General features: G+C 75.0%; 49 protein-coding genes, 1 pseudogene and 1 riboswitch (2 of these 51 cut by a window edge). Of the genes and pseudogenes, 14 read left to right on the top strand and 36 right to left on the bottom strand.

The window, feature by feature from the left end; genetic code table 11:
- Positions 1-8: 8 nt before the first annotated feature.
- The 7 genes from rny to GA0070610_RS19920 all read right to left on the bottom strand — a co-directional run bounded on the left by rny (position 9) and on the right by GA0070610_RS19920 (position 8152).
- On the bottom strand, positions 9-1775 hold the full coding sequence (gene rny / locus GA0070610_RS19890; protein WP_089001432.1) for a ribonuclease Y: 1767 nt from the start codon (positions 1773-1775) through the stop codon (positions 9-11).
- A gap of 927 nt (positions 1776-2702) precedes the next feature.
- Positions 2703-3413 (bottom strand): 3-keto-5-aminohexanoate cleavage protein, encoded by a 711-nt coding sequence (locus tag GA0070610_RS19895; protein WP_089001433.1) that lies wholly within the window; start codon positions 3411-3413, stop codon positions 2703-2705.
- A gap of 63 nt (positions 3414-3476) precedes the next feature.
- Entirely contained in the window at positions 3477-4172 is a 696-nt protein-coding gene (locus GA0070610_RS19900) for a regulatory protein RecX (RefSeq protein WP_089001434.1), read from the bottom strand.
- 14 nt (positions 4173-4186) lie between these two features.
- The gene (gene recA, locus GA0070610_RS19905) at positions 4187-5233 is read right to left on the bottom strand and encodes a recombinase RecA (RefSeq protein WP_089001435.1); all 1047 of its coding nucleotides are present in this window, start codon (positions 5231-5233) and stop codon (positions 4187-4189) included.
- Positions 5234-5417: 184 nt separating this feature from the next.
- Positions 5418-5618 (bottom strand): DUF3046 domain-containing protein, encoded by a 201-nt coding sequence (locus GA0070610_RS19910; RefSeq protein WP_089001436.1) that lies wholly within the window; start codon positions 5616-5618, stop codon positions 5418-5420.
- Positions 5619-5622: 4 nt separating this feature from the next.
- Positions 5623-6930: an MFS transporter gene (locus tag GA0070610_RS19915; RefSeq protein ID WP_089001437.1), complete on the bottom strand. Its 1308-nt coding sequence runs from the start codon at positions 6928-6930 to the stop codon at positions 5623-5625.
- Positions 6931-7009: 79 nt separating this feature from the next.
- Positions 7010-8152, bottom strand: coding sequence for an acyl-CoA dehydrogenase family protein (locus GA0070610_RS19920; protein WP_089001438.1), 1143 nt, complete (start codon positions 8150-8152; stop codon positions 7010-7012).
- A gap of 215 nt (positions 8153-8367) precedes the next feature.
- Here GA0070610_RS19920 and GA0070610_RS31715 point away from each other — a divergent pair, with 215 nt between their 5' ends.
- Positions 8368-8496, top strand: coding sequence for a nuclear transport factor 2-like protein (locus tag GA0070610_RS31715; protein ID WP_269458853.1), 129 nt, complete (start codon positions 8368-8370; stop codon positions 8494-8496).
- Between the two features lie 25 nt (positions 8497-8521).
- Here GA0070610_RS31715 and GA0070610_RS19925 read toward each other — a convergent pair whose 3' ends face one another.
- Positions 8522-9226: a UdgX family uracil-DNA binding protein gene (locus GA0070610_RS19925; RefSeq protein ID WP_089001439.1), complete on the bottom strand. Its 705-nt coding sequence runs from the start codon at positions 9224-9226 to the stop codon at positions 8522-8524.
- A gap of 44 nt (positions 9227-9270) precedes the next feature.
- Positions 9271-10611, bottom strand: coding sequence for an aminotransferase class I/II-fold pyridoxal phosphate-dependent enzyme (locus tag GA0070610_RS19930; RefSeq protein WP_089001440.1), 1341 nt, complete (start codon positions 10609-10611; stop codon positions 9271-9273).
- A gap of 34 nt (positions 10612-10645) precedes the next feature.
- Here GA0070610_RS19930 and GA0070610_RS19935 point away from each other — a divergent pair, with 34 nt between their 5' ends.
- Together GA0070610_RS19935 and leuE are read left to right on the top strand one after the other, a co-directional pair.
- Positions 10646-11890, top strand: a complete 1245-nt coding sequence (locus GA0070610_RS19935) for a bifunctional pyridoxamine 5'-phosphate oxidase family protein/GNAT family N-acetyltransferase (RefSeq protein WP_089001441.1) — start codon at positions 10646-10648, stop codon at positions 11888-11890.
- Positions 11887-12555 carry a leucine efflux protein LeuE gene (leuE, locus tag GA0070610_RS19940; protein WP_089001442.1) on the top strand — a complete coding sequence of 223 codons (669 nt, stop codon included), beginning with the start codon at positions 11887-11889 and terminating at the stop codon, positions 12553-12555. The genes GA0070610_RS19935 and leuE overlap by 4 nt, the downstream gene beginning before the upstream one ends.
- Positions 12556-12635: 80 nt before the next feature.
- Here leuE and GA0070610_RS19945 read toward each other — a convergent pair whose 3' ends face one another.
- From GA0070610_RS19945 to GA0070610_RS19995, 11 genes are all read right to left on the bottom strand, one after another.
- Entirely contained in the window at positions 12636-13562 is a 927-nt protein-coding gene (locus tag GA0070610_RS19945; RefSeq protein WP_089001443.1) for a sporulation protein, read from the bottom strand.
- Between the two features lie 169 nt (positions 13563-13731).
- Positions 13732-14796, bottom strand: coding sequence for a hemolysin family protein (locus GA0070610_RS19950; protein WP_089001444.1), 1065 nt, complete (start codon positions 14794-14796; stop codon positions 13732-13734).
- A complete protein-coding gene (locus tag GA0070610_RS19955) occupies positions 14793-16142 on the bottom strand; it encodes a hemolysin family protein (RefSeq protein ID WP_089001445.1) in 1350 nt (449 codons plus the stop codon). The genes GA0070610_RS19950 and GA0070610_RS19955 overlap by 4 nt, the downstream gene beginning before the upstream one ends.
- 183 nt (positions 16143-16325) lie before the next feature.
- On the bottom strand, positions 16326-17885 hold the full coding sequence (locus tag GA0070610_RS19960; RefSeq protein WP_089001446.1) for a M28 family peptidase: 1560 nt from the start codon (positions 17883-17885) through the stop codon (positions 16326-16328).
- Positions 17886-18070: 185 nt separating this feature from the next.
- Entirely contained in the window at positions 18071-18436 is a 366-nt protein-coding gene (gene mnhG / locus GA0070610_RS19965; protein WP_089001447.1) for a monovalent cation/H(+) antiporter subunit G, read from the bottom strand.
- Positions 18436-18705, bottom strand: a complete 270-nt coding sequence (locus GA0070610_RS19970) for a monovalent cation/H+ antiporter complex subunit F (protein ID WP_089001448.1) — start codon at positions 18703-18705, stop codon at positions 18436-18438. Before GA0070610_RS19970 ends, mnhG begins: the two co-directional genes overlap by 1 nt.
- Entirely contained in the window at positions 18702-19283 is a 582-nt protein-coding gene (locus tag GA0070610_RS19975) for a Na+/H+ antiporter subunit E (protein WP_089001449.1), read from the bottom strand. The genes GA0070610_RS19970 and GA0070610_RS19975 overlap by 4 nt, the downstream gene beginning before the upstream one ends.
- Complete coding sequence (locus GA0070610_RS19980) at positions 19280-20785, bottom strand: Na+/H+ antiporter subunit D (protein ID WP_089001450.1); 1506 nt, start codon at positions 20783-20785, stop codon at positions 19280-19282. The genes GA0070610_RS19975 and GA0070610_RS19980 overlap by 4 nt, the downstream gene beginning before the upstream one ends.
- A gap of 25 nt (positions 20786-20810) precedes the next feature.
- Entirely contained in the window at positions 20811-21284 is a 474-nt protein-coding gene (locus GA0070610_RS19985; RefSeq protein WP_089001451.1) for a Na(+)/H(+) antiporter subunit C, read from the bottom strand.
- A complete protein-coding gene (locus tag GA0070610_RS19990) occupies positions 21281-24115 on the bottom strand; it encodes a Na+/H+ antiporter subunit A (protein WP_089001452.1) in 2835 nt (944 codons plus the stop codon). The genes GA0070610_RS19985 and GA0070610_RS19990 overlap by 4 nt, the downstream gene beginning before the upstream one ends.
- 126 nt (positions 24116-24241) lie before the next feature.
- A complete protein-coding gene (locus GA0070610_RS19995; RefSeq protein WP_231925748.1) occupies positions 24242-24643 on the bottom strand; it encodes a hypothetical protein in 402 nt (133 codons plus the stop codon).
- 178 nt (positions 24644-24821) lie between these two features.
- Between GA0070610_RS19995 and GA0070610_RS20000 the strand changes: the two genes are divergently transcribed.
- Positions 24822-29411, top strand: a complete 4590-nt coding sequence (locus GA0070610_RS20000; protein WP_392567334.1) for an ATP-dependent helicase — start codon at positions 24822-24824, stop codon at positions 29409-29411.
- Positions 29412-29751: 340 nt separating this feature from the next.
- Here the strand turns inward: GA0070610_RS20000 and GA0070610_RS31235 are convergent, their stop codons facing one another.
- Complete coding sequence (locus GA0070610_RS31235; RefSeq protein WP_197697756.1) at positions 29752-30348, bottom strand: hypothetical protein; 597 nt, start codon at positions 30346-30348, stop codon at positions 29752-29754.
- Between the two features lie 160 nt (positions 30349-30508).
- Here GA0070610_RS31235 and GA0070610_RS31485 point away from each other — a divergent pair.
- Positions 30509-30847, top strand: a pseudogene (locus tag GA0070610_RS31485) (GNAT family N-acetyltransferase); the annotation flags it as partial.
- A gap of 150 nt (positions 30848-30997) precedes the next feature.
- Positions 30998-31831 carry an SAM hydrolase/SAM-dependent halogenase family protein gene (locus tag GA0070610_RS31490; RefSeq protein ID WP_231926217.1) on the top strand — a complete coding sequence of 278 codons (834 nt, stop codon included), beginning with the start codon at positions 30998-31000 and terminating at the stop codon, positions 31829-31831.
- A gap of 134 nt (positions 31832-31965) precedes the next feature.
- On the opposite strand, the gene GA0070610_RS20015 is transcribed toward GA0070610_RS31490, so the two are convergent.
- Entirely contained in the window at positions 31966-33174 is a 1209-nt protein-coding gene (locus GA0070610_RS20015) for a hypothetical protein (protein WP_089001456.1), read from the bottom strand.
- 110 nt (positions 33175-33284) lie between these two features.
- Between GA0070610_RS20015 and GA0070610_RS20020 the strand changes: the two genes are divergently transcribed.
- Entirely contained in the window at positions 33285-34163 is an 879-nt protein-coding gene (locus GA0070610_RS20020; protein ID WP_089001457.1) for a zinc finger domain-containing protein, read from the top strand.
- A 202-nt stretch (positions 34164-34365) separates the two neighbouring features.
- The gene (locus tag GA0070610_RS20025; RefSeq protein WP_089001458.1) at positions 34366-38013 is read left to right on the top strand and encodes a hypothetical protein; all 3648 of its coding nucleotides are present in this window, start codon (positions 34366-34368) and stop codon (positions 38011-38013) included.
- A gap of 33 nt (positions 38014-38046) precedes the next feature.
- On the opposite strand, the gene pspM is transcribed toward GA0070610_RS20025, so the two are convergent.
- The 7 genes from pspM to GA0070610_RS20060 form a co-directional block, all read right to left on the bottom strand.
- Complete coding sequence (gene pspM, locus GA0070610_RS20030) at positions 38047-38826, bottom strand: phage shock envelope stress response protein PspM (protein WP_089001459.1); 780 nt, start codon at positions 38824-38826, stop codon at positions 38047-38049.
- Between the two features lie 23 nt (positions 38827-38849).
- Complete coding sequence (locus GA0070610_RS20035) at positions 38850-39722, bottom strand: PspA/IM30 family protein (protein WP_089001460.1); 873 nt, start codon at positions 39720-39722, stop codon at positions 38850-38852.
- 207 nt (positions 39723-39929) lie between these two features.
- Positions 39930-40373, bottom strand: coding sequence for a helix-turn-helix domain-containing protein (locus tag GA0070610_RS20040; RefSeq protein WP_089001461.1), 444 nt, complete (start codon positions 40371-40373; stop codon positions 39930-39932).
- A 145-nt stretch (positions 40374-40518) separates the two neighbouring features.
- Positions 40519-41106 carry a CinA family protein gene (locus tag GA0070610_RS20045; RefSeq protein WP_089001462.1) on the bottom strand — a complete coding sequence of 196 codons (588 nt, stop codon included), beginning with the start codon at positions 41104-41106 and terminating at the stop codon, positions 40519-40521.
- A 93-nt stretch (positions 41107-41199) separates the two neighbouring features.
- A complete protein-coding gene (gene pgsA, locus GA0070610_RS20050; RefSeq protein WP_089001463.1) occupies positions 41200-41793 on the bottom strand; it encodes a CDP-diacylglycerol--glycerol-3-phosphate 3-phosphatidyltransferase in 594 nt (197 codons plus the stop codon).
- A 77-nt stretch (positions 41794-41870) separates the two neighbouring features.
- Entirely contained in the window at positions 41871-43370 is a 1500-nt protein-coding gene (gene rimO, locus GA0070610_RS20055; protein WP_089001464.1) for a 30S ribosomal protein S12 methylthiotransferase RimO, read from the bottom strand.
- Positions 43371-43456: 86 nt separating this feature from the next.
- On the bottom strand, positions 43457-44380 hold the full coding sequence (locus tag GA0070610_RS20060; RefSeq protein WP_089001465.1) for an ornithine cyclodeaminase family protein: 924 nt from the start codon (positions 44378-44380) through the stop codon (positions 43457-43459).
- A gap of 89 nt (positions 44381-44469) precedes the next feature.
- A riboswitch (guanidine-III (ykkC-III) riboswitch) is annotated at positions 44470-44534 on the top strand.
- A gap of 63 nt (positions 44535-44597) precedes the next feature.
- Here GA0070610_RS20060 and GA0070610_RS20065 point away from each other — a divergent pair.
- Positions 44598-44912: a DMT family transporter gene (locus tag GA0070610_RS20065; RefSeq protein WP_089001466.1), complete on the top strand. Its 315-nt coding sequence runs from the start codon at positions 44598-44600 to the stop codon at positions 44910-44912.
- 87 nt (positions 44913-44999) lie between these two features.
- Entirely contained in the window at positions 45000-45245 is a 246-nt protein-coding gene (locus tag GA0070610_RS20070; RefSeq protein WP_089001467.1) for a hypothetical protein, read from the top strand.
- Between the two features lie 139 nt (positions 45246-45384).
- Here the strand turns inward: GA0070610_RS20070 and GA0070610_RS20075 are convergent, their stop codons facing one another.
- Positions 45385-47835 (bottom strand): FtsK/SpoIIIE family DNA translocase, encoded by a 2451-nt coding sequence (locus GA0070610_RS20075; RefSeq protein ID WP_089001468.1) that lies wholly within the window; start codon positions 47833-47835, stop codon positions 45385-45387.
- 113 nt (positions 47836-47948) lie between these two features.
- Between GA0070610_RS20075 and GA0070610_RS20080 the strand changes: the two genes are divergently transcribed.
- The 3 genes from GA0070610_RS20080 (at position 47949) to GA0070610_RS20090 (ending at position 50971) form a co-directional block, all read left to right on the top strand.
- Positions 47949-48428 (top strand): type III secretion system chaperone family protein, encoded by a 480-nt coding sequence (locus tag GA0070610_RS20080; protein WP_089001469.1) that lies wholly within the window; start codon positions 47949-47951, stop codon positions 48426-48428.
- Positions 48425-50065 (top strand): type III secretion system chaperone family protein, encoded by a 1641-nt coding sequence (locus tag GA0070610_RS20085; protein ID WP_089001470.1) that lies wholly within the window; start codon positions 48425-48427, stop codon positions 50063-50065. Before GA0070610_RS20080 ends, GA0070610_RS20085 begins: the two co-directional genes overlap by 4 nt.
- Before the next feature lie 72 nt (positions 50066-50137).
- Positions 50138-50971, top strand: coding sequence for an isocitrate lyase/PEP mutase family protein (locus GA0070610_RS20090; RefSeq protein WP_089001471.1), 834 nt, complete (start codon positions 50138-50140; stop codon positions 50969-50971).
- Between the two features lie 76 nt (positions 50972-51047).
- Here the strand turns inward: GA0070610_RS20090 and GA0070610_RS20095 are convergent, their stop codons facing one another.
- The 5 genes from GA0070610_RS20095 to GA0070610_RS20115 all read right to left on the bottom strand — a co-directional run bounded on the left by GA0070610_RS20095 (position 51048) and on the right by GA0070610_RS20115 (position 56651).
- Positions 51048-52736, bottom strand: a complete 1689-nt coding sequence (locus tag GA0070610_RS20095; protein ID WP_089001472.1) for a ribonuclease J — start codon at positions 52734-52736, stop codon at positions 51048-51050.
- Positions 52737-52788: 52 nt separating this feature from the next.
- On the bottom strand, positions 52789-53715 hold the full coding sequence (gene dapA / locus GA0070610_RS20100) for a 4-hydroxy-tetrahydrodipicolinate synthase (protein ID WP_089001473.1): 927 nt from the start codon (positions 53713-53715) through the stop codon (positions 52789-52791).
- 46 nt (positions 53716-53761) lie between these two features.
- Complete coding sequence (thyX, locus tag GA0070610_RS20105; protein WP_089001474.1) at positions 53762-54505, bottom strand: FAD-dependent thymidylate synthase; 744 nt, start codon at positions 54503-54505, stop codon at positions 53762-53764.
- 236 nt (positions 54506-54741) lie between these two features.
- Positions 54742-55425: a DUF2752 domain-containing protein gene (locus GA0070610_RS20110; RefSeq protein WP_089001475.1), complete on the bottom strand. Its 684-nt coding sequence runs from the start codon at positions 55423-55425 to the stop codon at positions 54742-54744.
- Positions 55422-56651 (bottom strand): winged helix-turn-helix domain-containing protein, encoded by a 1230-nt coding sequence (locus GA0070610_RS20115; RefSeq protein ID WP_089001476.1) that lies wholly within the window; start codon positions 56649-56651, stop codon positions 55422-55424. The genes GA0070610_RS20110 and GA0070610_RS20115 overlap by 4 nt, the downstream gene beginning before the upstream one ends.
- A 78-nt stretch (positions 56652-56729) precedes the next feature.
- On the opposite strand from GA0070610_RS20115, the gene GA0070610_RS20120 reads away from it, so the two are divergent.
- A protein-coding gene (locus tag GA0070610_RS20120) for a GNAT family N-acetyltransferase (RefSeq protein WP_089003625.1) crosses the window boundary here: on the top strand, positions 56730-57220 show its 5' portion. Its footprint extends 61 nt past the window's final position; 491 of the gene's 552 nt are visible here — the first part of the coding sequence; it begins with the start codon at positions 56730-56732; its stop codon lies beyond the right edge, outside the window.
- On the bottom strand, positions 57180-57220 hold the final stretch of the coding sequence (locus GA0070610_RS20125) for a glycosyltransferase 87 family protein (RefSeq protein ID WP_089003626.1). Its footprint extends 1237 nt past the window's final position; the window shows 41 of its 1278 coding nt (coding positions 1238-1278); its start codon lies off the right edge, out of view — the gene reads right to left on this strand; the stop codon is at positions 57180-57182. The two genes, GA0070610_RS20120 and GA0070610_RS20125, sit on opposite strands and share 102 nt — an antisense overlap.

Below are 57220 nucleotides of genomic sequence, written 5' to 3' on the forward strand. Positions count from 1 at the left end.
CGACGCCGTCAGCGGGCGATCTCGGTCACCCGGGACTCGCGGACCACGGTCACCCGGATCTGACCCGGGTAGGTCAGCTCCTCCTCGATCTGCTTGGCCACGTCCCGGGCCAGCACGGCGGCGCCGATGTCGTCGACGTCGTCCGGCTTGACCATCACCCGGATCTCGCGGCCGGCCTGCATGGCGAAGACCTTCTCCACGCCGAGCTTGCCGGCCGCGATCTCCTCGATGCGCTCCAGCCGCTTGACGTACGCCTCCAGGCTCTCCCGCCGGGCCCCCGGCCGGCCGCCGGAGCAGGCGTCGGACGCCTGGGTGAGGACGGCCTCGATGGTCTGCGGCGGCACCTCGTTGTGGTGCGCCTCGATGGCGTGGACGACGTCCTCGCTCTCGCCGTACTTGCGGGCCAGGTCGGCGCCGATGATGGCGTGGCTGCCCTCCACCTCGTGCGTGAGCGCCTTGCCGATGTCGTGCAGGAACGCCGAACGCTTGATGATCGGCACGTCGAGCCGCAGCTCGGCGGCCATGATGCCGGCGATGTGCGCGGTCTCCACTAGGTGCTTGAGCACGTTCTGCCCGTACGACGTCCGGTAGCGCAACCGCCCCAGCAGGGTGACGAGCTCCGGGTGGATCTCGGTGATCCCGACCTCGACCAGGGCGTCCTCGGCGGCCCGCTGGCACAGCTGGTCCACCTCGTGGCGGGCCTGGTCGTAGACCTCCTCGATGCGGTGCGGGTGGATCCGCCCGTCCAGGACCAGCTTCTCCAGCGTCAGCCGGCCGACCTCCCGGCGCACCGGGTCGAAGCAGGAGAGCAGCACTGCCTCGGGGGTGTCGTCGATGATCAGGTTGACGCCGGTGACCGACTCGAAGGCGCGGATGTTGCGGCCCTCGCGACCGATGATCCGCCCCTTCATCTCGTCGCCGGGCAGGTGCAGGACGCTGACCACGCTCTCCGCGGTCTGCTCGCTGGCGACCCGCTGGATGGCGTCGACGACGATGTGCCGGGCGCGCTGCTCGGCGGTGCCGCGCGCCTCGGACTCGATGTCGCGGACCAGCAGCGCGGCCTCCCGCTTGGCCTGGACCTCGATCGCCTCGATCAGCTCGGCCCGGGCCGCGTCGGCGGTCAGGCCGGCGATCCGCTCCAGCTCGCGGCGCCGCTGCTCCTCCGCCTCGGCGAGCTCGGCCTCGCGCTGGGCGAGCGCGGCCTCGCGGGCCGACAGGGCCGCGCTGGCGGCGGTGAGCTGCCGTTCCCGCTCGGCGAGGCGCTCCACCTCCTCGGTGTGCAGCCGCTCGCGCTCGTCCATCCGGGCGGCCCGCCGCTCGACCTCGGCGGCCTGCTCCCGGGTGGTGGCAGCGAGCACCGCGACCTCCCGCTCGCCGCTGCGGCGGGCGGTGGCCCGCAGTTGCTCGGCGTCGGCCTCGGCCTGCTTGTGGGCCCGTTCCAGGACGGTGTCGGCCTCCGCCCGGGCGTCGTCGAGCACCCGGCGCGCCTCCGCCCGGGCCGCCTTGGCCTCGGCCTTCGCTGCGGCGGCCTCGGCGCGCGCCGCCGCGGCGGCGGACTTCGCCACGTCGATCGTGCTGTTGGCCTCGTCGGCGGCGGTACGCAGGGCCGCGAGGGACTGTTCCTGCCGGTCCTTCTCGGCGATGAAGGCGGGATCCTCCGGTGCCGGCGCCGCACCGAAGCGGCGCAGCGTCCGTACGCCGAGCAGCACCGCCCCGAGCACGACCACGGTCAGGACCAGCACCACGGCCAGGATCACGACGTCGAACCCGCTCATGCCGGCGCCCCGTCCCGCGACGCGGCCGAAGCGGAAGGGCCGTGGAGCGGCCCGGAAGGCCGAGGCGCGCGGGGTGCCCCGACGGACGCGGGCTCCTGCCCGGCGACCGGCCCGCTCATGTCGGCACCCCGATGCAACTGCGCCGCCTCGCCATGGCCGCCTCCCCTGAACGTCGGGACCGCAGCGACCGTGCCGATGGGCACGCACCCTGCGGCTGTGGACGCCCGACCGGAGCGACTGGCCGTGGGGTAGCTTCCGTCGGCGGTGCCCGCACGGGAGCATCGCCGACGGCCGGGTGCAGTTGTCGCGCCAGCGTCGGACCGGCCAGTCCGAGCTGTCGCCGATGACCGATCGGATCGGTCAAAGTGATGCTGTTCCGTTACGCGATCTATGTTGTGCGCTTAGCCTGCGCTTGGTCGGGCAATGTGAGCCTGTATGGCGAGGCTAGGTCTCCCGGGGTGCTCCGGTCAAGAACTCATGATCAAACCCCCCGAACGGAGAGAAGTTGCCGCGTCACGCACCGCTGATGCGCGCCCGGACACGGGCGGACAAAACGGCAGCCGGTCAGCTAGTGCGGCACGTCGGCCCAGCTCAGCCGGGCACACCCGCACCCGGCACCCGTCGGGGCACCCGCCACTGGCTGTGACGCACGCATCCCGGGTGAGCGATCCGCCGAAACCCGCCGGCACGCGCAGGGCTGCGCCACCCCCCTGATCGTCTGTCACCGAGCCGGTGCTTCGGGGCATCTGGGACCGGGCCCCATCAACCGATCTTGCGTACCGACGGGGCCGACGCATCGCGTAGGCGCGCGCCCGCACCGGCGGGCGATGGGAGGCGACGGGCGGGGCAGCCGGCGGGCGGTGGGGCGACGGGCCCCGGAAAGCGGGACGGCGGTGGGGCGACGGGCCGGTGCCGGCGTCGGGTGGGTCAGCGGGCACCCGCCGTCAGGGCCGCCGTCACCAGGGCGGCGTTGTCGGGGGTGGTCGAGCCGTCGGGCAGCGACAGCGTGTCCTCGAGCCCGACGCGGCTGTGCAGGCCCCGGCGTACCGCCTCGGTCAGCACCGACCAGGTCGCCGGCCCCTCGGCGTGCAGCAGGACCTGCGGGCCCCCGGGCGCGGAAGGCAGCGCCGCCAGCATCGCGGCGGCGTCCGCCAGCGCCACGGCCGGCCCCTCGGCCATGCACTCGATCAGGATCCGCCCGGCCGGCACCCGCCACCGCGCGTACGCGGCGACGACGTCGAGCGTCCAGAGCCCCGCCTCGACCATGACGCCCCGCTCGCGCAGCGCCTGCGCCACCGCCTCCGCGCCCGGCTCGTGCGCGTTGACCGAGGCGAAGTCGGGCAGCACCGTCCAGGCCCGGACGGCGGCCACCCGGGCGGCCGGCTCCGGCTCGATCCAGGCCCCGGTGCTCACCCCGACGGGCAGCCCCGGCCGGGCGGCCCGGATCGCCTCCAGCGCGGCGGCTATCACCGACGGGTGCAGGGACTCCCGGCCGTCGGCGCCCCGGGGATGCACGTGGACCGCGTCGGCGCCGAGGCCCGCACAACGGGCCGCGTCGGCCGCCAGCTCCGCCGGGGTGACCGGCAGCGCCGGGTGCTCGGCACGGGTGCGGGCCCCGTTGAGACACGCCTTCAGCATCGCAGTCTCTCCTCCGCCGTCGCCGGGCTCAGCGGGCTCGGCACCACACGCCCGCCGCCCCGCTCAACCGAGGGGGCGGCTGTCGCGGTCCAGCTCGCCCTCGGCGTCGGCGAGCGCGTCGGCGTCGATCTGGTCGGCGAACTCGGCCGCCTCGGCGCTCTGTGCGGCGAGCGCGTCCTTCACCGCCCGGATCGCCACGCCTGGCGGGTAGCCCTTGCGGGCCAGCATGGCCACCAGCCGCCGGAAGACGGCGTCCGGCTCGCCCCGGGCGGTGCGCAGCTTCCGCTCGACCAGGGCGCGGGCGGTCTCGGCCTCGGTCTCCTCGTCCAGCTCGCCGAGGGCCTCGCTCGCGACCTCGCCGTCCACCCCGCGCTGACGCAGCTCGTTGGCCAGCGCCCGGCGGGCCAGACCCCGGCCGGAGTGCCGGCTCGCCACCCAGGCCCGGGCGAACGCGGCGTCGTCGATGATGCCGACCTCGTCGTAGCGGTCGAGCACCTCCGCCGAGACCTCGTCGGAGACGCCCCGCTTCGCCAGCGCCCCGGCCAACTCGGCCCGGGTGCGGGGTCGGACGGCGAGCTGGCGCAGGCAGATCTCCCGCGCCAGCTCGGCCTCGTCGCGCGGTGGGGCCGGGGGCGCCTCGGGGTCGGTGTCGCCGGTCCGGCCGCGCCGGGCCCGACGAGGCCGGGGCGTGTCGTCGTCGCCCGCGCGGGCGGGGCTGGCATCCCAGCCCCGCCCGGTGCGGGCGCGTCTTCCTGCCACAGGTCAGGGACCGGTCAGAAGTCGACCGGCGGCAGCTCCGGGCCACCGGCGGCGTCACCCGCGCCGACCCCGACGCCGAGCTTCTCCAGGATCTTCTTCTCGATCTCGGCGGCCACGTCCGGGTTCTCCCGGAGGAACTCGCGGGCCTTCTCCTTGCCCTGGCCCAGCTGGTCGCCGTCGTAGGTGTACCAGGCGCCGGACTTGCGGATGATCGCCTGCTCGACGCCGACGTCGATCAGCGAGCCCTCGCGGGAGATGCCCTTGCCGTACATGATGTCGAACTCGGCCTGCTTGAACGGCGCGGCGACCTTGTTCTTCACGACCTTGACCCGGGTGCGGTTGCCGACCACGTCGGTGCCGTCCTTGAGGCTCTCGATGCGGCGCACGTCGAGCCGGACCGAGGCGTAGAACTTCAGCGCCCGACCACCCGTGGTGGTCTCGGGGCTGCCGAACATGACGCCGATCTTCTCGCGGAGCTGGTTGATGAAGATCGCCGTGGTGCCGGTGTTGTTGAGCACACCGGTGATCTTCCGCAGCGCCTGGCTCATCAGCCGGGCCTGGAGACCCACGTGGCTGTCGCCCATCTCGCCCTCGATCTCGGCGCGCGGCACCAGCGCGGCCACCGAGTCGATGACGATGATGTCGATCGCGCCGGAGCGGACCAGCATGTCCGTGATCTCCAGCGCCTGCTCGCCCGTGTCGGGCTGGGAGACCAGCAGGGCGTCGGTGTCGACGCCGAGCGCCTTGGCGTATTCCGGGTCGAGCGCGTGCTCGGCGTCGACGAAGGCGGCGATGCCGCCGGCCCGCTGGGCGTTGGCCACCGCGTGCAGCGCCACCGTGGTCTTACCGCTGGACTCCGGACCGTAGATCTCGACGACCCGGCCCCGGGGCAGACCGCCCACGCCGAGCGCCACGTCGAGCGCGATCGAACCCGTCGGAATCACCGAGGTCTGGACGACCGGCCGCTCTCCCAGCCGCATCACCGAACCCTTGCCGAACTGCTTGTCGATCTGAGCGAGAGCAAGGTCGAGTGCCTTCTCCCGATCGGGCCCTGCGGCCATGTTTGCCACCCCTGCCTTCGCCGGCGTCTTTCCTGAGCTTCGCGTCACGCGGACACGCTAGGCGCTGGGTCCGACAGAAAACCAGCCGACCGGCCGTGAGCTGTGGACGAGCGCCCCGCTGTGGACAATAGCCGAACAGGTGTACGAGTCGGCAAGCGACACGCGGAAGCGACGAAACGGCTGCTCAGCGTAGTCGTGCGGGCACCCGGTCGGGATAGGCGGCGCAGACCGCGCGCCACACCACGTGGGTCTGCTCACCCGACGCCAGGGCCTGCTCGACGGTCCGCCCGCCGAGCTGCGCGAGCACCTGGTCGCGGGCGATGCTGGCCGCGTAGCCGGGCCCGAACGCCTCCTCCAACCGGGACCAGAAGTCGGTCAGCCGCACGTGATCATTCCTCCTCGTCCGGTGCGCCCACCGGCACCGGCCGCAACGCTAGCGTCACCAGGGGCACCACCGCGACCGCCGCGAGCCCGGTGAGCACCGGATAGCCGGCCGCCGCCACGACAAACCCGCTGACCGCCCCCGCCCCGGCGCCGGCCAGGCCCATCGTCAGGTCCGAGAGCCCCTGCACGCTCGGCCGGATCCCCACCGGCACCGACTCCGACAGCAGCGTCGAGCCCGCCACCATGGTCCCCGACCAACCCAGCCCGAGCAGGAACAACCCGACCGAGAGCCGGGCCGTGTGGTGCCCGGCCGTGCCGGCGACCGCGCACGCCGCGAGCAGCAGCCCGACGCCGCCGAGGATCACCGCCCGGCGGCCGACCCGGTCGGTGAGCCAGCCCGCCACCGGGGCGAGTGCGTACATGCCGGCGATGTGCAGGCTCAGCACGAGACCGACCACCCGCAGCACGTCGGCGTCGTCGTGCCACTCGTGCAGGCGTACCGGGGTCATCACCATCACCGCGACCATGACCAGGTGGCCGACCGCCACCGCGACGATGCCGAGCCGGGCGGCCGGCCGCGTGCGTACCACCGACCAGGCGGCCCGCATGCCCGCGCCGTGCCGGGCGGTCGCCGCGGGCGCCGCGACGGGGGCCGGCGGGGCGACGGCCGCCGCCAGCCGGCGCGCGGTGAGCAGCGGGTCCGGCCGCAGCAGCGCCAGGATCGCCCCGGCGGCCAGCGCGAGCGCGGCGGCGCTGAACGCGAACGGGCCGGCCAGCGGCGGCAGCCCCCAGCCGCTGGTGGTGCGGTCGGCGAGCGAGGCGAAGTTCGGCGCGGCGACCGCGCCGATGGTGGTGGCCCAGACGATCAACGAGAGCTGGCGGCCCCGGCGCGCCGGAACCGCCAGGTCGACCGCCGCGTAACGGGCCTGGAGGTTGGCCGCGCTGCCGCCGCCGAACAGGAGCATGCCGAGAAAGAGCAGCGGAACCCAGCGGGTCACCGCGGCGAGGACCACCAGCACGCCGCCGGCGGCGCCCGTCAGGTACGCCACGACCAGGCCGGGTCGGCGGCCCCGGACGGTCATGATCCGGGTGACCGGCACGGCCAGCAACGCCCCGCCGACCACGGCGGCGCTGCTGACCAGGCCCGCGACGGCGGTGCCGGCCACGTCGGAGGCGAGCAGCGCCCCGACGGCGACGCCGATGGTCACCCCGATGCCGCCGATGATCTGGGTGGCGAAGAGCAGCCGCAGCGTACGCCGCTGGATGGGCGCGACGTCGGGCGCGGCGAGCGGCGCGGCCAGGTCGGTGGCCATGGCGGCTCCTTCGAGGTAAGGGGCGAGGTGCCGTCTCATCCTTGCGCACCCGCCCCGCCGCCCGGCAGCCGGTTGACGGTTACAGCCCGAGGCCCCGGCCGATGATCTCCTTCATGATCTCGGTGGTGCCGCCGTAGATGGTCTGCACCCGGCCGTCCAGCCAGGCCTTCGCCACCGGGTACTCCAGCATGTAGCCGTACCCGCCGTGCAGCTGCACGCAGCGGTCGGCGACCCGGTTCTGCAACTCGGTGGTCCACCACTTCGCCTTGGCCGCGTCGGTGACCGAGAGCCGGCCGGCGTCGTACTCCGCGACGCAGTGGTTGACGAAGGTGCGGGCGATGGTGACCTCGGTGTCCAGCTCGGCGAGCAGGAAGCGGTTGTGCTGGAACGCGCCGATCGGCCGGCCGAACGCCTGCCGGGAGCGCGCGTAGTCGAGGGTGACGGCGAGCAGCCGCTCGGCGGCGGCCACCGCGGCGACGGCGATGCTGAGCCGCTCCCGGGGCAGGTTGGCCATCAGGTGGTAGAAGCCGTGGTTCTCGGTGCCGATCAGGTTCTCCGCCGGCACCCGGCAGTCGTCGAAGAACAGCTCGGCGGTGTCGTTGGCCTTGAGCCCGACCTTGGCCAGCCGCCGGCCCCGGGAGAAGCCGGGCGTGCCGCTCTCCACGGCGATCAGGCTCACCCCGTGCGCGCCCTGGTCCGGGGCGGTACGCACGACCACGACCACCAGGTCGGCCATCTCACCGTTGGTGATGAAGGTCTTCTGGCCGTTGAGCACCCAGCCGTCGCCGTCGCGGACCGCGCTCGTACGGATGCCGGCCAGGTCGGAGCCGGCGCCCGGCTCGCTCATCGCGATCGCGGTGACCAGGTCGCCGGAGCAGAACCCGGGCAGCCAGCGCTTGCGCTGCTCGTCCGTGGTGAGTTCGGTCAGGTACGGCGCCACCACGTCGTTGTGCAGGCCGAAGCCGAGCCCGGTGCACCCGGCGGCGACGATCTCCTCGTCCAGCACGGCGTTGAACCGGAAGTCGCGCTGCCCGCCGCCGCCGTACTCCGTGTCGACGTCCATGCCCAGCAGGCCGGCGGCCCCGGCGCGGCGCCACACCTCGCGGTCGACGATCCCGTCGGCCTCCCAGCGCTCGTGGTGGGGCACCGCCTCGCGGGTCAGGAACTCGCGGCACAGCTCGCGGAACTCCTCGTGGTCGCGCTCGTAGAGATGCTGCTCCATGGCGGCAAGTGTGGCACCGCCCACCCGCCCTGCCCACACGCGGCCACGCTGCGTACGCCGCCACCGACCGCTGCCTCGGTCCGGAAACCCGATCGGCCGTCTGCCGGTCGGGCCAAGGTGAATCTTGGACAGTTGCCGTTCGAGGCGAACGGCAACTGTCCAAGATTGACGTGGAGTCTCTCGGGAGGCCGGGCGGCGGAGGGCTCCGTGCGGGCGTGACCGATGCACGGGGATTGGTTGAGGAGTTCAACGCGGCCTGGGAGCGGGGGGACCTCGACGCGGTCGTCGGCTTCCTGAGCGAGGACGTCGCGTACTGTCCGAGTGCCTGGGACGGGCCGGACTGACCGCCGACCGGCGGGCACCGGACGGTCAGGCGGCGAGGGTGCGGGCGGCCACGGTGAGGTCGGCGACCAGCCCCTCGTACGCCTTGTCCTGGTCGTCGGCGCGCAGCACGGCGGACGGGTGGATGGTGGCCAGCAGCCGGGCCGGCGGGGCGTCCGCGACGGCGCCCGTGGAATCCACCGGCACCCGCCGGAAGTCCTCCGGGTGCTGGGCCGACTCCGGCCAGGGCAGCAGCTCGCCGCGCTGGCGGGTGACCCGGAACGTCGGGCCGAGCAGGGCCTTGGCGGCGGTGGCGCCCAGCACCACCACGATCTCCGGGCGGAGCTGGGCGAACTCGGCCACCAGCCAGGGCCGGCAGGCGGTGACGTGCACCCGGTCCGGGGTCTGGTGGATGCGCCGCCTGCCGCGCAGCTCGAAGCGGAAGTGCTTCACCGCGTTGGTGAGGTAGATGTGGCCGGGGTCGAGCCGGGCGTCGTCGACCGCCCTGCGCAGCAGCCGGCCGGCGGGGCCGACGAACGGCAGGCCCTTCTGGTCCTCCAGGTCGCCGGGCTGCTCGCCCACGAAGACCACCCGCGCACCGGCGTCGCCGCGACCGAAGACGGTCTGCGACGCGTCCCGGTGGAGCTCGCAGCCCCGGCAGCCGGCGGCGGCGGCGCGCAGGTCGTCGAGGGTGTCGGCGCGCGGCGGGATGAACTTCTGCGCGCCCGGCGCGGTCTCGGTCTGCTCGGCCATGACGACTGTTCTACCCGGTGTGTGAGGGGACACGCGCTCCCCCCTCACGCCGTGAAGCCTGCGGTGGGTGCGGGCCGGACCGCCCGGGCCACCGCCCCGGCCAGCTCCGGGATCTCCGCCTCGTCGAGCGAGCTGACGGTGATCCGCAGTGCTGGCGGGCCGGCGATGCGGTGCAGCGCGCCGGGCGCGACCGCCCAGCCGGCGTCGCGCAGCGCGGTCAGCACGCTGGTCTCGTCGTCGACCGGCAGCCAGACGTTGATGCCGCTGCGCCCGTGGGCGGTCAGGCCGTGCTCGGCGAGCGCGCCGATCAGTGCCGCGCGCCGCCGCTCGTAGCTGCTGGCGGCCCGGTCCACCAGCACGGCCACGGCGGGGTCGCGCCAGAGCGCCAGGACCAGCCGTTGCAGCACCGTGGAGACCCAGCCGGCGCCGACCCGGGCGCGTCCGGCCACCCGGGCGACGGTGGTCTCGTCGCCCACCAGCACGGCCAGCCGCAGGTCGGGGCCGAACGGCTTGCTCACCGAGCGGACGAAGGCCCACGTCGGGGTCGCCCCGGCGAGCGGGTGCAGCGGTACGCGGGCCAGCTCGGCGGCGTGGTCGTCCTCGATCAGCAGCAGGTCGGACCGCCCGGCGAGCAGGGCGCGCAGCTCGCCGGCCCGTTCGGCGGAGACCGCCGCGCCGGTGGGGTTCTGGGCCCGGCTCGTCACGATCAGCGCCCGCGCGCCGGCGGCGAGGGCGGCGCCGACCCCGGCGACGAGCGGACCGTCGTCGTCGACCGGCACGCCGATCGGCCGCAGCCCGAGCGCGGCGACCAGGTCGAGCAGGTTGGCCCAGCCCGGGTCCTCGACCGCGACCGAGTCCCCAGGGCGCAGGTGCGCGCCGAGCAGCCGCTCGATGCCGTCCAGCGCCCCGCCGGTGACGGTCAGCTCCGCCGCCGGTACGCCGTCGGCTGCCAGCCGCTCGCGGGCCGCCTCGGCCAGCTCGGGCAGCACCCCGGCCGCCGGGTAGCCGACCGGCTCGCCCGCTGCGGCGGCCAGGCCCGCGAGGTGTGCCCCGAGGGGCGGCAGCAGCCGCACGTCCGGCTCGCCCCGGGAGAGGTCGCGCAGGCCGGCGGCGGGCGGCGGGCGCAACGCGGAGCGGCGGGCCGCCACGGGCGGCCGGGGCCGGACCCTGGTGCCGTGCCGGCCGGCGGTGACCACCAGGCCCCGCTGGCGCAGCTCCTGGTAGGCGCGGGCCGCGGTGGCGGGGCTCACCGCGAGCCGGGCGGCGAGCTCCCGCACCGGCGGCAGCGCGTCGCCGGGGGCGAGGGCGGCGGAGCGGATGCCCGATTCGATGCTGGCCGAAATCTCGGCGGCTGTCGTACCGGCGACCTGATAGCGTGCTGACACAAATCAGGGATTGTACTAGAACAAAGGTCGAGCCATGTACGCACCCACCGACCGGACCACCGCCAGCCGCTCCCGGGAGCGGATGAGCTACGACGAGGCGGCCGCGCACGCCGTCCTCGACGAGGCGTACGACTGCGCGCTCGGGTTCACCGTCGACGGCGAGCCCCGCGTGCTGCCCACCCTGCACGTGCGCATCGGCGACACCCTCTACCTGCACGGCTCCACCGGCAGCCGGCCGCTGCTCGCCGCCCGGGGCGAGGGGCTGCGGGTCTGCGTCGCCGTCACCCTGCTCGACGGCCTCGTCTACGGCCGCTCACAGTTTCACCACAGCGCCAACTACCGCTCGGTCGTGGCGCACGGCACCGCGCGGCTGGTCACCGACGAGCGGGAGAAGCTGCGGATGCTGACCGCCCTGGTGGAGAAGGCCGCCCCGGGGCGCAGCGCCGACAGCCGTCCCCCGTCGCGCCGGGAGCTGGCCGAGACGGCCGTGCTCGCCCTGCCGCTGCGCGAGGTGTCGGTGCGCGCCCGCGCCGGCGGCGTACGCGACGAGGAGACCGACCTCGCCCTGCCGCACTGGGCCGGTGTGGTGCCGCTGCGGCTGACCGCCGGGGCACCCGAGCCCGACGCCGGGGTGGGCGTGCCGGTGCCGGCGTACCTGCGGGAGCGCACCTCGCCGTGGCTCGAGCCGGCGGTGCTGCGCGGGGAGCACGTGCTGCTGGAACCGCTCGACCTCGCGCACGCCGACGAGCTGCACGCCGCGACCGCCGACCCGGAGGTGTGGCGGCACCTCGGCAGCCCGCAGCCGGCCGACCCCGCCGGCACCGCCGAGGGGATCGCCGTCGCCCTGGCCGCCCACCGGCGGGGCGAGCGGGTGCCGTGGGTGCAGCGCTGCGCGGTGACCGGCGCCGTGGTGGGGACCACCTCCTTCTACGAGGTGGACCCGGAGCGCCGGGCGGTGGCGATCGGCTACACCTGGCTGGGCCGGCCCTGGTGGCGCACCGGGATCAACACGGAGGCGAAGCTGCTGCTGCTCGCCCGCGCCTTCGACGAGCTGGGTGCGGAGCGGGTGGTCTGGCACACCGACATCCGCAACGAGCGCTCGCAGCGGGCGATCGAGCGCCTCGGCGCGTCCCGCGAGGGGGTGCTGCGCCGGCACCGGCTGCGCCCGGACGGCTCCTGGCGGGACACCGTGCAGTATTCGATGACCGTCGACGAGTGGCCGAACGCACAGGTCACGCTGCGGGAAAGGCTTCGCCGGGCGGCGCCCGTGGCCTCATGATGGCGGGCGTGCTGGGCATCACCGACATCTGGACGTACGTGCTGGGCACCGTGGCGATCGTTCTGCTGCCCGGTCCCAACTCCCTCTTCGTGCTCTCCACCGCCGCGCAGCGGGGCGTGGCGACCGGCTACCGGGCGGCCGGCGGGGTCTTCGTCGGCGACGGGATACTCATGTTCCTCTCCGCCGCCGGCGTGGCGTCGCTGGTCCAGGCGTACCCGCCGCTCTTCCTCGTGATCAAGTACGCCGGCGCCGCGTACCTCGGCTATGTGGGGTTGACGATGCTGCGCGGCGCGTGGCGGCGCTGGCGGACGCGCAACGACCCGACCACCCCGCGGCTCATCGACGCCGCGGAGCCGGCGGCGCTGCGCAGCCCGTTCCGCAAGGCGCTGGTGATCAGCCTGCTCAACCCGAAGGCGATCCTCTTCTTCGTCTCGTTCTTCATCCAGTTCGTGGACCCGGGCTACGCCTGGCCGGCACTGTCGTTCCTGCTGCTCGGGCTCATCGCCCAGGTCACCAGCGCGCTCTACCTGACCGCGCTGATCTTCACGGGCACGTTCCTGGCGGCCCAGTTCCGCCGGCGCCACCGCCTGGCCGCCGGCGCCACCACGGGCGTCGCCGCGCTCTTCCTCGGCTTCAGCCTCAAGCTGGCCACCGCCAGCGCCTGACCCGGCGGGGCGCCCTGGCCCTGCCGGGACGGTCGCCCGCCTGACTCTGCCGGGGCGGTGCCTCGCCACCCCGCCCCGGGTCAGGTGCCGTCGCCGCCGCCGGAGCCGCCGACGCCGGCTCCGCCGGCCGTGCCGCCCAGGCCGAAGCCGGGGTGGATCGGCTCGTCCGGCGGGCGGCTGACGTGCGCCGACTCGGAGATGGTCGCGGACCAGTCGGCGTGCGCGGCGGCCGCCGCGTGCCGGTTGATCGCCGCGCGCAGCCAGGCGTCCACGGTCGCGACCCAGTCCCGCTGCTCGGCGCCGGTGTGCCAGACCCGGAACCGGCTGATGCTCTGGTGGGTGATCCCGGCCAGGGCGAGCCGCCGGTCCAGCCAGAGGATCACCTCCAGGCCGGCCGGGTCGGCGATGAAGATCAGCTCCAGCTCGGTGATCGGCCCGGCGTAGAGCGGTGCCACCCAGTAGCCCAGCCGCTGGTGCAGCGGCAGGGTCTGCGCCACCCCCGGCAGCCGGTTGTCGACCAGGCCGGCCTGGCGCATGCTGAAGCCGAGCGTGTCGAGAGCCACCAGGACGTGCGCCTGGGTGGGCAGCGGGTGCACGAAGACCGGCACCATCGCGCCCTGGTCGAGCGCCGGCTCGACAGCCACCTCCGTACGCAGCCCCATCCGCAGGCTGAGCAGGGGCACCCCGCCGAAGACGGTCACGGGGGTCTCCCACGGCAGCGGGAACTCGAACGGGATCGAGCGGCCCCGCCCCGCGCGCAGCACGAAGGCGCCGGCCACCGTGGCCTGGTGGAACTGCACCAGGCGACGGGGTGCCTCCGGGTCGTCCGGTTCGGCCGTGGTGACCAGGCCGAGCCGGACGTGCAGGACGGGTACGTCGGTGGAGCCGGCGACGACGGTGACCCGCCCCGGCAGCCGCAGCCCGGGACGGGTGCTCGGGTTTGCCAGGGCCGTGCGCACCGACAGCCCGGTCCCGCCGGACTCGGGTGACACCCCCGTCAACCGCACGGCACTCCCCCCGTCCACGACCGGGCCGGGCCTGCCCGTCACCCCCATGGCCGCGGACCTCGCGCGGGGCCCCTCCATGCCCGCGGGCCTCGCGCGGGGCCCCCTCCATGGTCGCGGACCTCGCGGGTGGCCGCCCCGACTTCGACGAACAGCGGCCACCCCTCCGGTCTCATCTCATGCGTCGCCCGCGCGGCACCGGGTCGGTCTCGTCGTCGAACTCGCCGATGACCTCCTCCAGCAGGTCCTCCAGCGCGACGAAGCCGACCGGCCGGGCCGGCCCGCCGCCGTTGCGCACCAGCGCGAGCTGGGACTGCCGGGCGCGCATCTCCGCCACCGCCTCGGTCACCGACGCCGTGGCCGGCAGGGTGAGGGCGTTGGTCATCAGGTCCCCGGCGGTGACCGTACGGCCCGTGGTGGTGGCCCGCACCGCCTCCCGGACGTGGACCAGGCCGCAGACGTCGCCGCTGGCGTCCAGCACGGCCAGCCGCGACCGGCCGCTGTCCCGGCTGACCTGCTCGATGCGGTCGGCCCCCTCGTCGCGGCGCACCGTCACCATCTGGTCGAACGGCTCCATCACCTGCGCCACCGTGGTGCCCTGGAGCTCCAGCATGCTGGTGAGCATCTCGTGCTGTTCGGCGCCCAGCAGGCCGTGCTCGCGGGACTGCTCCAGCAGCATCCGCAGCTCGTCCGGGCCGTGCACCTGGGCGAGTTGGTCCTGCGGGTTGACCTTGACCAGCCGCAGCATCGCGTTGGCCAGCGCGTTCATCACCGACAGCACCGGCCGGGCGACCCGCGCGAAGGCGCGGAACGGCAACGCCAGCAGCACCGCCGAGCGCTCCGGGTGGGTGATCGCCCAGGACTTCGGCGCCATCTCCCCGACCACCAGGTGCAGGAAGGTGACGACGCTCAGCGCGAAGATCAGCGCGACCACGTGGCTCGCGGCGTCCGGCAGCCCGACCGCGTGCAGCAGCGGGCTCAGCAGGTGCTCGATCGCCGGTTCGGCGAGCGCGCCGAGACCCAGGGTGCACAGGGTGATGCCGAGCTGCGCGCCAGCGAGCATGAGCGAGAGCTCACGTACGCCGTCCAGCGCGGCCCGGGCGGCCCGACCGCCACCGGCGGCGGCGTGCTCCAGCCGGTAACGCTTGCTGGCCACCAGGGCGAACTCGGCGGCCACGAAGAAGCCGTTCAACGCCAGCAGGATCACCGACGTGAAGAGCGCGATGCCGGGGCTCACGCGGACACCTCCCCGGGCTCGGCGATCCGCAGCCGGACGGAGTCGGCCACGTGCCGGTCGACGGCCAGCACCTCGACCAGGGCGCGCGGTTCCTCCGCGCCGTCCTCGCCGTCGGCCGGCAGGCTGATCTCCAGCCGGTCACCGACCTCGGGGACCCGCCCCAGCTCCCGCATGACCAGGCCGGAGAGCGTGTCGTACTCCGGGGCCTCGGGCAGCGCGATGCCGGTGCTGTCGGCGACCTCGTCGATGCGCCAGCGGGCCGGCACCACCCAGGAGCCGTCCGCCTGCCGGGCCGGGGCCCGCTCGGGCGGGTCGTCCTCGTCCCGGATCGGGCCGACGAGCTCCTCGGCGATGTCCTCCAGCGTGATCACGCCGGCGAAGCCGCCGTACTCGTCGACCACGCAGGCGAGCTGCCGGTGGCCGGAGCGCAGCCGGTCCAGCACGGTCGGCAGCGGCAGCGTCTCCGGCACCAGGAGCGGAGGGCCGGCGACCGCGCTGACCGGGGTGCTCGCGCGCTTCTCCGGGGGTACGCCGAGCACGTCGGCGATGCCGACCACGCCGACGAGGTCGTCGACGCCCTCGGTGCCGCGTACGGGGAAGCGGGACTTGCCGGTGTCCAGCAGCTCGACGACCCGGCTGAGCGGCTCGTGCGCGCGTACGGTGTGCACGTCGACGCGGGGCACCATGACCTCGCCCGCGGTGAGCCCCCGGAAGTCGAGCCCCCGGTCGAGCAGCGTGGACATCTCGGCGGTCAGGTGCCCCTCCTGGCGGGACTCGGCGATGATCTGTTCCAGGTCCTGCGGGGTGGCGCCGCTGGGCAGTTCCTCGATCGGCTCGATGCCGACGCGGCGCAGCAGCCGGACGGCGGCCCGGTCGAAGAGCTTGATCAGCGGGCCGGCGATCTTGAGGTAGATCAGGGTGGAACTGCTCAGGGCCTTCGCGAGGGGCTCGGGCCGGGCGATGGCGAGGTTCTTCGGGGCCAGCTCACCGAGGACCATCTGCACCACGGTGGCGAGGACCAGGGCCAGGGCGACCGAGAGCGGCAGGCTGACCGCCGTCGAGACGCCGGCGCCCCCGAGCAGCTCGGCCAGCCCGGCGCCGAGAAACGGCTCGGCGACGTAACCGACCAGCAGGGCGGTGACGGTGATGCCGAGCTGGGCGCCGGAGAGCATGAACGACAGCCGCCCGGTCACCTCCAGCGCCCGTGCGGCGGCCTTGTCGCCGTCGTCGGCCAACTGCTTGAGCCGGCCGCGGTCCACGGCGACGTAGCCGAACTCCTGGGCCACGAAGTATCCCGTGGCGACGGTGAGAACGATGATGAGGAGAAGACCAACGACGATCAACACGGGTCGCTCAGGGCTCCCGGGGACGTCGGGGTCGGGATACGCCGGGCACGACCCGGCTGGCTACTGCTGCCCTCCTGGGCAGAAGAGTCGATCATGCGGCCCATTTTATCGGGATCGGCTGGATATCCGCTGAAGGTGTGCCGAAGGCCCCCGACACCGGTCGGTCGGGGGCCCCTCCCGGCGTCAGCTCTGGGTGATCTTCACGTCGTCGACGGCCGCCTCCACGAGGCTCGCGCCGCTGGCGTCGGCCGCGTCGATCACGATCCGTACGGTCTGTCCCCGCAGGGCGGAGACGTCGACGCTGGCGCTCTGCCAGGCCGCCGCCCGGTTGGTCGCGGCCCCGGTCGCGTTCAGCGCCGTGACGGTGCCGCCGCCCACCACCCGTACGCGCAGGTAGTCGGCGCTGCTGGCGTTGTTCAGGTGGGCCAGGTACCAGGAGAACGAGAGGTTCAGGGTGCCGGTCGACGGCAGCGTGATGGCCGGCGACTGGATGGTGCTCACCCCGCCGTCGAGGTCGTACGCCCCGGCGCTGCTGCCGGCGAGCGGCCCGGTGACCAGGTCGTAGCTGCCGCTGACGGTCGTGCCGAGCTGGGTGGCCACGCCGGAGCTGGTGGCCGCCGGGTCGCCGCGCTCCCACCGGCCGAGGGTGGCGGTGTCCGTGCCCGCCGGGTCGGCGGTCCACCCGGTGGCGGTCTCGAAGGTGTCGCTGAAGACGGTGGTGCCCGGCGGGGTACCGGTGCCGGCCAGCGCCCACACCGTGTGCGCGATCGCGTCGGCGTTGCGGTCCAGCGCGGTGTCGTTGATGTTGCTGGTGGTGTCGCAGGAGCGGTGGTAGCACGGGTCGAACGCCTGACCGGCCGTGCCGCCCCAGAGCGAGGCCTGGGCGCTGGACTTGGTGCCCTCGGCACCGGTGAAGGTGCCGCCGGCCGGGATGCCGACGCTGATGAACGGCCCGTAGTCGCTGCGGCCGTCGAAGTCGGTGCCCCGGGTGGGCACGCCGATCGAGCTGAAGTACGCCTGGATGGTCTGCTCGATCTGCGCCGAGCCGGCCGGGCCGGGGCCGGAGCCCACCCCGTCGGAGTTGTCGCCGTCGTAGACGAAGTAGCCGGCGTTGGGCGAGCCGACCATGTCGAAGTTCAGGTACTGCTTGATCTTGGTGCGCTCGGTCGACGGCAGGTTGTTCACGTAGTACTGGGAGCCGCGCAGCCCGAGTTCCTCGGCGCCCCACCAGCCGAAGCGCAGGTGCTTGGTGGGGGTGAAGCCGCTGCGGGCCACGGCGAGCGCGGTCTCCAGGATCGCGGCCGAGCCGGAGCCGTTGTCGTTGATCCCGGGGCCGGCGGTGACGCTGTCCAGGTGCGCCCCGGTCATGACCACCTGGTTCGGGTCTCCGCCGGGCCAGTCGGCGATCAGGTTGTAGCCGGTGGCGCCGCCGTAGCTGAACGACTGCACCACCGTGGTGAACCCGGCCGCGTCGAGCTTGCCCTTGACGTAGTTGACCGAGGCGAGGTAGCCGGGGCGACCGTGCGCCCGGTTCCCGCCGTTGGCGGTGGCGATGGACTGGAACTGGGACAGGTGCGCCTTCACGTTGGCCAGCGGGATGTCCGGGGCCGCGGCGAGCGTCGCGGGGGCGGCGGCGGGAACCGTGGTGGTGGGCGCGGCGGTCGCCGAGGAGGCGGTCACGACCGTCGCCGCCGCCACGGCCAGCGCGGCCAGCCAGGCGGAGCGGGGGGTGCGGGGTCTCATTGGTCCTCCGGGGTCCGGTGGTCCCGGTCCCGCCGGGTGGGCGGTGACCGGCGGACGGCCGTTGATCGACAGCCATCACTGCGAAAGCGTGCAGCGGGGCGGACCACCCGGCAAGACGCAAGGCTGAGATTCGTCGCAGTCCCCGAATTGGGACGCCTCGGATGCGATCCCCCGCAGGCCGCGGGTCAGGACGGATCGCCCCCGCCACCGGCACGGCGGTCGGCGGACGCGAGCTCGTCGGCGTCGAGCAGGGCCGGATCGACCCGGCCGGCGCGGTACGCGGCCCGGCCGATCATCTGCGCCGCCACGGGAGCGGTGGCCAGTTGGAAGATCCCGACCAGCGCCACCATGCCCAGGTCGGCCGGGGTACGCAGCCGCAGCGCCACGCCGAGCAGCAGAAGCAGCACCCCGAGCACCTGCGGCTTGGTCGCGGCGTGCATCCGGTCCAGCGTGCCCGGGAAGCGCAGCACCCCGATCCCGGCGGCGAGACTCAGCAGGGCGCCGGCCACCAGGCAGCCGCCGCCCAGCCAGTCGGCCAGCGTGCCCCACATCAGGCCTCCCCGTCCTCGCGAACGGCGAAGCGGACCAGCGACACCGACCCGACGAAGCCGAGCATGGACAGCGCCACCAGCACCGGCAGGGTGGTGGCATGACGGTTCACCGCGGCCTCCGCGCCCACCGCGCCCACCATCGTGGCGAGCAGCATGTCGGCCGCGACCACCCGGTCAATCAGCGACGGCCCGCGGTAGAGCCGGATCAGGGCCAGCAGCGCGGTCACCGAGAACAGGAGGGTGAGGACGGCGGCGAGGAACGTGGTCACGGTTCGGGTCCCCTCTCGACGGGATCGGCGCTGACCCGGCGGACCTCGGCGGCGGAGCCGACCGCGCGCACGAGCCGCCGCTCGACGGCGAGGATCCGCCGCCGGCTGCCCCTGAGGTCCTGCGGGCCGTGGGTGTCGAACACGTGCACGTAGAGGACCCCGGCGTTGCGGTCGACCTCGACGATCAGCGTGCCCGGCACCAGCGACAGCGCCTCGGCGGTGAGCGCCAGGTTCAGGTCGGTGTGCACCCGCAGGCGGACCGCGATGATCGCCGCCCGCGGCTGGTAGCCGGGCTGCACCGCGACCCGCGCGACGTGCGCGCTGGCGCTGACCAGTTCGCCGACGAAGCGCACCACGAAGACCAGCAGCGGCCCGAGGCGCAGCCGGCCGCCGAAGCTCACCGGCGGCAGCGGGAAGAACACCAGCACGGCGCCGGCCACCAGCACCCCGCCCACGAGGTTGCCCCAGGAGAGGTCCCCCCACAGCAGGATCCAGACCAGCACCAGCCAGCCGAAGGCGATCAGCTGGTCGCGGCGCCGCCCCCGCCCGCGCGGCGGCGCCTGCGGGGCCGGGTTCACGGGGCACCGACCGGCAGCACGGAACGGATGTACGGGGTGCGCTCGCGCAGGTCGACCGCCGCGTCGGCGGTGACGTCGAACAGCGGCCCGGCGACGACGGTCAACGCCAGCCCCAGCCCGACCAGCGCGATCGTCGCGCCGACCATCAACGCCGGCAGGCGCACGACCGGCTCGGTGGTGGCCAGTTGCGGGGCGCGCCAGAAGGCGATGTTCCACACCCGCGAGGCCACGTAGAGGGTGAGCAGGCTGGTCACGGTCCCCGCCGCCACCAGCGCGCCGGGCAGCGGCTCGCCGGCCGCGACGCCGGCCTGGAGCAGGCCGAGCTTGCCGAGGAACCCGGAGAAGGGCGGGATCCCGGCGAGGTTCATGGCCGGGACGAAGAAGAGGACGCCGAGCAGCGGGGCCGCCCGGGCCAGCCCGCCGATGCGGCGCAGGTCGGTGCTGCCGGCCCGCTCCTCGACGAGACCGGCGACCAGGAACAGCGTGGTCTGGATGGTGATGTGGTGCACCACGTAGAAGATCGCGCCGGAGAGCCCGGCCACGGTGCTCAGCCCCACGCCGAAGATCATGTAACCGATGTGGCTGACCAGGGTGAAGGAGAAGAGCCGCTTCATGTCGGACTGGGCCACCGCGCCGAGGATGCCGACCAGCATGGTCAGTCCGGCCACCACCATCAGCGGCCCGGCGAGCTGACCGCCGGGGAACAGCAGCGTCTCGGTGCGGATAATCGCGTACACGCCGACCTTGGTGAGCAGGCCGGCGAAGACCGCCGTGACCGGGGCCGGGGCGGTCGGGTAGCTGTCCGGCAACCAGGCCGAGAGCGGGAAGACCGCCGCCTTGACCCCGAAGGCGAGCAGCAGCATCAGCTGGAGGGTCAGCCGTACGCCGTCGGGCAGCGCGTCCAGCCGGTGCGCCAGCTGGGCCATGTTCAGGGTGCCGGTGGCCGCGTACACCAGGCCCACCGAGGCGAGGAAGATCATCGAGGAGAGGATGCTGACCACCACGTACGTCGAGCCGGTGCGGATCCGGGTCTCGGTGCCGCCGAGGGTGATCAGCACGAAGCTCGCGGCGAGCAGGATCTCGAAGCCGACGAAGAGGTTGAACAGGTCGCCGGCGAGGAACGCGTTGGTCACGCCGGCGGTCAGCACCAGGTAGGTCGGGTGGTAGATGGTCACCGGCACGGTCTCGCCGAAGTCGCCCTGCCCCTGGCCGACGGAGTAGAGCAGGACGCACAGGGTCACCGCCGAGGAGACCACCAGCATCAGCGCGGCGAGCTGGTCCGCGACCAGCACGATGCCCACCGGCGCCGGCCACCCGCCGACCTGGACCACCACCGGCCCGTGCCGGTACGCCTGCACCAGCAGCACCGCCGCCACCACCAGCGTGACCGCCAGGCAGGTGACGCTGACGACACGTTGCAGCCCGGGCCACCGGAACAGCAGCAGGGTCAGCGCCGCGCCCAGCAGCGGTACCACCACGGGCAGCGGCACGAGCCGGCTCATCGGGCGCCCCGTCCCGCGTACCCGGTCATCCGGGGCCGTCCCCGCGCCGGCGCGGCGGCCCCGGGTCGACCTGCTCAGGGTCGGCGTCCGGGCCCTCGCCCCCGAGGTCGGAGGTGGCCAGCTCGTTGCGCTCGGCCGCCTCCCGGACCTGCCGGTCCTCGAGGTCGTCGGGGACCTCGTCGTCGCCGGTGAGGTACCAGCTGCGGTAGCTCACCGCCAGCAGGAACGCGGTCAGCCCGAAGGTGATCACGATCGCGGTGAGGATCATGGCCTGCGGCAGCGCGTCGCTCAGCGTGCCGGCGGGCGCCGTGCCGACCACCGGGGCCGCCCCCGCGCGCCCGCCCAGCAGGATCAGCACGTTGACCCCGTTGCCGAGCAGGATGACGCCGAGCAGGATCCGGCTCAGGCTGCGTTCCAGCAGCAGGGTGACCCCGCAGCCGCACAACACCCCGGCGGCCACGACCAGCACCAGGGCCGGTCCCGCGACGCCGCTCCTCACGGCCGCTCCCCCCGCCGGTCGACCCGCAACCCGCCCCCGGACTCGCCGGCCGCCTCGATGTGCCGGTCCACCTCGGCGCCGAGGCTGCGCAGGATGTCCAGCACCAGCCCGACCACGACCAGGTAGACGCCGACGTCGAAGAAGAGGGACGTGACCAGGTAGAAGTCACCGATCACAGGCAGCCACAGGTCGATCCGGGCGCTCTCGAGCACCGACCCGCCCGCGAGCAGCGAGACGGCCCCGGTGCCGACCGAGACGAGCAGGCCGGCGCCGAGCACCGTGCCGGCGCCGACGGGGGCCGCCTCGGCCAGCTCGTAGCGCCCGCCGGCCAGGTAGCGCACCGCCAGCGCCAGGCTCGCCACCAGGCCGCCCGCGAAGCCGCCGCCCGGCGCGTTGTGGCCGGAGAAGAGCAGGAACAGGGAGAAGACCACCACCGTGTGGAAGATCAGCCGGGTCACCACCTCCAGCACGATCGAACGCTGCCGCTCGTGCAGGGTCGCCCCGCCGCGCAACCAGACCCGGTGCCCCGGCCGCTGCACCCGCTTCGGCGGCTCGGGGCGACGTGGGCGGGGCCCGGTGCGGGAGCGCTGGAAGACCAGGCTGGCCACGCCGGTCGCGGCCACCACCAGCACCGACAGCTCGCCCATCGTGTCCCAGGCCCGGATGTCGACCAGGGTCACGTTGACCACGTTGCGGCCGTACCCCTGGGTGACCGCCAGGTCCGGGAACGCGTCGGAGATGGTGGGCGCCTGGCGGGCCGCCGCAGCGGTCAGGGCCAGCCCACCGACCACGACACCGACGGCCGCCCCGATCGCGCGGCGCACCCACCGCCTGCGTCTCGGGCGGGCCGAGAACCGTTCCGGCAGCCGGCGCAGCACCAGCACGAACACCGCGATGGTGGCGGTCTCGACGAGGAACTGGGTCAGCGCCAGGTCCGGCGCGCCGTGGGCCACGAAGAGCATCGCGGTGCCGTAGCCCGTCATGCCCACCAGCAGCATCGCCGTCAGGCGGCGGCGGGCGCCCACCGCGAGCACCGCCGCGACGGTCACCACCGTCACCACCAGGACCTGCAACGGGCTGTCCCAGAGGGCGATCCGGTCCCGCCACGGCCGGGTGGCCAGCATCGCCCCGCCGGGCACCACCGTGAGCACCAGCAGGATGACGCCGAGGTACTGCGGCAGCGAGCCGCGCTGGGTGGCGCCGGTGACCTCGATGGCCAGCCGGTCGAGGCGGCGGGTGGTCCACTCGTACCCCTGGTTGCCGGTGACCGGGACGTGCAGCCGGGCCAGCACCGGGGCGAGCGGTCCGCGCAGCGCGAACAGGGCCGCGCCGCCGGCCACGGCGAGCGCGGAGAAGCCGAGCGCGGGGCTGAGGCCGTGCCACAGCGCCAGGTCCTTGCCGACCGTGCCGAACAGTTCGGCGTACGGGCGGAGCAGGCCGTCGAGGACCCCGGCGGCCGGGCCGGCGAGCAGCCCGACGGCGGCCAGCAGGGCCGGCGGGCCGAGCATCGACGCGGGGATCCGCCCGAGGACGGTCGGCGCCACGCCCGGCCGGGTGGCGAACGCGCCCCAGACGAACCGGAAGCTGTAGGCGACGGTGAGCGCGGTGCCGGCCACCAGCACGGCGAGGACGGCGGGCCGGTCGGTGAAGGCCGCCAGCACGGCCTCCTTGGCGACGAAGCCGACCAGCGGTGGCAGGCCGGCCATCGACGCGGCGGCGAGCACCGTCACGGCGACGAGCAGCGGCGCGCCGCGCCTGAGCCCGGACAGTTCCCGCAGGTCGCGGGTGCCGGCGCCGTGGTCGATGATGCCGACGACGAGGAACAGCGGCGCCTTGAACAGCGCGTGGGCCAGCAGCATCGCCGCCCCGGCCAGCGCGGTGTCCGGGGTGCCCGCACCGATCGCCACCGCGATCAGGCCGAGCTGGCTGACCGTGCCGTACGCCAGCAGCAGCTTCAGGTCGGTCTGCCGCAGCGCCGCCCAGCCCCCGGCCAGCATGGTGGCCAGGCCGGCGACCACGACCACCGGCCGCCACGGGCCGGCAGCCGCCAGGACCGGGGCGAGCAGCCCGATCAAATAGACGCCCGCCTTCACCATCGCGGCGGCGTGCAGGTACGCGCTCACCGGCGTGGGGGCCGCCATCGCCACCGGCAGCCACGAGCTGAACGGCAGCAGCGCCGACTTGGACAGCGCCCCGGTGAGGATCAGCAGCACCGCCGTGACCAGGTACGCCCCGCCCGGCAGCGGGGCCGCGACGATCTCCGACCAGCGGTAGGTGCCGGCGTGCCCGCCCAGCATGATGAATCCCACCAGCATCGCCAGCCCGCCGAGCGTGGTCACGGTCAGCGCCTGCACCGCCGCCCACCGGCTGGCACGCCGCTCGACGCTGTGCCCGATCAGCAGGTACGAGAAGATCGTGGTGAGTTCCCAGCACACGTAGAGCAGCAGCAGGTCGTCGGCGAGGACGAGGCCGAGCATCGCCCCCGCGAATGCCACCATGACGGCCGCGAAGCGGGCCACGCCGGTGGACTCCGGGCCGAAGTAGTGGGCGCTGTAGATCAGGACCAGCGCGCCGACGCCGCCGACGAGCAGGACCATCAGCCAGGACAGGGTGGTCAGCCGCAGCGCCAGGTCCACGTCGAGTTGGCCGATCCACGGGTACGTCTCGACCACCGCCCCGCCGTCGCGCACGGCGGGGGTGCGGGCCAGCGCCCAGCCGAACGCGGCCGCCGGCGCCAGCGCCAGCGGGTAGCAGGCGCGGGGACCCCACCACCGGACGAGCAGCGGCGCGACGAGGGCCGCCACGCAGTGGAGGATCAGCAGTACGAGCACCCGCGCTCCCGGTCGAGGTGGCTGCGGCGCGCGCCTGAGGTGGGACGGCACCTAGGTGCGATCACACGCCAGTTCGTTGCTCGGCGGGCGGTTTTGCGCGAATTCGTCCCGGTTGTGGCGGGACGCTCAACCGACGATGACCTCGGCGGCGGGGGCGACGGGCTCGCGGGCGGGACGCTCGCGCCGGGGCTCCACCAGCAGGTCGGGGCGGCCGAGCTGGACCACGACCTTGTTGACCACCCGCTGGGCCGCGGCGAGGGAGCGCACCGGCAGCAGCCGGCCCCGGCTCTCGCGCCGCAGCACGAAGTAGTGCACGGCGGCGCGGACCTGTCCCCGGTCGGCCGCGCTGGCCTGCGCGGTGGAGACGACCAGCTCCCGCAGCGCGGCGGCGAGCCGCTCGGCCAGCTCCAGCTCCGGGCCGGACAGGCCGGTGCGGACGGCGGCGAGATGACTGTCGACCTTGCGGATCAGCACGTCGGTGCTTGGCTCGAAGCTCCGCTGCTCGACGGTCAATCCGATCCCCTCCACCCCAGGCTCACGCTCCGAGTGAAGTTACTTTATGTTGTGGGACACAATCAAGCAGTTAAGTAAGACTTAATGGATTAACCGCGCAAACGGCGCGGTGGGGCCGGAGCGGGGCGCCGCGTCCCCGCCGCGGGCCTGAATGTCGGTCCGTCGGGGCAGGATGGACGGCGTGACGCATGCGATGGCGGGTTTCGGCGCGGCCACCCGGGAGTGGTTCGGCGCCGCCTTCGCCGCGCCCACCGCCGCCCAGACCGGCGCGTGGCATTCCGTCTCCGCGGGGCGCAGCGCGCTGGTGGTGGCCCCCACCGGTTCGGGCAAGACGCTGGCGGCGTTCCTCTGGTCGCTCGACCGGCTGGCCCGCGAGCCAGCCCCGGCCGACCCCCGGCACCGGTGCCGGGTGCTCTACGTCAGCCCGCTCAAGGCGCTCGCGGTCGACGTCGAGCGCAACCTGCGCACCCCCCTGACGGGCATCCGGCAGGCCGCCACCCGGCTCGGCGTCGCGCCGCCGGAGATCACCGTGGGGATGCGCACCGGCGACACCCCCGCCGACGAGCGACGGGCCTTCGCGCGCACCCCGCCGGACATCCTCATCACCACGCCCGAGTCGCTGTTCCTGCTGCTCACCTCCGCCGCCCGCGACTCCCTGCGCGGCGTCGAGACGGTGATCGTCGACGAGGTGCACGCGGTCGCCGGCACCAAGCGCGGGGCCCACCTCGCGCTCTCCCTGGAGCGCCTCGACGAGCTGCTGCCCGCCCCGGCGCAGCGGATCGGCCTCTCCGCCACCGTCCGGCCGGTCGACGCGTGCGCCCGCTTCCTCGGCGGCGCCCGCCCCGTCGACGTGGTCGCGCCACCCAGCGCCAAGACGATCGAGGTCAGCGTCCAGGTCCCGGTGGAGGACATGACCCGCCTCGACGAGCAGGAGCCGCCGCAGGACGACCTCGGCGGTCTCGGCGCACGTCGGGCGTCCATCTGGCCGGCGCTGGAGGAGCGCGTCTTCTCCCTGGTCAGGGCGCACCGCTCGACCATCGTCTTCACCAACTCCCGGCGTTCCGCCGAGCGCCTCTGCGCCCGGCTCAACGAGCTGGCCGGCGAGGAGTCGGCCGGGCAGGAGGCGACCGGCGGGTCCCCGCCGCCGGCCCGCGACGCCGACGGGTGGGGCGGCCCCGCCGGGCCGGTGCGCGTCGGCCGTACGCCCGCAGAGCTGATGGCGCAGGCGGGCGCGGCAGCCGGCGCGCCGCCCGTGATCGCCCGCGCCCACCACGGCAGCGTCTCCCGCGAGGAGCGCAAGCACATCGAGGAGGCGCTCAAGTCCGGTCAGCTGCCCGCCGTGGTGGCCACCTCCAGCCTGGAGCTGGGCATCGACATGGGCGCCGTCGACCTGGTGGTGCAGATCGAGGCGCCGCCCAGCGTGGCCGCCGGCCTGCAACGGGTCGGTCGGGCCGGGCACCAGGTCGGCGCGGTCTCCCGCGGCGTGGTCTTCCCCAAGCACCGGGGCGACCTGCTCTCCTGCACCGTGGTGGCCGAGCGGATGGCCGACGGCGCCATCGAGGAGCTGCACCATCCGCGCAACCCGCTCGACGTGCTGGCCCAGCAGATCGTCGCCATGGTGGCGTTGGAGCCGTGGCGCGTCGGCGACCTGGCCGTGCTGGTACGCCGGGCGGCGCCGTTCGCCGAGCTGCCCGACTCGGCGCTGCACGCCGTGCTCGACATGCTCTCGGGCCGCTACCCGTCCACCGCGTTCGCCGAGCTGCGGCCCCGGCTGGTCTGGGACCGCGCCACCGACACGCTCACCGGCCGGCCCGGCGCGCAGCGGCTCGCGGTGACCAGCGGCGGCACCATCCCCGACCGGGGGCTCTTCGGCGTCTTCCTGGCCGGGGCCGAGCGGGCCGCCCGGGTCGGCGAGCTGGACGAGGAGATGGTCTACGAGTCCCGGGTCGGCGACGTCTTCCTGCTCGGCTCGTCGTCCTGGCGGATCGAGGAGATCACCCCCGACCGGGTGCTGGTCTCCCCGGCCCCCGGCCAGGCGGCGAAGATGCCGTTCTGGAAAGGCGACCAGCTCGGTCGGCCCGTCGAGCTGGGCCGGGCCATCGGCGCCCGGGTGCGCGCCCTGCTGCGGCAGGACGACGAGACGGCCGTGGCCGCGCTGCGGGCCGGCGGGCTGGACGCCTGGGCCGCCGGCAACCTGATGGCCTACCTGCGCGAGCAGCGCGCCGCCACCCGGTCCCTGCCCGACGACCGCACGGTGGTGGTCGAGCGGTTCCGCGACGAGCTGGGCGACTGGCGACTGGCCGTGCACAGCGTCCTCGGCGCCCGGGTCAACGGGCCGTGGGCGCTGGCCATCGGCCGCCGGCTCGCCGAGCGCTACGGCGTGGACGCGCAGGTGATGCCGTCCGACGACGGCATCGTGGTCCGCCTGCCCGACACGGCCGACGAGCCGCCCGGCGCCGACGTGGTCGTCTTCGAGCCGGAAGAGATCGCCCAGCTCGTGGAGGAATCGGTCGGCACGTCCGCGCTCTTCGCGTCCCGGTTCCGCGAGTGCGCCGCCCGGTCACTGCTGCTGCCCCGGCGCGACCCGCGCCGCCGCCAGCCGCTGTGGCAGCAGCGCCAGCGCGCCGCCCAACTGCTCGACGTCGCCCGCGAGTACGCCGACTTCCCGGTCACCCTGGAGGCCGCCCGGGAGTGCCTCCAGGACGTCTTCGACCAGCCCGCGCTGGCCGAGCTGATGCGCGACCTGGCCGCCCGCAAGGTGCGCCTGGTCGAGGTGGAGACCGCCCAGCCGTCGCCGTTCGCCCGGTCGCTGCTCTTCGGCTACGTCGGGGCGTTCCTCTACGAGGGCGACGCGCCGCTGGCCGAGCGCCGGGCCGCCGCGCTGGCGCTGGACTCGACCCTGCTCGGCGAGCTGCTGGGCCGGGTCGACCTGCGGGAGCTGCTCGATCCGGCGGTGCTGGCCGAGACCGAGCGGCAGCTGCGCTGGCTGACCGAGCAGCGCCGCCCGCGCGACGCGGAGGACGTGGTCGAGCTGCTGCGCGTGGTCGGCGACCTCTCCGAGGCGGAGCTGGCCGAGCGGGGCGCCTCCCCCGGGTGGCTGACGGAGCTGGCGGCGGCCCGCCGGGTGCTGCGCGTACGCGTCGCCGGCGAGGAGCGCTGGGTGGGCGTCGAGGACGCCGCCCGGCTGCGCGACGCCCTCGGCGTGGCCCTGCCGGTCGGGGTGGCCGAGGCCTACCTCGCCCCGGTGGCCGATCCGCTCGGTGACCTCGTCGCCCGCTACGCGCGTACGCACGGGCCCTTCGCCGCCGCCACCTGCGCGGCCCGCTTCGGGCTCGGCGTCTTCGTGGTCGAGCAGGCGCTACGCCGCCTCGCCGCCACCGGGCGCGTGGTCGCCGGCGAGTTCACCCCCGACACCGCCGGCAGCCAGTGGTGCGACGCGGAGGTGCTGCGGCTGCTGCGCCGCCGTTCCCTGGCCGCGCTGCGCCGGGAGATCGAGCCGGTGCCGCCCCGCGCGCTGGCCGCGTTCCTGCCCCGCTGGCAGCAGGTCGGCTCGTCCGCGCGGGGGGTGGAGGCGCTGGCCGCCGCCGTGGAGCAGTTGCAGGGGGCGGCGGTGCCGGCGTCGGCGCTGGAACGGCTGGTGCTGCCCGGCCGGGTCGCCGACTACTCCCCCGCCCAGCTCGACGAGCTCTGCGCCAGCGGCGAGGTGCTCTGGGCCGGCTCCGGTGCCATCTCCGGCGGCGACGGCTGGGTCACCCTCGCGTACGCGGACGTCGCGCCGCTGCTGCTCCCCCCGCCCGACGAGGCGCTCACCCGCACCCCGCTGCACGACGCGGTGCTGGACGCGCTCGGCGACGGGCAGGCGCTGTTCTTCCGGTCGCTGTCCGACCGGGTCGGCTCGACCGACGACGCCGCGCTGGCCGCCGCCGTCTGGGACCTGGTGTGGGCCGGTCACCTCACCAACGACACCCTGGCGCCGATGCGCGCGGCGCTCGGCGGCGGCGGGGCACACCGGTCCCGGGCCACCGCGCCGCGCACCCGCTACCGGCGCCCCGGGCGGGTGGCCCTGCCGACGCGGGGCGGCCCGCCGACCGTCGCGGGCCGCTGGTCCCGGCTGCCCGAACGCGACACCGACCCCACCCGCCGCGCCGCGGCCCTGGCCGACGTGCTGCTCGAACGGCACGGCGTGGTGACCCGGGGCGCGGTGCTGGCCGAGCAGGTCACCGGCGGTTTCGCCGCGGTCTATCCGGTGCTCTCCGCGCTGGAGGAGCGCGGCGCGGCCCGGCGGGGCTACTTCGTCGAGGGCCTGGGCGCGGCGCAGTTCGCGGTGCCGGGTGCGGTGGACCGCATCCGGGCGCTGGCCGAGCCGACCGACGGCGGGCGGGGGCGTGGCGGGCCTGCCCTGGTGCTCGCCGCCACCGACCCGGCCAACCCGTACGGCGCGGCGCTGTCCTGGCCGGAGCGGGCCGTCGACTCGGGCGACGGGGCCGCCCCGGCGACCGGGCACCGGGCGGGGCGCAAGGCCGGTGCCGTGGTGGTGCTGGTCGCCGGCGACCTGGTGCTCTACGTCGAGCGCGGCGGGCGGACCATCCTCTCCTTCACCGACGAGGCGGACCTGCTGGCGGCAGCCGGGAAGGCACTCGCCGACGCGGTGCACTCGGGCGCGTTGGGCGCGATGTCGGTGGAGCGGGCCGACGGCGAGGCGGTGCACTCCTCGCCGCTGCACGACGCGCTCACCGCGGCCGGCTTCCGCGCCACCCCGCGCGGCCTGCGCCTGCGCGGCTGACCCGCCCCGCCCCGTCCCGCCCCGTCACGCCACGTCCATGGCACGTTCCAGCGGCGGTGGTGAGGTCTCATCGAAGCCCCGCTGGCTTCTGACCGACGACGGAAGGCGGGGGAAGCCGATGAACCATTACCGCGGGAACGCTGATACCTCTGCGGTATGAAGATACCTGCTTGGTATCGGAGACGAGCGGAGCACCGCCGGCCTCATAGTCTCTGTGCGCGAGCCCTAGGGCTGGCGCACAGAGACTCAGTCGACCGCGCCAGGCCGGCCAGGCCGCGCCCTGCCGGGTCGCGCCAGGCCTAATCACGCCGGGCCGGGCCGGGGACGGTGGGACGGGCGGTCAGCGCAGGCCCGTCAGGACCTTCTCGTAGCGGGCACGGTCGGCGGTGGGGGTCTTCGCCTCCAGGTAGTTGAGCACCACCGTGCCCCGCCGGAACGACTGACCGCCCCACGTCTCGGCGATCTCGCTGGCGCTGGTCTCGTCGGGGAAGACGTAGACGGTGACCGCGTCGGTGGCGATCAGCTCGGAGCAGCCCAGGCCGAGCCCGTCCGGGCCGCACTCGACCGACCGGTCCCGAGGGTTCGGCACCTTCAGCCCGGCGGCCTTGAACGCGTCCACGACCTGCCGCGCGCCGGGCGTACCGGTCGGCCGGGCCGGCAGCTTCACGGGCGGCGGGCTGGCGGGACGGCGCTCGGTCGCACCACCGGCGCTCGGAGCCGCCGGACCCGCCCCGGTCGGCGGGGCGGCCGGCGGGGCGGGTCGCGTCGGCGTGGCTGCGGGCGCCTCGGCCGGGCCCGACGACGGTACGGCGGCCGGGGTCGACGCCGGGGCGGCGGAGGGCGCCGCGCGCCGGTCCTCCGCGTCGTCGCCGCAGGCAGCGGTGAGGGCGGCGGCGATCACGAGCACGGCGACGGCGGGCAGGCTCCGGTTGGTCACCCCTGGCAGTCTGCCCAACCGGTTCCCGTCCCGGCAGTGGCCGGTCGGTCAGTGCCGCTGTCCCATTTCCGCCAACCCGCCCCGGTCGGTCGGCACCGGTACGATCCCGACCGGTCGACGAGGGAAGCCGAGGACGACGGGGGTGGACGCGATGACCGGGATGACCGTCCGGCCGGCGCGGGCCGAGGACCGCGCGGCGGTCGACGCGCTGCACGAACGCGAGTGGGGTGGGCCGTACGTCGTCGCCCACGACACCCGCCACGACCTGCGTACGCTGCCGACGCTGGTGGCGGCCGACGGCGCCGGCGCGGTGGTCGGGGCGCTCGCGTACCGTGCCGACGCCGACGGGCTGGAGGTCGTCAGCGTGGTGGCCGCGACGCCCGGCGGCGGCGTCGGCACGGCCCTGTTGGCGGCGGCCGCCGAGGTGGCCCGGGCCGGGGGCCGGCACCGGCTCTGGCTCGTCACGACGAACGACAACCTGCGGGCGCTGCGGTTCTACCAGCGGTGCGGGCTGCGGCTGGTGCGCGTGGACCGGGGCGCGGTGGACCGGGCCCGCCGGCTCAAGCCGAGCATCCCGATGGTCGGCGAGGGCGGCATCGGACTGCACGACGAGCTGGTCCTGGAGCTGCTGCTCGCCGCCGGCGAACGGGTGCCCGACGCCCGTGCGGAGCACGGCGCGGACCGCGCCCCGTGGATCTCGCTGACCACCGACTACGGCCTCGCCGACGGGTTCGTCGCCGCCTGCCACGGGGTGATCGCGCGGCTGGCGCCGCAGGCCCGGATCGTCGACGTGACCCATCTGGTCCCGCCGGCCGACGTACGCCGGGGCGCGGCGGTGCTCGCGCAGGCCGTGCCGCACCTGCCGGAGGGGGTGCACGTGGCCGTCGTCGACCCGGGCGTGGGTACGGCCCGCCGGGGCGTCGCGCTGGCCACCCCGCGCGGGCTGCTGGTGGGGCCGGACAACGGCCTGCTGGTCGACGCCGCCGAGGCGCTGGGCGGGGTGAGCGCGGCCGTCGAGCTGACCGATCCGGACTGGCTCGCGCCCGAGGTGTCCCGCACGTTCCACGGCCGGGACGTCTTCGCGCCGGTCGCCGCGCGGCTCGCGCTCGGCGCGCCGCTGGCCCGGTTCGGCCCGGCGGTCGACCCCGGGTCCCTGGTCCGGCTGCCGACACCGGTGCTCCGGCGGGAGGCGGACGGGTTCGCGGCCGAGGTGCTGACCGTCGACCACTTCGGCAACGTCCAGCTGGCTGCCCCGGGCGAGCTGCTGACGCCGCTGCCGGCCCGGGTCCGGGTGGGGCCGGGTGCCGGTTCCGCGCCCGGCCGGGAGGCCGTACACGGGCGCACCTTCGGCGACGCCCCGCCGGGCGGGCTGGTGGTGCACGCCGACTCCGCCGGCCGGGTCGCCGTGGCGGTCAACGGCGGCCGGGCCGTGGACCTGCTGGCGGTGGCGCCGGGCGACCTGCTGCGCGTCGCGGCCGGCTGAGCGGCCGGGTCGCCGCCCGACGTGGCCGGGCACCGGAGCGGGCCGCCGCCGGGGCGCCCGGCCGGTCCGGCCCGGTCACCGCGCCGGGCCGGGCGGATTCCGCCGACCGGCCCGGCGGGCGTACGGGGTGGCGGTCAGCAGAGCGGCACGGTGCCGCCGTAGACCGCCGAGACGTACGCGTGGCTGACGTACTGGCCGCTGGCGAGGCGGTTCCACCGGTTGGTGGTCCGGTACGGGCCGGCGACGGTCTGCCCGGTCACGTAGCACTGGATCGGCACGTTGGCGTACCGGGCGGCCAGGCCGCGCACCGCGTAGCCCGTACCGGCGCCGGTACGGATGTTGAGCGGGCCGTCACCCACCACGCCGCGCGGGCCGCTGCCGGTCCACAGGTACGCGACGTCCACCCAGGCGTTCGTGGTCAGCTGCAACCCGTCCCAGAAGGTGCCGTCGGCGAGGTCGACGCCGGCCGGGTTCAGGACCACCCGGCCGAACTGGTCCCGCCCGCCGTTGTAGCCGGACTGGTAGGCCGCCTGTGCCTGCGGCCGGCCCTGCGGCAGGTCCTTCCAGTTCTCCCGTACGGCGCTGAGGTTCCAGTGGTCGTCGCGGGTGTTCCACGGGCCGACGTCCCAGACCGGGGCGTACTCGCAGCGGCTGCCGGTGGTGGTGCAGACCCGGACGGTGTAGTCGCCGGTGTTCGCCGGGGACAGGCCGCGCCGCGACGGCAGCGCGACGAAGTGGTCCCGCGCCACGATGGTGTGCCCGTTGGCGGTCACCTCGCCGACCAGCCCGATGCGGGTCGCGTACACCCGGTAGGTGAGGCCGGGCGTGGCGGCGGAGACGGCGGCGACGGTGTCGGCGGCGAGCCGCACGGCGCGCACCTCGGCGCTGGCGCCGGGCCGGCTCGCGGTGAGCACCACCCGGGTCTGCACGCGGGTGACCGGCCGGTCGAAGACCGCCCCGCCGGTGGCGTCGCGCCACTCGGTCCAGCCCGCCGCCCGCCACCCCCGCACCTGGACCTCGGCGGTGCCACCGGCGACGGTACGGGCGACGACGGTGGCGCTGACCCGGGTGGCGGGCCGGGTCAGGATGCGCGGCGGCGCGAGGAAGATGCCCTCGGCGACCGCGCTGCGGGGTGAGCGGGCGGGCGCGGGGCGGGAGTCTGCCAGGCGGAGCCCCGCGCGGGTGTGCCGGACGTTGACGTCGTCGCCGTCGACGCGGGAGAGGTCGGCGCTCCACCGCTCGCCGTCGGCGGCGGCGAGCGCGGGGCTCGGGGAGGGCAGGAGGGCGAGGGCGAGGATGACGGTCAGAGCGGTGGTACGGGCACGACGTTGGGGCAGAATCATGGGCATTCTCCTCAGAACCCCCTGATCGTGCCCTTGTGGGTAGATCGATGGGAACCTCCATACAAATAGCGACACATGCGAATTCGACTCGGACGAGGAAGGATGGCCGGGTGCCCGAAGGCGACACCGTCTGGAACACCGCCCGCGTACTGCACCGCGCCCTGGCCGGCGCCCGCCTGACCGGCAGCGACTTCCGGGTGCCGCAGCTCGCCGCCACCGACCTCACCGACTGGACCGTGCGGGAGTCGGCCAGCCGGGGCAAGCACCTGCTGCTCCGGCTCACCGCCCCACCGAAGGTCGCGCCCCCGCCCACCGGGGCGACTTCCTCGGCGGGCGCGGGCGCGGGCCCGGCCGCGGCCGCGGGCGACGACGCCGGGGCGCGCTGGACGCTGCACTCACACCTGCGCATGGACGGCGCCTGGCGGGCGTACGCGCCCGGGGAACGGTGGACGGCCCGGCCGGCGCACCTGATCCGGGTGGTGCTGCGCAGCGCGCGGGCGGTCGCCGTCGGCTACCACCTGCACGACCTGGCGCTGGTGCCGACCGCCGAGGAGGAGTCCCTCGTCGGGCACCTCGGCCCCGACCTGCTCGGCGCGGACTGGGACCCGGCGGAGGCCGTACGCCGGCTGGCCGCCCACCCGGACGCCACCATCTCGGAGGCGCTGCTGGACCAGCGCAACCTGGCCGGCGTCGGCAACCTCTACAAGTGCGAGGTGCTCTTCCTGCGCGGCGTCTCGCCCCGGACCCCGGTACGCGCGGTGCCGGACCTCGCGGGCACCGTGGCGCTGGCGCGCAAGCTACTCGCGGCCAACCGGGGCCGCTGGACGCAGAGCACCACCGGATCGCTGCACCGGGGACAGACCAGCTACGTCTACGGCCGGCGCGCCCAGCCCTGCCGCCGGTGCGGCACCGCGATCCGCAAGGAGGAACTGGGCGAGCGGGTCACCTACTGGTGCCCGGTCTGCCAACCCGAACGCCAGGCGGACTGACGCCCGGGTCGGCGTGTCGGGCGGGACACTCCGGCGCTGCGGCGGCGAGTCGCATCCCCGCCACAGAAACGGACGATTGGGTACTTCCTAACCCCACCGTCGAGGTCGCATGCTGCGGTTGACTCCTCACGCATCGTCAGCGACGCGCGACGGGTCCGCCACGTCGCGGTGGCGGCCGCCGCGCCCGACACCGGGGAGAGCCATGGAGCTGTTCCGCAGACTCCGCGTCCCGTGGGCGCAGCGGATGCCGGCCCGCCCCGACGACGGGGCCGCCGACGGGGCCGGGGCGGGTCCCGTCCCGGCGGCCCGGCGCGCGACGGAGCCGGTCGTCGCGCCGGCCAGCCTCGATCCGGCCGCCGTCCCGCGCTACTTCGGCCCGGTGCCGAACCACGCGCGCAGCCCGCTGCCGGTCGTCGACGCCGACGGTTCCGTGGTGCCCGGCACCGGCATCCGCAAGTTCGTCGACGCGCTACCGCGCCTCGGCACGCCCGGCCGCACCGAGCTGGGCGCCCGCCTGCCGGTGGCGGTGCCCGACACGGTCAGCTACCCGGGCTGCGACTACTACGAGATCGGCCTGGAGCAGTACGCGCAGCGGCTGCACCGGGACCTGCCGGCGACCCGGCTGCGCGGCTACCGGCAGCTCAACCTCGGCACGGACGCCCACGGGCACAACACGGTCGTGCCGGCGGGGCGGCCCTGGCACCTGGGTCCGTTCATCCTGGCCCGGCGGGGCCGGCCGGTCCGGGTCAAGTTCATCAACCAGCTGCCAACCGGCCGCTCCGGCGAGCTCTTCCTGCCGGTCGACGCGACCGTCGACGGCGCCGGGACCGGCCCGCTCGACGGCCCGGCGCCCTACCCGCAGAACCGCGCGGTGCTGCGGCTGGCGGGCGCGCACACCGCCTGGACCAGCGCCGGCAACCCCTGGCAGTGGACCACCCCGGCCGGTGAGATCACCCCGTACCCGACGGGACCCGGCCTGACCCACGTGCCCGACATGCCGCCGCCCGGCGCGGGCGCCACCACCCTCTACTACCCGAACGAGCAGAGCGGGCGGCTGTGCTGGTTCCACGACAACACCGTGGGCCTGGCCCGGCTCACCGTCTACTCCGGGCAGCTCGCGCTCTACCTGCTCACGGACCCGGCCGAGGAGCGACTCGTCGCCGACGGGGTGCTCCCCGCCGACCAGCTGCCACTGGTGTTCGAGGACAAGACCTTCGTGCCGGAGGACGCCCAGCTCGCCGCGGAGGACCCCACGTGGGACCGGGACCGCTGGGGCTCCCGGGGCAGCCTCTGGCACCCGCACGTCTACCAGCCCCGGCAGAACCCGCACCGGGCCGACGGGGCGAACCCGACCGGCCGGTGGGACTACGGCCCCTGGTCGCGTACGGCCGACGACACCGGGCAGCGGGACCAGCCGGCAACGCCCCACCCGGCGGGCCCGGTGCCGAACCCGCACCACGATCCGGTCGCCGAACCCGACGAGCCGCCGCTGGCGCCCGGCGTACCGCACCCCTCGGCGGTGCCCGACGCGTTCGGCGACACCGTGCTGGTCAACGGGATCGCGTACCCGTACCTGGAGGTCGAGCCGAGGACGTACCGGTTCCGGATCCTCAACGCCTGCCTGGACCGCGCCCTGAACCTCCAGCTCTACCGGGCCCGCTCGGACGGGCCGATGTGGCACGCGGACGGCGCGCTGGCCGACGCCGACGCCGGTGAGGTGCCGATGGTGGAGGCGGTACGCGCGCCGGACCGGCCGGCCCGCTGGCCGACGGACGGGCGCGAGGGCGGGGTCCCGGACCCGCGCGCCGCCGGCCCGCGCCTCGTCCAGATCGGCAACGAGTGCGGCCTGCTCCCCGCGCCGGTGCCGGTGCCGAACCAGCCGGTCGGCTACCGGTACGACCGGCGCGACCCGACCGTGCTCAACGTCGACTCGCACGCGCTGCTGCTCGCCCCGGGGGAGGTCGCCGACGTGCTGGTCGACTTCTCCGCCGTCGCGCCCGGCGGCACGCTGATCCTCTACAACGACTGTCCCGCCCCGCTGCCCGGCTTCGACCCGCGCGCCGACCACTTCACCGGTGGCCCGGACCGCACCGCCGAGGGCGGGGCGCCGCCGACCCGCCCCGGGTACGGGCCGAACACCCGCACCCTGCTCCAGTTCCGGGTGGCCGGGACCCCGGCGCCGCCGTACGACCTGGCCCGGCTGCGCGAGCGCCTGCCCGCCGCGTACGCGGCCAGCCAGCGGCCACCGATCGTCCCGCAGCCGGCGTACGACGCCGCGTTCGGCACCCGGACGGCGCGCGACACGGTGGTGCCGGTGCACGCCGCGACGGTCAGCTTCGTCCCGGCCGGCGCCGCCGCCCCGGTGCTTCTGCCGATCGAGGTCAAGTCGGTGCAGCAGGTCTTCGAGCCGGAGCACGGCCGGCTCGTCGGCCGGCTCGGCGTCGGGCACCCGCACGCCGGGCCGCTCTCCCCCACCGTCCTGCCGCTCGGGCCGAGCGATCCGGCCACCGAGGTCCTGCACGTCAGCGACCCGGCCGTCGCGGTGGGTGGGCCCGCAGACGGCACCCAGCTCTGGCGGATCCGCGGCAACAGCCGGCAGACCCAGCCCGTGCGGTTCACCGGCTGCGACGTGCAGGTGATCGGCCGGGTCGGCTGGAACGGCGCCACCCGGGCGCCGCATCCGGCGGAGCGGGGCTGGAAGCAGGTCGTCCGGGTCGACCCGCGCGAGGACGTGATCGTCGCGCTCCGGCCGGTCGCGCCACCCCTGCCCTTCAAGATCGGCGACAGCGTGCGGCTGCTCGACCCGCTCCGGCCGGCGGGCGCCCGGACGGGCTCGACCCCGGTCAGCCCGGTGGACGGGCGGCCCGCGCTGGTCGTCAACCAGCTCGTCAACCTGGGCTGGGAGTACCACTGGCACAGCCAGCTCGGCGGCCACCGGGACCAGGGCATGATCCGGCCACTGGTGCTGCGGATGTCGCCCCGGGCACCGACGGGGCTGACCGCGACCCCGGCCCCCGGCTCGGCCACCGCGCTGCCGGCGATCGCGCTGACCTGGACGGGCAACGGCAGTCGTCCCCCGGCCACCAGCCACCTGCTCCAGCGGGCCACGGACGCCGCCTTCACGGACGGGCTCATGTCGATCACCGTGGCGGCCACGGCGACCCGCTACACCGACGCCACCGTCACGCCCGGGGTGACCTACCACTACCGCATCCGGGCGGAGAACGCGGTGAGCTGCTCCACGTGGTCCAACAGCGTGCCGGCCTCGGTGCAGCTCGCCGCGCCGGCCGGACTGACCGCGACGATCCCGCCCGCCGCGCCGCTGCGGATCGCGCTGCGCTGGGCCAACCGTTCCTTCGCCACCGGGATCGACGTGCAGCGGGCCACCAATCCGACGTTCAGCAGCGGGCCGGGCACCACGGCCATCGGGGTCGGCGACAACCACCTCGACGCCGCCGTGGCCCCCGACACCACGTACTACTACCGGGTGCGGACCACCTACCTCGGCGCCGCCTCGGCCTGGTCGACGGTGGCCCGGGCGACCACCCCGCCGGCACCGGGCCCGCCGACGGGGGTGACCGCCACCGCGACGGCCCCCGGGCCGGACACGGCGACGGTGATCCTCGGCTGGGCGGCGAACACCCCGGCCGCGCCGGGCGCGGGATTCATCGTGCAGCGGGCGCTGGACCCGGCGTTCAGCCGGGAGGTGGCGACCTTCACCGTCACCGGCCGGGGCTTCACCAACACCGGCCTGGCGCGCGGCGTCACCTACCACTACCGGATCCGGTCGTTCAACGTGGTCGGCGCCTCCCCGTTCACCGGCCCGATCCCGATAACCACGCCGCCGTGACCCGCCCGCGCCGGATCGTGAGGCAGGGCGGCGTCAGGGGGTGCGGAGCGGGGCGTTGACGGCGCGGAGTTCGGTCAGGGCCGAGGCGACGCCGTGCAGCAGGTCGGTCGCCTCGGTGAGGCGCGAGGCCGCCGGGTGCGCGGCGTCGGGGTGCGCGTCCCCGGCGACGTAGCCGGCGGCGGCCACGACCAGCCGCTCGTACGCGGTGACGCCCTCCTCCAACTGCGCGGTCAGGGCGCGGTGCGCCTCGGCCAGCGGCGGACGGGACTCGGCCGGGGCGAGCCGGAGCGTGCGCTCGACGCTGGCCACCCGGTCGGCGAGGTCGCGCAGCGACCGGTCGGCCTCGGCGGCCTCCAGCACGGCCGGCGACGCCAGCCCCGTCAGCCGCCCGGTCATCCCGGCGAGGGTGAGGGCGGCCCGGTCCAGCCGGGCCCACGGCTCGGCGGCGCTGGTGCCGCGCAGCGCCACCCGCGAGCGCACCCGCCGGACCTCGGCGAGCACCCCCGGGCCGACCGGCAGCCGCTCCACGGCGGCGACCAGCTTGGCGCGCGACCGCGCGGCGGCCTCGGCCGGGTCGAGCGGCGGCGGCGCCGGCTGGGCGGCCAGCGCCCGCAGGTCGATCCAGCGCCAGGCGGCGAGCACCAGCGCGCCGCCCGCGCCGGCCGCCCACGCCGCGTCGGGCAGCCCGAGCCCGGCGTACGGGGTCAGCACGGCGGCGGCGCCGCTCAGGCCACCGGCCGTGACGCTCCACCGGCGTGCGGAACCCCGCAACCGGCTCAGGCGCCGGAAGTACCGCGTGCGCTCGTCTGCCACCTCTGCCTCCTCGACCCGGCCGCTCAGCCGGCGGCGGTGGTGTCCCCGGTGCCGCGCTCGCGGCCCATGCTGGCCCGGATCTCGTCCAGCCGGGCGGCGGCCGCGGGGTCGGCGGCCGGCGCGGCGGGCTGGGTGTGCTCCACGGCCGGTCGTTCCTGCTTGCCGCCGAGTTGCTCGCCGGCCATGCTCGACCGGATCTGCTCCAGCCGGGAGGAGCCGGCCGAGTCGAGCGTGGACTTCTGGATCTCCAGCATGCGGCCCTCGACGGAGTTGCCGGCCAGCTCGGCGCGGCCCATCGCCGTGGCGTAGCGCTGCTCGATGCGGTCACGCACCTCGTCGAGCGAGGGCGTGTTGGCGGGGGCGGTCAGCGACGACATCGACTCCAGCGAGCGGGCCACGCTCTCCTGCATCTTGGCCTGCTCGAGCTGGCTGAGCAGCTTGGTGCGCTCGGCGAGCTTCTGCTGGAGGATCATCGAGTTGTTCTCGACCGCCCGGCGGGCCTGGGCGGCGGCGCCGAGCGCCTGGTCGTGCAGGGTCTTGAGGTCCTCCGTGGCCTGCTCCGCCGAGACGAGCTGGGTGGCCAGGGTCTGCGCGGACTGCTCGTAGCGGCCGGCCTCAGTCTCGTCGCCCCGGGCGCGGGCCTGGTCGGCGAGGACCAGGGCCTGGCGGGCGTTGGCCTGCAGCCGCTCGACCTCGGACATCTGACGGGACAGCTTCATCTCCAGCTGCCGCTGGTTGCCGATCACGGCGGCAGCCTGCTGCACCAGCGCCTGGTGCTGGCGCTGCGCCTCCTCGATGGCCTGCTGGATCTGCACCTTCGGATCGGCGTGCTCGTCGATCCTGGCGCCGAAGAGCGCCATCAGGTACTTCCACCCCTTGACGAACGGGTTCGCCATCTTTGCGTTGTCCCCTCAGTAGCGTCGCTCCGCCTCGACCGCGCCGGATGCTCCCGGCCGGCTCCGGCGCGGCAGTGGCTCCATCGTCCCAGCCGGACGCCACCCGGGCACCCGTACCGGCGAGCGAAGCGAGCGCCGACGCCGTCCGCGATCAAGGGTACGCGGCGCCGTCGAGGCCGACCACGTGGCGCGAGAGCGGAAGGTGGATCAGGCGGCGCAGACCACGTCGCGCTCGCTGCCCCGGACCCGGGAGCTGCGCAGGGTGGCCTTGAGCGGGGAGTCCTGACGGACCTGGACGGCGACCGTGCCGTCCGAGCTGACCTGGTGCACGCCCCGACCCGTGCTCCTGCGCACCGCGACGGGGGCGGCGGGCACGGCCGGCTCGTCCTGAACCGGCACCAGCACGCCGGGCATCTGCTCGGCGAGGGCGACCGTGTCGCTGACCTCGCGCAGCAGCTCCGACAGGCGCGCGCCGAGCGCGTCGCAGATCGCCGCCAGCAGCTCGCTGGAGGGCTCCTTCTGGCCGCGTTCGATCTCGGAGAGGTAGCCGAGGCTGACGTTGGCGGCGGAGGAGACCTCCCGCAGGGTGCGGTGCTGCCCCTGCCGGCGCGCCCGCAGTGCGTCACCGATCACGCGGCGTAGCAGGACCATTCGCACCTCCCCCTGAGGGACACCACTCTTTCACGCGGCCCGTCCGGCGCGTCGAGCCGCACCGGTCGCCGGAGCCTTCCCGCAACCGTACCCGTTGCGGGCCCTCACGACATCCCACCCCGCCCCTCGGATCCGGGGAGAACCGTCACCGGCGACCCGCGCCGGCCGCGTCGGTCCGCCCGCCGTCGGCCCCGGCCGTCCGGGTGCCGGACTCCGCCGGCTCGGCGGCGTCGGCCTCGTGGATCCGCCCGGCGAGCAGCCGCAACGCCTCGACGACCGTGGCCGAGCGGATGTGGTCGCGACCGCCGGCCAGGTCGAGCTGCCGGACCTCGGTGCCGGACGGCCCGGCCACGGCGACGTAGACCAGCCCGACCGGCTTGCCGTCCTGCGGTTCGGGACCGGCCACCCCGGTGGTCGCCAGGCCCCAGTCGGCCCCGCAGCGTCGCCGTCCGCCCTCCGCGAGGGCCACCGCCACGTCCGGGTCGACCGGCCCGCGGTCGGCCAGCAGATCCTCCGGTACGTCGGCGAGCAGCGACTTGAGCTCGGTGGCGTAGACCACCAGGCCGCCCCGGTAGATCCCGCTCACCCCGGCGATCTCGACGATCGAGGCGGCCAGCAGCCCGCCCGTGAGCGACTCGACGGTGGCGAGGGTCTCGTGCCGCTCCGAGAGGCTGTGCACCACGCCGGCCGCCGGGCTCCCGACCGGCCGTGCTCCGTCCGCGTCACTGTCCATGTCCCGGATCCTTTCCCCTCCCGGCGGGCCCTACGCATCCTCCCCGACCGGCGCGGGGGTACGTTCCGGAGCCGTCGACATCCGGGCGGCGGCTCAGGTGGTGGGGCGGCGGAGCCGGAGGGCCTGGGCGACGTAGTCGAAGCCGGTGACCACCGTGACGCCGACGGCGGCGGCCATGATCCACGGGCCGACGGCGGCGAGCACGGCCGGCATCGGCCACAGGTACCACGTGATGGCCAGGATCTGGAGCGCAGTCTTGATCTTGCCGCCCCGGCTGGCCGCGATGACGCCGTGCCTGATCACCCAGAAGCGCAGCGCGGTGATGCCCAGCTCGCGGGCGAGGATCACGGCGGTCACCCACCAGGGCAGCTGGTCGTACCAGGAGAGCAGCAGCAGCGCCGCCCCGGTGAGGGCCTTGTCGGCGATCGGGTCGGCGACCTTGCCCACCGAGGTGACCAGGGCGAACCGGCGGGCGATCCAGCCGTCCACCAGATCGGTCGCCGAGGCGACAGCGAAGATCAGGCAGGCGACCATCCGCCAGCCGGCGTGGGTCATCGCCGAGGCGACCACGGACGCCGCGAAGACCGGCACCAGGACGAGGCGCAGCGCGGTGAGCGCGTTGGCCGCGTTCAGCACGGGCACGCCCGCCACCACCGGCGCGGGAGTCGAGTCCGTCGCCCCGGTCACCGCCGCACCCCGCTCCGGCCGCCGTGGCGCACCTGGCACCCCACCACGTGGCTCCCCCGCTCCGTCCGGGCCCGCCGTCACCGTGTTGCGCCGGGCGCAGCCGAGATCATCTCATCCGGGACCGCGACCAGGTCCACCCCTTCGGTGCCGGTGACCGTCGCCCGCACCAGGTCGCCCGGGCGCAGCGCGGCCAGGTCCACCCCGCCGGCCGACGGGGCCACGAGGGTCGTCGAGCCGTCGACCTCGGGGGCCTGGTGGGCCGCCCGCCCCTCGACCACGCCGTCGTCGACCGAGTCGACCAGCACCTCGACCGTGGAACCCAGGCGCTCCTCGGCGCGCTGCGAGCAGAGCTCGTCGGCGAGCGCACTGAGCCTGTCGTAGCGGCGCTTGACCGTGGCGGCGGAGACCTTGCCCGACAGCCCGGCGGCCTCGGTGCCGTCCTCGTCGCTGTAGTCGAAGACCCCGATCGCGTCCAGCCGCGCCTCGGTCAGGAACCGGACCAGCTCCTGGTAGTCGGCGCGGGTCTCGCCGGGGAAGCCGACGATGAAGTTGCTCCGCGCGCCCGCCTCCGGGGCCAGCGCGCGGGCACTCGCCAGCAGCTCCAGGAACCGGTCGGTGGAGCCGAAGCGGCGCATCCGGCGCAGCACCGGCTCGCTCGAGTGCTGGAACGACAGGTCGAAGTAGGGTGCCACGCCGGGCGTGGTGGCGATCGCCTCGACCAGGCCGGGCCGGGTCTCGGCCGGCTGGAGGTAGCTCGCCCGCACCCGGACGATGCCGTCGATCGCGGCGAGCTGGGGCAGTAGCTTCTCCAGCGCCCGGGGGTCGCCCAGGTCCTTGCCGTAGGAGGTGGAGTTCTCGCTGACCAGCACCAGCTCGCGTACGCCGGTCTTGGCCAGCCACTCCGCCTCGGCGAGCAGCTCGTCGGGCGTACGGGAGACGAAGGCGCCGCGGAAGGCGGGGATGGCACAGAACGCGCAGCGCCGGTCGCAGCCGCTGGCGAGCTTGAGCGAGGCGACCGGGCCGGTGTCGAGCCGGTGGCGCAGCACCTGGCGCAGGTGGGCCGGGGTGTGCTCGTCGGTCTCGGTGACGCCCCGGACCGGGGTGCCGTGACCGGGCAGCGACACCGCGCTGTCGCGCCGCGAGACGGGGGTGAGCGGCAGCAGCTCACGCCGGTCGCGCGGGGTGTGCGCGCCGATCCGCTCGCCGGCGACCACGGCGTCCAGCCGGGCGGCGATGTCCGGGTAGTCGTCGAAGCTCAGCACCGCCTGCGCCTCGGGGAGGCTGTCGGCCAGCTCGCGGCCGTACCGCTCGGCCATGCAGCCGGCGGCGACCACCTTGGCGCCGGTGTCGGCGGCGGCCAGCAGGGTCTGGATGGAGTCCTGCTTCGCCTTCTCCACGAAACCGCACGTGTTGACGACCACCACGTCGGCGCCCTCGCCGTCGGTGGTCACCTGCCAGCCGTCGGCGTGCAGCCGGGCGGCCAACTCCTCCGAGTCGACCTCGTTGCGGGCGCAGCCCAGGGTCAGCAGGGCGACCCGACGGCCGTCGGCGGGGGAAGGGGAGGTGGCAGACACCATCCGAGGGTACCGGGCCGGCGGGCGGCGACCGTCAACGGCGGGCCGCCGCATCGACCGCCTCACACTCCCTCGCCGCGACGGCCGGCTCAGGCCACCGCCGCGCCGACCCGGACCAGCCGGTCGAGCAGGAAGACCTCCGTGCCGGCCAGGCCGGTCGAGCAGAAGACCGAGACCTGGTCCGCGTCGGTCCGGCCGGGGACCGCGCCGGCCAGCACGGCGCCCAGGTCGCGCAACCGCCCGGCGTACGCGGGCAGCGCCGCCAGCATCGGCGGGTCGTACGCGGCCGCCTGCGCGGGCGAGTCGGTCACCAGCAGGTCGGCGGCGTCCAGCAGGTCGGCGCCGAACTCGTGCCGGTCGACCTGCTTGAAGCCGACCGCGTTGACGTGGGTGCCGGGGGCCAGGTCGGCGGCGTCGAGCACCGGGGTGACGGCGGTGGTGGCGAGCACCACGACGTCGCGGTCGCGGACGGCGGCGCGGGCCGACTCCACCGCCCGCGCCGGCACACCCAACTCGGCGCGGACCCGGGCGGCGAACGCCTCCCGCCGGGCGACGGAGCGGCTGTGCACGGTGACCTCGCGCAGCGGACGGACGGCGGCGGCGGCCCAGACCTGGGTCCACGCCTGTCCGCCCGAGCCGATCACGCCCAGGGTGGCGGCGTCCGGTCGGGCCAGGGCGTCCACGGCCACCCCGCCGAGCCCGCCGGTACGCCGGGAGCCCAGCTCCTCGCCGACCGCCACCGCCCGGACCGCCCCGGTACGCCCGTCGTGCAGCACCACCACCTGCTCGCTCCCCGGGTGTCCGAACGTGTCGTACGAGCGGTAGCCGTACCACTCGCCGGTGAGGTGCCCCGCGGTGAGCACCATCCGTCCCCCGCCCAGCGGCGCGGCGGCCCGGGGCGGGGCCACCAGGCGGCCGGCGTACGCGGCGAGCAGGGCGTCGCGCATCGCGGCCACCGTGGTGGGTGCGTCCAGCGCGGCGGCGACGTCGGAGTCGGCGAAGAGCAGCGGCATGGTCCGATACTGCAAGTTGAAGCGAGGTTCACGTCAAGTCGTGGTGGCCCGGCTCACCCGGGCCGCCGCCCGGCCGGTGCTAACGTCGGTCGTGGCGGCCACGGTCGCCCCGGACGAGTGGTGGGCGTACCCGGTCAGGCCAAGACGCCCCGCGTGTGTGTACCGACCCACTCGTCCCGGCCCGACGGTCCGGGCGCCGACGCAGAGGTGATTCCCCATGGCCTGGATCGTGCTGGTGATCTCCGGACTTCTCGAGACCGCGTGGGCGATCGCCCTCGACCGCAGCGCCGGCTTCACGCGGCTCGTCCCCTCGCTGGTCTTCGGGGTGACCCTGGTGCTCAGCATGGCCGGGTTGGCGTACGCGCTGCGCGAGATCCCGGTCGGCACCGGCTACGTCGTGTGGGTCGGCATCGGGGCGGTCGGCACCGCCCTGGTCGGCATGCTGGCGCTGAACGAGCCGGCCAGCCTGCCCCGGATCGCCTGCCTGCTGCTGGTGGTCGCCGGCGTCGTCGGCCTGAAGGTCTTCCACTGACCGGCGTCCCCGGGCCAGGCGTGGCGGACGACCACAGTGGGTAGAGCTGTGCCTGGCACCGAAAGGCTCTCACCCACGGAGGCAGACATGGCCAACATGCACTCGACCGCCCGCCCGCGCACCAACGCCGCCCGCATCTGCACGATCCTGGCCTTCGTGTTCGCGGTCCTCGCGCTCCTGCTCAGCCCACTCATCTTCGGCGTGATCGGGCTGGTCCTGGGCATCGTCGGCGCCGTCCTGGGCGACAAGCCGCTCGGCTGGTACGCAGCCGCCGCCAACGTGGCCGCCATCATCCTCAGCCTGCTGATCGTCAGCGCGATCATCAACAACTGACCCCCGCTCCCCCGGGCGAAGACCGGGCCCGCCGGCGTGCCGGCGGGCCCGTCGCCTGTGCGCCCCGCCGGGTGGCTGCCGGCGCAGCCCCGCCTGGCGACGGTCGGGAACGGCCCCCCGCGCCATCAGCAAGCCGGTCCTACTCCTCGCCGCCGCGCAGGCCGGCCAGGACCTCCTCCAGCTCGTCCGGCTTGACCAGCACGTCACGGGCCTTGGAGCCCTCCGACGGGCCGACGACGCCCCGGGTCTCCATGAGGTCCATCAGCCGCCCCGCCTTGGCGAAGCCGACCCGCAGCTTGCGCTGGAGCATCGAGGTCGAGCCGAACTGCGAGGTGACGACCAGCTCGACCGCCTGCACCAGCAGGTCGAGGTCGTCGCCGATGTCCTCGTCGATCTTCTTCTTGCCGGCGTCGGGCGCGACGAGCACGTCGGGGCGGAACTCCGGCTCGCGCTGGTCCTTGCAGAACTTCACCACGTCGGCGATCTCGCGCTCGGTCACCCAGGCGCCCTGGATGCGGATCGGCTTCGAGGCGCCCATCGGCAGGAACAGGCCGTCGCCGCGGCCCAGCAGCTTCTCCGCGCCCGGCTGGTCGAGGATGACCCGGGAGTCGGCGAGCGAGGAGGTGGCGAACGCCAGCCGCGACGGTACGTTCGCCTTGATCAGGCCGGTGACCACGTCGACCGACGGGCGCTGGGTGGCCAGCACCAGGTGGATGCCGGCCGCGCGGGCGAGCTGGGTGATCCGGACGACCGAGTCCTCCACGTCGCGGGGGGCGACCATCATCAGGTCCGCCAGCTCGTCCACGATCACCAGCAGGTACGGGTACGGGCGCATCTCCCGCTCGCTGCCCGGCGGCGCCTTGATCTCGCCGTTGCGGACCTTGCGGTTGAAGTCGTCGATGTGCCGGACCCCGTTGGCGGCGAGGTCGTCGTAGCGCATGTCCATCTCGCGCACGACCCACTCCAGCGAGTCCGCCGCCTTCTTGGCGTTGGTCACGATGGGGGTGACCAGGTGCGGGATGCCCTCGTAGCCGGTCATCTCGACCCGCTTCGGGTCGATCAGCAGCAGCCGCACCTCGTCCGGCGTGGCCCGGGTCAGGATGGACACCAGCAGCGAGTTCAGGCAGGACGACTTGCCCGCACCCGTCGCGCCGGCGATCAGAATGTGCGGCATCTTGGCGAGGTTGGCCACCACGTAGCCGCCCTCGATGTCCTTGCCGAGCGCCACCACCATCGGGTGGTGGTCGCTGGTGGCGGCCCGCGAGCGCAGCACGTCGCCGAGCGCCACGTTCTCCGGGTCCGTGTTCGGGATCTCCACCCCGACCGCGCTCTTGCCCGGGATCGGGCTGAGGATCCGCACGTCGGGCGACTTCACCGCGTACGCGATGTTGCGGGAGAGCTGGGTGATGCGCTCGACCTTGACGCCCGGGCCGAGCTCCACCTCGTAGCGGGTGACGGTCGGCCCGCGGGTGAAGCCGGTGACGGCGGCGTCCACGCCGAACTGCTCGAAGACGCCGGTGAGCGCGACGATGACCTCGTCGTTGGCCTTGCTCCGGGACTTCGGGGCCGCACCGCTGCCGAGCATGTTGGCCGGCGGCAGCGTGTAGTCGCCCGACAGCCCGGTCAGCGCGAGCTGCTCGGCCCGGGTCGGGGCGGGCGAGTGCTCCGGCGGCTCGGCCGGCTTGCGGGTGGCCGGGACCCGGCCCGGGGGCTTGCGGGGCAGCACCAGGGTCTCCTGGAGGTCCACCCCGTCGAGGTCCTCGTCGAACTCCGCCGGGTCGAGCGGCGGCGGGGCGGCCCGCTTCGCCGGACGCTTACGGCGCGCGGGCTTGGCGGGCGCCTCGTCGGTCTCCTCCGGCCCGACCGGCGGGGCGATCCGGGTGCCGAACAGCAGACCGAGCCGCTCCGGGACCTTGTTGATGGGGGTCGCGGTGACCACCAGCAGGCCGAAGACCAGTAGCAGGATCAGCAGCGGCACGGCCACCCAGGCGGTGACCGCCCGCTCCATGAGGCTGCCGACGCCGGCGCCGACCAGGCCGCCGGCGAAGTCGCGCTGGCCCGCGTCGGCCGGCTCCTGTCCGATGTGCAGCATCGCGGCGGTGGCGACCAGCATGGACGTCCAGCCGACCAGCCCCCGGCCGCGGTGCTCGGGATCGACGGGCTCGCGCATCAGCCGCCAGGCGCCGATCATCAGCAGCACCGGCACTACGACCGAGATCGCCCCGAGGAAGAGCCGGACGGTGTCGGCCAGCCGCGCGCCGACCGGACCGGCGCCGGAGAACCAGAGGGCCACCGCGCTGAGCAGGGCCAGGCCGAAGACCAGCAGGCCCGCGCCGTCACGGCGCTGCTCCGGGTCGAGCCCCCGGGCGGAGCCGGCCTGCCGGAACGCCCAGCCGACGCCGTGCGCCATCCCCATCCACAGTGCGCGGACCGCCTGCCCGACGATCGGGCCCGGGCCGGGCCGGGCCGCCGGCCGCCGCCGGGGCGCCGCCCGGCCGGCCTTCTTCGCCGGCTGACGGGCACGACTGTTCGTGGTGCCACGCGGCGACGCGCCGCGCCGCCGGCTCGCCTGAGAGGTACGGCCCGCCATAGCATCAACCTAATGGCGTGACCCGGCAGAACGCCGCCTTTCCGGGTCGTGTCCGCGTGTCGCAGCGCGGGCCCGCCGCGTCACGTGATATCTGCCTCAGAAGGGATGCCCCCATGCCGTCGCCGGAGACCGAGGACGGCCGGGACGGCCCCCTGACCGGACACCCGGGGGCGCTGGAGCCGCTGACCGGCGAGCTGATCGCCGCCGTGCTGCGCAGCCGGGGATACCACGTCGGGGCCGACGCCGACGGCGACCTGGTCGGCCGCTGGGACGACAGCCTCATCTGGTTCCTGCGCCCCGGCACCGCCGGGGAGCTGCTCCAGGTCCGCACCCTGACCGCGCCGACGTTCCCCATCGAGTACGTGCCGGCGCTGCACGCCTTCTGCAACGCGTGGAACCACGACCGGCTCTGGCCGAAGGCGTTCGTCCACGTCGAGGACGACGGGCGGGCCCGGATCTGCGGCGAGGTCATCACCGACCTGGAGCGCGGCGTCACCGCCCACCAGCTCGACCAGCTGCTCGACTGCGGCATCGCCACCGGCTGCCAGCTCGCCACCGAGGTGGCCCGGCTGCCCGGCGGGGTGGTGGCGTGACGGGTCAGGGCGGGGGCGCGGCCGGCCGCGGCCTCGACCCGTTCGGGCTGCCCGGCTGGTGGAGCGGGCTGCGGCGCGGGGGCCGGCGGCCCGACCCCGCGCTGGCCGGCGCGCTCGCCGACGCCCGCGACACCGGAGACGGCGAGGCCCGCAGCACCGAGCTGGAGCGGATCGCCGCGCACGCCGACGCCACCGGCGACGACCGGACGGCGCTCGCGGCCCGGTTCGCGCTGATCGAGGCGTACCTCCTGCACGGGGAGCGGTGGCGGCTGGTCGAGCCACTGCGCCGCTGCCTCGCCACCGCCGGGCGCCGCCCCGAGCTGCTGGCGGGCGACCAGGCCGAGCTGCTGCGGCGCCACCGGCGCTACGCGGTCGAGGCCCTGCTCGGCTCGCCACGGGTCGGGCTGGACCAGGCCCGGGCCATGTTGGACGATCTCGCCGCGTGTGCCGCCGACGACCCGGCGGTCCTCGCCGAGCTGCGCTGCCGCATCGCCGACCACCTCGGCGACGAGCCGACCGCCCGGCGGTGCTACGAACGCTGGGCGGCGGAGGATCCGGGCCCGGTCGGCGGCTGCCCGGACTGCGCGGCGGCCCGGCGGGCGGAACTGCTCGCCGGATGGGGCGACCATCCGGCCGCGCTGACCGCCCTGGGGGACGTCGCCGACGGCTGCACCGAGCAACCGGAGCGGGCGCTGGCCGCCGGGATGCTGTCCTGGCTGCGGGCCGGTCAGCCGGAGCGGGCGGCCGAGGCGCACGTACGGGCGTACCGGCGGCACCGGCGGGAGCGGGCGGCCTTCCCGCTGCTCGCCGCTCACCTGCGGTGGTGCGCGCTGGCCGGACACCCCGCCCGAGGGCTCGACGTCCTCGCCGAGCAGTTGCCCCAGCTGGACCGGCCGCACGACGACCTGTCGGCGATGGAGTTCGCCGCCGCCGGGGCGCTGGTCTGTGCCCTCGCCGTGCAGGCGGGGCTCGGCGGCCGGACGGTGCACCGCCCGGCGTACGGGGTGCGGCCGGCCGCCGACCTGGACGTGGCGACGCTGGGCGCGACCCTGCTCGGGGTGGCCACCGCGCTGGCCGGCAGCTTCGACGCCCGCAACGGCACCGGCCACCAGTCCGGCCGGATCGCGTCCTGGCTGGCCGAGCGGCCGGCCGCCGCGCCGGTGCCCCTGCCGTCCGACGACGACCCCGACGACGTCGACGACCCGGCCGAGGAGGCCCCGCCGCCGGACGACGAACCCCGCCCGCTGGGCGTGGCGATGATCACCGCTGCCCTCGACCGACGCGGCGACCGCTACGAAGTGGACGACCGCGGCGCCGTGACGGGCCGGTGGGGCGAGGCGCTGATCCAGTTCCGGCGCGGCGGCGAGCGGGGCGAGATCCTCCAGGCCCGGTCCGTGGCGAGCCGCCGGCTGCCGGCCGACCGGCTGACGGAGGCGTACGCCTTCTGCAACTCCTGGAACCACGACCGGCTGCTGCCGAAGGCGTACGTGCACGAGCAGGACGGCGAGCTGATGCTGGCCGGCCACGTCGCCACCGACCTGGCGCACGGGGTGGCCCCCGCCCAGCTCGCGGTCCTGCTCGACGCGGCCGTGCAGACCTGCGTCGCGTACGCCGACGCGGTGGCCGCCCTGCCCTGACCGGCCGGCGGCCCACGGGTGGTGTCCGAAACCCGCCGGACGATCTCCTCGCGCCCTGGTGGACTGGTGCCCATGACGACGACGCACCAGCAGCACGCCGCCCAGCTCCTGCACTCCCTGCACCGCCCCGGCACACCGCTCGTCCTGCCCAACGCCTGGGACGTGGCCAGCGCCCGGATCGTGGCCGACTGCGGCGCGGCGGCGGTCGCCACGACCAGCGCCGGCGTCGCGTGGAGCCTGGGCGCCCCCGACGGCGACGAACTGGACCGGGAGCACGCCCTCGCGGTGGTGGCCCGCGTCGCCGCCGCCGTCACCGTCCCCGTCACGGCGGACATCGAGAGCGGGTACGCCGCCGACCCGGCCGGGGTGGCCCGCACCGTGGCCGGCGTGCTGGCCGCCGGCGCGGTCGGCGTGAACATCGAGGACGCCCCCGCGGCCGGGACGTCGGCACTGCGGCCGGTCGACGAGCAGTGCGCCCGGATCCGGGCGGCCCGGGAGGCCGCCGACGAGGCGGGGGTGCGGCTCTTCGTCAACGCCCGCACCGACGTCTACCTGCGGGCGGTGGGCGACCCGGCGGACCGGTCGACGGAGACGCTGCGCCGGGCGGAGGCGTACCGGGCGGCGGGCGCGGACGGGATCTTCGTGCCGGGCGTCGTCGACGCCGAGACCATCGGCGCGCTGGTCGCCGGGATCGACGGGCCGGTCAACGTGCTCACCGGGCCGGGTGGGCTGCCCGTCGCCACGCTGGCCGCGCTGGGGGTGGCCCGGGTCAGCCTCGGCTCGGCCGTCGCCGGGGCCGCGTACGGGCTGGTCCGGCGGGCCGCCGAGGAGGCGCTGCGCTCCGGGTCGTACGACTCGCTGGCCGGCGCGATCAGCTACGGCGAGCTGAACGCGCTGCTGGCCTGATCGGCGGAGGCCGGTCCGGTGCCCCACGACGACGCCCGCCGGCACACAAGGTGCGGGCGGGCGTCGTCGGCGCGGGTCAGACCTCGACGACGGTGGGAACGATCATGGGTCGACGCCGGTACGCGTCGTTCACCCACCGCCCCACGGTGCGCCGGACGATCTGCTGGAGCTGGTGCGGGTCGGTGATGCCGTCGGAGGCCGCGCGGTTCAGGGCCTCGGTGACCAGCGGGATCACCGGGCTGAACGCCTCCGGGTCCTCCGAGAAGCCCTTCGCCGAGAGCGTCGGGCCGCCCACCACCTTGCCGGTCACCGAGTCGACCACCACCGTGGTGGCGATGAACCCGCCGTCGCCGAGGATCCGGCGCTCGGTGAGCAGCGACTCGCTGACGTCACCGACGGCGAGGCCGTCGACGTAGACGTAGCGGCTCTTCACGTGCCCGACCAGGCTGGCCCGGCCCTCGACGAGGTCGACGACGTCGCCGTCCTCGCAGAGCACCACCCGGTCGGGGGCGACGCCGGACTCGATGCCGAGCCGGGCGTGCGCGCGCAGGTGCCGCCACTCGCCGTGCACCGGCATCAGGTTGCTGGGACGGACCACGTTGAGCAGGTAGAGCAGCTCGCCAGCGGGCGCGTGGCCGGAGACGTGCACCTTGGCCACGTCCTTGTGCACCACCACGGCGCCGGCCCGGGCGAGCCGGTTGATCACCCGGTAGACCGAGGTCTCGTTGCCGGGCACCAGCGACGAGGCGAGCACCACCGTGTCGCCCGGGGCGATGGTGATGTGCCGGTGGTCGCCGCTGGCCATCCGGCCCAGGGCACTCATCGGCTCGCCCTGCGAGCCGGTGGACATCAGCACGATCTGCTCGGGCGGCATGTTCGTCGCCTCTTCCAGCCCGACGACCAGCCCGGCCGGGATGTTGAGCAGCCCCAGATCGCGGGCGATGCCCATGTTGCGCACCATCGAGCGGCCGATGAGGGCGACCTTGCGGCCGTGCTCGGCGGCGGAGTCGAAGACCTGCTGCACCCGGTGCACGTGCGAGGCGAAGGACGCGACGATGATCCGTCCCTTGGCCTTCGCGAAGATCGAGTCGAGCACGGGCCCGATCTCCCGCTCGGGGGTGACGAAGCCGGGGATCTCCGCGTTGGTGGAGTCCGAGAGCAGCAGGTCCACGCCCTCGGCGCCGAGCCGGGCGAACCCGGCCAGGTCGGTGATCCGGCCGTCCAGCGGGAGCTGGTCCATCTTGAAGTCGCCGGTGTGCAGCACCAGGCCGGCGGGCGTACGGATGGCCACCGCGAGCGCGTCGGGGATCGAGTGGTTGACCGCGAAGAACTCGCACTCGAACGGGCCGAGCCGCTCCCGGCCCCCCTCCCGCACGGTCAGCGTGTAGGGCTGGATCCGCCGCTCGGCCAGCTTCGCCTCGACCAGGGCGAGGGTGAACTGGGAACCGACCAGCGGGATGTCGGGCTTGTGCGCGAGCAGGTAGGGCACCGCGCCGATGTGGTCCTCGTGGCCGTGGGTCAGCACGATCGCCTGGACGTCGTCGAGCCGGTCCAGGATCGGACCGAAGTCGGGCAGGATCAGGTCGACCCCGGGCTGCTCCACGTCGGGGAAGAGCACCCCGCAGTCGACCACCAGCAGCTTGCCGTCGTACTCGAAGACGGTCATGTTGCGACCGATGGCGCCGAGCCCGCCGAGCGGGATGATCCGCAGCCCACCCTCCGGCAGCGGCGGGGGCAGTTCCGTCTCGAAGTGCGCCTCGGTCACGCGTCCACCTCATTCTGCGACGCCGTCACTCGGCGTCCGTCGTGTCGTTCGGTCATTCGGGCAGTTCCAGGCCCGCCGCCGCGCTGTCGGCGCGGAGCTGGGCGATCTCGTCGTCGGTCGCGTCCACCAGCGGCGAACGCACCGGTCCGGCGGGCTTCCCGGCGGCCGCCAGGCCCGCCTTCACCAGGATCACGCCCTGGGCACGGAAGATGCCGGTGTACAGCGGCAGCAGCCGCCGGTGCAGGCTCAGCGCGGTGGCGGTGTCCCCCGCGTCGTACGCCTCGATCATCTGCTTGGTGAGCGCGCCGGTGAAGTGGGTCGAGGTGCCGACCACGCCGACGCCGCCCACGGCCAGCGAGGGCAGGGTGAGCGAGTCCTCGCCGCTGTAGAAGGCGAGGTTCGTCCGGCTGGTCACCCAGCTCGTGGCGGTCAGGTCGCCCTTGGCGTCCTTGACCGCGACGACCCGGGGGTGCTCAGCCAGGCGCACCATCGTCTCGGTGGCGATCGGCACGCCCGCCCGGTGCGGGATGTCGTAGAGCATCACCGGCAGGCCGGTGGCGTCCGCGACGGCGGTGAAGTGCCGCAGCAGGCCGCTCTGCGGCGGCTTGTTGTAGTAGGGGGTGACCACGAGCAGGCCGTGGGCGCCGGCCTTCTCGGCGGCCGCGGATAGCTCGATGGTGTGCCGGGTGTCGTTGGTGCCGACCCCGGCCACGACCTTGGCGCGGTCACCGACGGCCTCCACGACGGCCCGGATGAGCTGTTCCTTCTCCGCCTCGGTGGTGGTCGGCGACTCGCCGGTGGTGCCGTTGACCACCAGCGCGTCGTTGCCCTGCTCGTCGACCAGGTGGCTGGCGAGCTGCGCGGCGCCGTCGAGGTCGAGCGAGCCGTCGGCGGTGAACGGGGTCACCATGGCCGTGAGCACTCGCCCGAAGGGGCGGGACACCGCCCGGGCGGGCGTGTCAGGGTGGTCGTGCGTCATGCCACCAACCTAGCGGACGACCACCGGCGCCCCGCCGGGGAAGGCCTCAGGACAGCTCGGCGTGCGGGCTCGCCGCCACCTCGGTGCCGTCGGGCAGGGCCGAGATGACGAAGTCGGCGAAGACGTTCGGGGCGACGCCCTGGAGCTGCCGCAGGCACTCCACCGCCAGCTCACGGATCTCCACGTCGGCGTGCTCCGTCGCGCGCATGGCGATGAAGTGCCGCCAGGCCCGGTAGTTGCCGGTGACCACGATGCGGGTCTCGGTGGCGTTGGGCAGCACGGCGCGGGCCGCCTGACGGGCCTGCTTGCGCCGCAGCGTGGCGTTCTCCACGTCGGCGAAGCGCCGCTCCAGCCCCTCCAACAGCTCGTTGTACGCGCGCACGCTCGCCTCGGCGGCCTCCACGAACTTCTTGTGCAGCTCCGGATCGTCGGCGATCACCGAGGGCTCGACCATGGCGGCGTCGCGCTCCGGCACGTACCGCTGCGAGAGCTGCGAGTACGAGAAGTGCCGGTGCCGGATCAGCTCGTGGGTGAAGGAGCGGGACACCCCGCTGAAGTAGAAGCTGACCGAGCCGTGCTCCAGCACGCTCAGGTGCCCCACCTCGAGGATGTGCGCGAGGTAGCCGGCGTTGGTGGCGGTGGCCGGGTTGGGCTTCTTCCAGCTCTGGTAGCAGGCCCGGCCGGCGAACTCCGCGAGCGCCTGGCCGCCCTCGGCGTCGGTCGACCACGGCACCTCGTCGGGGGCCTCGAAGTGGGTCCACGCGACGAGCTTGACCTGGGGCTGCACCATCTCCGGCATTCCTGGGACTGTAGCGGCGGCGCCCCGGGCCACCCAAGCCAGGCTCGCCGGGTGCAATGTCGGTCACCGGCGGACGGACGGCACCGACGGGCGGATCACGGTCGACCGGCCGAGTGAGCGGGTGGCGGCAGGTGCGTTGGCGCGACCGGCCGACGAAGGCGCGGACGTCGGGCCCAGCGCGCCGCCGCCAAGCGGCCGGCGTGGACGTCGGGCTCGGCCCGGAGGGGTCAGACGTAGAGGGAGGTGAAGGGCGCCCAGGGCAGGTTGCGCAGGATCGTGAAGGCGAGCCAGGCGGCCAGGAAGACGCCGATCACCCGGGAGCTGATCCGCAGCTCGGGCAGGCGCCAGCCGAACGCCTGCTTCCCGGCCCAGGCGACGAAGAGGTAGGCCAGGAAGGGCAGCGCGAAGACGAAGAGGAAGTGGTGCCGGGCGGCGGCCGGCAGGTCGCCGTGCAGGACGTACCAGAGCGCGCGGGTGCCGCCGCAGCCCGGGCAGTCCAGCCCGGTGGTGAGCTTGAGCAGGCAGGTCGGCGCGGCGTCCGGCGCGGAGCGCGTGGGGTCGCTGATCAGCGCGTAGCCGATGCCGGCGGCGACGCAGCCGAGCGCGGCCAGCGGCACGGCCCAGCGCGGTGAGCGGTCGTAGAGGCGGACGACGAAGCGGGTGAGCCGGTCCGGCTCGGCGACGGGGTAGGCCGCCGCCCCCGGATAGGGCGAACCCGGATGGTCCGAACCCGGATAGGGCACCCCGGGGTGGGGCGAATCCGGATAGGGCGAACCCGGGTGGGGTGGCGCCTGGTCCGTGGGCAGTCCGCCGGCCGGTGCCGCCGGGCCCGCCTGGGGCGGGGCGTCGAGCCCGCCCGTCTGCGGATGCGACGGGGAGGCCGGTCCGTCAACGCTCGTCACGTCGCTCACCGTACACCGGCCACGCCCACCAGCGCGGCGGCCAGCGGCGCGGCCAGGTCGCCGGCGGCGGGCGGGGCCACCGCGTCGAGCCCCAGCCAGCCGGCGAGGCGGTGCAGCTCGGCGGCGAGCGCCAGGGCGGTCTCGCCCCGGTCGACGCCCGGCTCGCCCCACGCGGCCGGCACCAGCAGCACGCCGGCCTTCCGGTCGGCCTTCAGGTCGACCCGGGCGGTGAACCGCTCCCCCTGGAGGAAGGGCAGCACGTAGTAGCCGTGCACCCGCTGCGCCGCCGGCACGTAGATCTCGATGCGGTAGCTGAAGTCGAAGAGCCGCTCGGTGCGCGCCCGCTCCCAGACCAACGGGTCGAACGGGCTGACCAGGGTGTTGCCGCGCACCCAGCGGGGCAGTCGCGCCCCGGCGTGCAGCCAGGCGGGCCGCCGCCAACCCTGCACGGCGACCGGCAGCAGCTCACCCGCCTCGACCAGCTCGGCGATGGCCTGCCGGGCGCCGGCCACCGGCAGCCGGAAATAGTCGCGCAGCTCCGGCTCGGCGGCCACCCCGAGCGACCGCGCGGCGATGCCCACCAGCGCGCGGTGGGCATCCGCACCGGTCGGCGTGGGCGCGTCGAGCACCGCGGCCGGCAGCACCCGCTCCGGCAGGTCGTAGCGGCGGGCGAACGACGTGGTGCGGTCGGCGGCCGTCACCTCCCCCGCCCAGAACAGGAACTCCAGCGCCCGCTTCACCGCCGACCAGTTCCACCCCCAGTTGCCGGTCTCCCGGGGCGCGTCGTGCTCGATGTCGGCGGCCGTGAGCGGCCCCCGGGCGGCCACCTCGTCGCGGACCCAGGCGACCAGGTCGGGCTGATCCTCGACGATGCGCCGCATCCCGCCCCAGGCCTCCGAGCGGGCCCGGGCCATCCGCCAGCGCAGCGCGGGGTGCAGCCCGACGGGCACCAGCGACGCCTCGTGCCCCCAGTATTCGAACAGCTCCCGGGGGCGGCGGTAGGCGGCGGCGTCGAGCAGCGACGTCGGGTAGGGCCCGAGACGGCTGTAGAGCGGCAGGTAGTGCGCCCGTTGCAGCACGTTGACCGAGTCCATCTGGATCAGCCCGACCCGGTCGAGCACCCGGCGCAGATGCCGGCGGGTGGGCACCCCGGTGGGCGCGGGGTCGGCGAAGCCCTGGGCGGCGAGCGCCACCCGGCGTGCCTGGGCGAGCGAGAGCGATTCCGGTGCGGTCATCGTCGGGCACCCTAATCCAGACGTACGACACCGGTGCGGACGCTGGACCGGTGGCCCGCCGAGGCATACAACGGACACATGCTCACGATCCGTCGCGAGGAGCCCGACGACGCCGAGGCGGTCGCCCGGGTGCACATCCACGGCTGGCAGGCGGGCTACGCCGGCATCATGCCCGAGGAGGTGCTGCGGCGGCTCAACGTCACGGCCTGGGCGCAGCGCCGCCGGGACGTCGGCACCGCCGACCCGGAGCACCCGTTCACCACCCTGCTCGCCGAGGTCGAGGGGGCGCTGGTCGGGTTCACGACGTTCGGCCCGTACCGCAACAACCAGGACCGGGGCGACCTCGACGCCGCGCACGGCGAGGTGGTGGCGATGTACGTCGAGCCGGCGTACTGGGGCGACGGCACGGCGCGGGCGCTGCTGGCCGCCGCCCGGGCCGGGCTGGTCGAGCGGGGCTGGTCGGACTACCGGCTCTGGGTGCTGGAGGCCAACCACCGGGCCCGCCGGTTCTACGAGCGGGCCGGGCTGTCAGCGGACGGTGAGCGCTCGACCTATCCGGTGCCGCTGGC

Source organism: Micromonospora echinofusca (assembly GCF_900091445.1).
Classification (GTDB): domain Bacteria; phylum Actinomycetota; class Actinomycetes; order Mycobacteriales; family Micromonosporaceae; genus Micromonospora; species Micromonospora echinofusca.

Coding starts and splice junctions, on each gene's coding strand:
- thyX (WP_089001474.1), bottom strand. CDS start 54,505: ATGGTGCAGCCCCAGGTCAAGCTCGTCGCGTGGACCCACTTCGAGGCC.
- GA0070610_RS20065 (WP_089001466.1), top strand. CDS start 44,598: ATGGCCTGGATCGTGCTGGTGATCTCCGGACTTCTCGAGACCGCGTGG.
- GA0070610_RS20000 (WP_392567334.1), top strand. CDS start 24,822: ATGGCGGGTTTCGGCGCGGCCACCCGGGAGTGGTTCGGCGCCGCCTTC.
- rny (WP_089001432.1), bottom strand. CDS start 1,775: ATGAGCGGGTTCGACGTCGTGATCCTGGCCGTGGTGCTGGTCCTGACC.
- GA0070610_RS20025 (WP_089001458.1), top strand. CDS start 34,366: ATGGAGCTGTTCCGCAGACTCCGCGTCCCGTGGGCGCAGCGGATGCCG.
- GA0070610_RS19895 (WP_089001433.1), bottom strand. CDS start 3,413: ATGCTGAAGGCGTGTCTCAACGGGGCCCGCACCCGTGCCGAGCACCCG.
- dapA (WP_089001473.1), bottom strand. CDS start 53,715: ATGACGCACGACCACCCTGACACGCCCGCCCGGGCGGTGTCCCGCCCC.
- GA0070610_RS20015 (WP_089001456.1), bottom strand. CDS start 33,174: ATGATTCTGCCCCAACGTCGTGCCCGTACCACCGCTCTGACCGTCATC.
- GA0070610_RS20060 (WP_089001465.1), bottom strand. CDS start 44,380: ATGCCGCTGCTCTTCGCCGACTCCGACGTCGCCGCCGCGCTGGACGCA.
- GA0070610_RS20045 (WP_089001462.1), bottom strand. CDS start 41,106: ATGGACAGTGACGCGGACGGAGCACGGCCGGTCGGGAGCCCGGCGGCC.
- GA0070610_RS19980 (WP_089001450.1), bottom strand. CDS start 20,785: ATGAGCCGGCTCGTGCCGCTGCCCGTGGTGGTACCGCTGCTGGGCGCG.
- GA0070610_RS20070 (WP_089001467.1), top strand. CDS start 45,000: ATGGCCAACATGCACTCGACCGCCCGCCCGCGCACCAACGCCGCCCGC.
- leuE (WP_089001442.1), top strand. CDS start 11,887: ATGATGGCGGGCGTGCTGGGCATCACCGACATCTGGACGTACGTGCTG.
- GA0070610_RS19935 (WP_089001441.1), top strand. CDS start 10,646: ATGTACGCACCCACCGACCGGACCACCGCCAGCCGCTCCCGGGAGCGG.
- GA0070610_RS19915 (WP_089001437.1), bottom strand. CDS start 6,930: ATGGCCACCGACCTGGCCGCGCCGCTCGCCGCGCCCGACGTCGCGCCC.
- GA0070610_RS20035 (WP_089001460.1), bottom strand. CDS start 39,722: ATGGCGAACCCGTTCGTCAAGGGGTGGAAGTACCTGATGGCGCTCTTC.
- GA0070610_RS20090 (WP_089001471.1), top strand. CDS start 50,138: ATGACGACGACGCACCAGCAGCACGCCGCCCAGCTCCTGCACTCCCTG.
- GA0070610_RS20075 (WP_089001468.1), bottom strand. CDS start 47,835: ATGGCGGGCCGTACCTCTCAGGCGAGCCGGCGGCGCGGCGCGTCGCCG.
- mnhG (WP_089001447.1), bottom strand. CDS start 18,436: ATGTGGGGCACGCTGGCCGACTGGCTGGGCGGCGGCTGCCTGGTGGCC.
- rimO (WP_089001464.1), bottom strand. CDS start 43,370: ATGGTGTCTGCCACCTCCCCTTCCCCCGCCGACGGCCGTCGGGTCGCC.
- recA (WP_089001435.1), bottom strand. CDS start 5,233: ATGGCCGCAGGGCCCGATCGGGAGAAGGCACTCGACCTTGCTCTCGCT.
- GA0070610_RS19925 (WP_089001439.1), bottom strand. CDS start 9,226: ATGGCCGAGCAGACCGAGACCGCGCCGGGCGCGCAGAAGTTCATCCCG.
- GA0070610_RS20040 (WP_089001461.1), bottom strand. CDS start 40,373: ATGGTCCTGCTACGCCGCGTGATCGGTGACGCACTGCGGGCGCGCCGG.
- GA0070610_RS19920 (WP_089001438.1), bottom strand. CDS start 8,152: ATGGAGCAGCATCTCTACGAGCGCGACCACGAGGAGTTCCGCGAGCTG.
- GA0070610_RS20080 (WP_089001469.1), top strand. CDS start 47,949: ATGCCGTCGCCGGAGACCGAGGACGGCCGGGACGGCCCCCTGACCGGA.
- GA0070610_RS19960 (WP_089001446.1), bottom strand. CDS start 17,885: ATGAGACCCCGCACCCCCCGCTCCGCCTGGCTGGCCGCGCTGGCCGTG.
- GA0070610_RS20115 (WP_089001476.1), bottom strand. CDS start 56,651: ATGACCGCACCGGAATCGCTCTCGCTCGCCCAGGCACGCCGGGTGGCG.